Source organism: Kitasatospora sp. NPDC058184 (genome assembly GCF_042883725.1).
Classification (GTDB): Bacteria; Actinomycetota; Actinomycetes; order Streptomycetales; family Streptomycetaceae; genus Kitasatospora.
Genome location: NZ_JBHVVE010000010.1, coordinates 225,170 through 275,687, shown reverse-complemented (window position 1 = coordinate 275,687; position 50,518 = coordinate 225,170). Strand labels below are relative to the sequence as shown.

37 protein-coding genes and 1 pseudogene are annotated in these 50,518 nt (G+C 73.9%); 14 read left to right on the top strand and 24 right to left on the bottom strand.

Features of this window, described 5'->3' with window-relative positions; genetic code table 11:
- Positions 1 to 464: 464 nt before the first annotated feature.
- From ACFVXH_RS21345 to ACFVXH_RS21310, 8 genes are all read right to left on the bottom strand, one after another.
- Entirely contained in the window at positions 465 to 1,517 is a 1,053-nt protein-coding gene (locus tag ACFVXH_RS21345; protein ID WP_387826021.1) for an aromatic ring-hydroxylating dioxygenase subunit alpha, read from the bottom strand.
- 7 nt (positions 1,518 to 1,524) lie between these two features.
- Complete coding sequence (locus tag ACFVXH_RS21340) at positions 1,525 to 2,379, bottom strand: class I SAM-dependent methyltransferase (protein ID WP_074005600.1); 855 nt, start codon at positions 2,377 to 2,379, stop codon at positions 1,525 to 1,527.
- 137 nt (positions 2,380 to 2,516) lie between these two features.
- Positions 2,517 to 2,927, bottom strand: a complete 411-nt coding sequence (locus ACFVXH_RS21335; RefSeq protein WP_387826018.1) for a PPOX class F420-dependent oxidoreductase — start codon at positions 2,925 to 2,927, stop codon at positions 2,517 to 2,519.
- Between the two features lie 34 nt (positions 2,928 to 2,961).
- Complete coding sequence (locus tag ACFVXH_RS21330) at positions 2,962 to 7,719, bottom strand: DNA repair ATPase (RefSeq protein ID WP_387826015.1); 4,758 nt, start codon at positions 7,717 to 7,719, stop codon at positions 2,962 to 2,964.
- A gap of 106 nt (positions 7,720 to 7,825) precedes the next feature.
- Positions 7,826 to 9,856: a flotillin family protein gene (locus ACFVXH_RS21325; protein WP_049655427.1), complete on the bottom strand. Its 2,031-nt coding sequence runs from the start codon at positions 9,854 to 9,856 to the stop codon at positions 7,826 to 7,828.
- A gap of 124 nt (positions 9,857 to 9,980) precedes the next feature.
- Complete coding sequence (locus ACFVXH_RS21320; RefSeq protein WP_387826012.1) at positions 9,981 to 10,709, bottom strand: hypothetical protein; 729 nt, start codon at positions 10,707 to 10,709, stop codon at positions 9,981 to 9,983.
- Positions 10,710 to 11,080: 371 nt separating this feature from the next.
- The gene (locus ACFVXH_RS21315) at positions 11,081 to 12,202 is read right to left on the bottom strand and encodes a PucR family transcriptional regulator (protein WP_387826009.1); all 1,122 of its coding nucleotides are present in this window, start codon (positions 12,200 to 12,202) and stop codon (positions 11,081 to 11,083) included.
- Positions 12,203 to 12,382: 180 nt separating this feature from the next.
- Positions 12,383 to 13,159, bottom strand: a complete 777-nt coding sequence (locus tag ACFVXH_RS21310) for a GntR family transcriptional regulator (RefSeq protein ID WP_380742112.1) — start codon at positions 13,157 to 13,159, stop codon at positions 12,383 to 12,385.
- Between the two features lie 321 nt (positions 13,160 to 13,480).
- Here ACFVXH_RS21310 and ACFVXH_RS21305 point away from each other — a divergent pair, with 321 nt between their 5' ends.
- Together ACFVXH_RS21305 and ACFVXH_RS21300 are read left to right on the top strand one after the other, a co-directional pair.
- Positions 13,481 to 14,242: a tyrosine-protein phosphatase gene (locus ACFVXH_RS21305; RefSeq protein WP_387826006.1), complete on the top strand. Its 762-nt coding sequence runs from the start codon at positions 13,481 to 13,483 to the stop codon at positions 14,240 to 14,242.
- 117 nt (positions 14,243 to 14,359) lie between these two features.
- Positions 14,360 to 14,923, top strand: coding sequence for a DUF4291 domain-containing protein (locus ACFVXH_RS21300; RefSeq protein WP_117489895.1), 564 nt, complete (start codon positions 14,360 to 14,362; stop codon positions 14,921 to 14,923).
- Positions 14,924 to 14,967: 44 nt separating this feature from the next.
- On the opposite strand, the gene ACFVXH_RS21295 is transcribed toward ACFVXH_RS21300, so the two are convergent.
- Positions 14,968 to 15,849, bottom strand: a complete 882-nt coding sequence (locus ACFVXH_RS21295) for an ABC transporter permease (protein ID WP_387826003.1) — start codon at positions 15,847 to 15,849, stop codon at positions 14,968 to 14,970.
- Positions 15,846 to 16,757 (bottom strand): ABC transporter ATP-binding protein, encoded by a 912-nt coding sequence (locus tag ACFVXH_RS21290; RefSeq protein WP_387826000.1) that lies wholly within the window; start codon positions 16,755 to 16,757, stop codon positions 15,846 to 15,848. Before ACFVXH_RS21290 ends, ACFVXH_RS21295 begins: the two co-directional genes overlap by 4 nt.
- A 133-nt stretch (positions 16,758 to 16,890) precedes the next feature.
- On the opposite strand from ACFVXH_RS21290, the gene ACFVXH_RS21285 reads away from it, so the two are divergent.
- Both ACFVXH_RS21285 and ACFVXH_RS21280 read left to right on the top strand, forming a co-directional pair.
- A complete protein-coding gene (locus ACFVXH_RS21285) occupies positions 16,891 to 18,156 on the top strand; it encodes a sensor histidine kinase (protein ID WP_387825997.1) in 1,266 nt (421 codons plus the stop codon).
- Positions 18,153 to 18,815, top strand: coding sequence for a response regulator transcription factor (locus ACFVXH_RS21280; protein WP_049653795.1), 663 nt, complete (start codon positions 18,153 to 18,155; stop codon positions 18,813 to 18,815). The genes ACFVXH_RS21285 and ACFVXH_RS21280 overlap by 4 nt, the downstream gene beginning before the upstream one ends.
- Positions 18,816 to 18,938: 123 nt before the next feature.
- On the opposite strand, the gene ACFVXH_RS21275 is transcribed toward ACFVXH_RS21280, so the two are convergent.
- The 9 genes from ACFVXH_RS21275 to ACFVXH_RS21235 all read right to left on the bottom strand — a co-directional run bounded on the left by ACFVXH_RS21275 (position 18,939) and on the right by ACFVXH_RS21235 (position 30,066).
- Positions 18,939 to 20,039 (bottom strand): hypothetical protein, encoded by a 1,101-nt coding sequence (locus ACFVXH_RS21275; RefSeq protein WP_387825994.1) that lies wholly within the window; start codon positions 20,037 to 20,039, stop codon positions 18,939 to 18,941.
- Between the two features lie 358 nt (positions 20,040 to 20,397).
- Positions 20,398 to 21,096, bottom strand: a complete 699-nt coding sequence (locus ACFVXH_RS21270) for a hypothetical protein (RefSeq protein ID WP_387825991.1) — start codon at positions 21,094 to 21,096, stop codon at positions 20,398 to 20,400.
- Between the two features lie 168 nt (positions 21,097 to 21,264).
- Positions 21,265 to 22,284, bottom strand: coding sequence for an N-acetylglucosamine kinase (locus tag ACFVXH_RS21265; protein WP_387825988.1), 1,020 nt, complete (start codon positions 22,282 to 22,284; stop codon positions 21,265 to 21,267).
- 172 nt (positions 22,285 to 22,456) lie between these two features.
- Positions 22,457 to 23,746, bottom strand: coding sequence for a 6-phospho-beta-glucosidase (locus ACFVXH_RS21260; protein WP_380781835.1), 1,290 nt, complete (start codon positions 23,744 to 23,746; stop codon positions 22,457 to 22,459).
- A complete protein-coding gene (locus ACFVXH_RS21255) occupies positions 23,746 to 24,654 on the bottom strand; it encodes a carbohydrate ABC transporter permease (RefSeq protein ID WP_049651466.1) in 909 nt (302 codons plus the stop codon). The genes ACFVXH_RS21260 and ACFVXH_RS21255 overlap by 1 nt, the downstream gene beginning before the upstream one ends.
- Positions 24,655 to 24,674: 20 nt before the next feature.
- Positions 24,675 to 25,688 carry a carbohydrate ABC transporter permease gene (locus ACFVXH_RS21250; protein WP_117489905.1) on the bottom strand — a complete coding sequence of 338 codons (1,014 nt, stop codon included), beginning with the start codon at positions 25,686 to 25,688 and terminating at the stop codon, positions 24,675 to 24,677.
- A gap of 26 nt (positions 25,689 to 25,714) precedes the next feature.
- Entirely contained in the window at positions 25,715 to 27,070 is a 1,356-nt protein-coding gene (locus ACFVXH_RS21245) for an ABC transporter substrate-binding protein (protein ID WP_387825983.1), read from the bottom strand.
- Between the two features lie 138 nt (positions 27,071 to 27,208).
- Positions 27,209 to 28,399 (bottom strand): ROK family transcriptional regulator, encoded by a 1,191-nt coding sequence (locus ACFVXH_RS21240; RefSeq protein WP_049651468.1) that lies wholly within the window; start codon positions 28,397 to 28,399, stop codon positions 27,209 to 27,211.
- 866 nt (positions 28,400 to 29,265) lie between these two features.
- On the bottom strand, positions 29,266 to 30,066 hold the full coding sequence (locus tag ACFVXH_RS21235) for a hypothetical protein (protein ID WP_259316757.1): 801 nt from the start codon (positions 30,064 to 30,066) through the stop codon (positions 29,266 to 29,268).
- Between the two features lie 221 nt (positions 30,067 to 30,287).
- Here ACFVXH_RS21235 and ACFVXH_RS21230 point away from each other — a divergent pair, with 221 nt between their 5' ends.
- From ACFVXH_RS21230 to ACFVXH_RS21205, 6 genes are read left to right on the top strand one after another with little or no spacing between them, the layout of a single operon-like run.
- Positions 30,288 to 30,578, top strand: coding sequence for a hypothetical protein (locus ACFVXH_RS21230; RefSeq protein WP_387825979.1), 291 nt, complete (start codon positions 30,288 to 30,290; stop codon positions 30,576 to 30,578).
- Entirely contained in the window at positions 30,575 to 31,129 is a 555-nt protein-coding gene (locus ACFVXH_RS21225) for a dTDP-4-dehydrorhamnose 3,5-epimerase family protein (protein ID WP_387825976.1), read from the top strand. The genes ACFVXH_RS21230 and ACFVXH_RS21225 overlap by 4 nt, the downstream gene beginning before the upstream one ends.
- Positions 31,130 to 31,163: 34 nt before the next feature.
- Positions 31,164 to 32,135: a dTDP-glucose 4,6-dehydratase gene (gene rfbB, locus ACFVXH_RS21220; RefSeq protein ID WP_074005612.1), complete on the top strand. Its 972-nt coding sequence runs from the start codon at positions 31,164 to 31,166 to the stop codon at positions 32,133 to 32,135.
- 11 nt (positions 32,136 to 32,146) lie between these two features.
- Positions 32,147 to 33,145, top strand: a complete 999-nt coding sequence (locus ACFVXH_RS21215; protein WP_387825973.1) for an ATP-grasp domain-containing protein — start codon at positions 32,147 to 32,149, stop codon at positions 33,143 to 33,145.
- A gap of 16 nt (positions 33,146 to 33,161) precedes the next feature.
- The gene (locus tag ACFVXH_RS21210) at positions 33,162 to 34,304 is read left to right on the top strand and encodes a DegT/DnrJ/EryC1/StrS family aminotransferase (protein ID WP_387825970.1); all 1,143 of its coding nucleotides are present in this window, start codon (positions 33,162 to 33,164) and stop codon (positions 34,302 to 34,304) included.
- Positions 34,305 to 34,324: 20 nt separating this feature from the next.
- A complete protein-coding gene (locus ACFVXH_RS21205; RefSeq protein WP_387825968.1) occupies positions 34,325 to 34,786 on the top strand; it encodes a low molecular weight phosphotyrosine protein phosphatase in 462 nt (153 codons plus the stop codon).
- Here ACFVXH_RS21205 and ACFVXH_RS21200 read toward each other — a convergent pair.
- On the bottom strand, positions 34,783 to 35,973 hold the full coding sequence (locus ACFVXH_RS21200) for a glycosyltransferase (RefSeq protein ID WP_380743553.1): 1,191 nt from the start codon (positions 35,971 to 35,973) through the stop codon (positions 34,783 to 34,785). The two genes, ACFVXH_RS21205 and ACFVXH_RS21200, sit on opposite strands and share 4 nt — an antisense overlap.
- Before the next feature lie 239 nt (positions 35,974 to 36,212).
- Positions 36,213 to 37,382, bottom strand: coding sequence for a mechanosensitive ion channel family protein (locus ACFVXH_RS21195; RefSeq protein ID WP_380743555.1), 1,170 nt, complete (start codon positions 37,380 to 37,382; stop codon positions 36,213 to 36,215).
- Positions 37,383 to 37,876: 494 nt separating this feature from the next.
- On the opposite strand from ACFVXH_RS21195, the pseudogene ACFVXH_RS21190 reads away from it, so the two are divergent.
- Positions 37,877 to 38,386: pseudogene (locus ACFVXH_RS21190) on the top strand (HNH endonuclease); the annotation flags it as partial.
- Between the two features lie 297 nt (positions 38,387 to 38,683).
- Here the strand turns inward: ACFVXH_RS21190 and ACFVXH_RS21185 are convergent.
- Entirely contained in the window at positions 38,684 to 42,592 is a 3,909-nt protein-coding gene (locus ACFVXH_RS21185) for a beta-N-acetylglucosaminidase domain-containing protein (protein ID WP_387826198.1), read from the bottom strand.
- 355 nt (positions 42,593 to 42,947) lie between these two features.
- Between ACFVXH_RS21185 and ACFVXH_RS21180 the strand changes: the two genes are divergently transcribed.
- The 3 genes from ACFVXH_RS21180 to ACFVXH_RS21170 are packed head-to-tail and all read left to right on the top strand — an operon-like array spanning position 42,948 to position 45,565.
- Positions 42,948 to 43,094: a hypothetical protein gene (locus ACFVXH_RS21180; RefSeq protein WP_387825964.1), complete on the top strand. Its 147-nt coding sequence runs from the start codon at positions 42,948 to 42,950 to the stop codon at positions 43,092 to 43,094.
- A gap of 50 nt (positions 43,095 to 43,144) precedes the next feature.
- A complete protein-coding gene (malQ, locus tag ACFVXH_RS21175; RefSeq protein ID WP_387825961.1) occupies positions 43,145 to 45,328 on the top strand; it encodes a 4-alpha-glucanotransferase in 2,184 nt (727 codons plus the stop codon).
- Positions 45,329 to 45,337: 9 nt separating this feature from the next.
- Complete coding sequence (locus ACFVXH_RS21170; protein WP_030238515.1) at positions 45,338 to 45,565, top strand: hypothetical protein; 228 nt, start codon at positions 45,338 to 45,340, stop codon at positions 45,563 to 45,565.
- 153 nt (positions 45,566 to 45,718) lie between these two features.
- On the opposite strand, the gene pepN is transcribed toward ACFVXH_RS21170, so the two are convergent.
- Both pepN and ACFVXH_RS21160 read right to left on the bottom strand, forming a co-directional pair.
- Entirely contained in the window at positions 45,719 to 48,298 is a 2,580-nt protein-coding gene (gene pepN / locus ACFVXH_RS21165; RefSeq protein WP_375873229.1) for an aminopeptidase N, read from the bottom strand.
- A 186-nt stretch (positions 48,299 to 48,484) separates the two neighbouring features.
- A complete protein-coding gene (locus ACFVXH_RS21160) occupies positions 48,485 to 50,164 on the bottom strand; it encodes a PQQ-binding-like beta-propeller repeat protein (protein WP_387825956.1) in 1,680 nt (559 codons plus the stop codon).
- Positions 50,165 to 50,518 lie beyond the last annotated feature (354 nt).

Here is a 50,518-nt window from a genome sequence, read left to right as displayed (position 1 = left end):
GCCGGCCACCGTGGCCGTGCTGGTGGGGGGGGGGGGGCGGGGTTGGGGCGTTTTTTCGACCGGGGGTTGGCGGGGGGGGGCACAGGACGTGCGCAGGAAGTCGGGTGGGCCGACTTCCTGCGCACCGGCGGCTCCCCGCAGGGGGTTGACCTGCGGGGAGCCGGGTTGACGTGGCCGTGTCCCGGTACGGGCGGGGCGCGTTGGCCGGGTGTGAGTGGTTTTGGGAGGCTGCCGGAACCGGAACGGCGGCTGGCTGAGGAAACGATCCTGCACGGCGCTCCGGACAGACCGCCGGAGCGGCCGCCGGAGCAGTCGTGGGCGGCGCCCGTGCCGGAACCCGTGGCGGAACCCGGCCCGGAGACGCCCATCTACGCCGAACTGGCCCGGCGCTGGCGGGCCGAGGGGCGGGCCGTCCCCGGGCTGCCCGACCCGGACTGGGAGGCGCCGGCCGCGCCGACCGGGGCTCAGGAGGCGTCCGGCTCCGGCTGGAGCCCGGCGCGGGGGTCAGGGTGGAACCCGGGGGCGGGCTCGGGGTGGAGCCCGGGGTAGAACTGCCGCGCCCACCGGCGGAACAGCCCGATCGAGCGCTCCCCGGGGACGAGCCGGGGCCGCGCCAGGTACCGCTTGTGGTCCAGGACCGGGCGGTCCTGCTTGATGATCCGCACCGAGGCCTGGAGCGCCGCCCAGGAGGCCGCCCGGTCGACGGCCCGCGCCGCGCCGACCCCCGGCACCGGCACCGTGGCGGTCACCGCGAAGCGCACCCTGGTCCGCCACGGCGCGACCGGCGTCGGCAGCACCCACACCCGCAAGGTGCCGCCCACCTGCGGCAGTTCGACCTCCATGCGCATCAGCCCGAGGCCGAACAGCGTCACCGGCTGCTCCAGGCTCACCGCGCCCAGCCCGGGGAACCGGGTCGTGGTGCGCTGGTGGACGGTGAACAGCGGCCCGGCCACCTCGGGCGGGGCGGTCTCCCGGGTGTCCAGGCCGTGCAGCACCCGGGTGTGCCGGAAGTCGACGCTGTTCTCCATCACCTCCTGCGGGTGGGAGAGCACGTCCCCGCTCCACCACGCCAGCGGCCGAACCCCGACCGCCGGCGGCAGCTCCCAGGCCGGTGCGCCGCCGTCCGGACCGCCGCCCGAACCGTTGCCGGGGCCGCCGCCGGGGCCGCACCAGACGAACAGCGCGCCGTCCCGCTCGCACAGCCGGCGCCCGGCCAGGGCGCCCCGGAACCGGATGCCGTCCGGCGAACCGGTGCACGAGCCGTCCGGGCCGAAGGCGAAGCCGTGGAACGGGCAGACCAGCTCCTCGCCCCGGACCTTCCCGCCCGCCCCGAAGTGCGCGCCCAGGTGCGGGCAGTGCGGGCCGACCGCGCGCACCGCGCCCCGGCGGGTCCGGTACAGCACCACGTCCTCGCCCATCAGCCGGACCGTGCGCACCCGCCCGGGCGGCAGGTCCCGGGACCGGCCGACGCAGAACCAGCCACTGGGGTACGGCAGGGGGGCGGAGCGCTCGTCCACGCGGAGTTCACCTCGATGGCTTGACAGCCGTGTGAACGTACCAGGCGACGTGCTCCCGAACGCCGTACATCTCCACCGTGGACCGGAGATTGAGCCACTTGGCCGGATCGCCGAAGCGCCGCAGTATCTCCCACGGCAGCCGGAAGTACGCGTACACGGCCTCCGAGGTCGGCAGGTAGTACGGCGTCGCGTCCAGCGCCTCCTCGACCTCGAAGCCGGCCTCGGCGAGCAGCCGCGACAGGTTGCCGGCGTGGTAGACCTTGGAGCCGGTCATCGTCATCGCGTCCAGGTACGGTTCGATCAACGCCCTTGCGCCCGGCTCCATTTCGTCCAGCGGGCCGGTGCTCATCGGGCCGAGCAGCACCAGCCGGCCGCCCGGGCGCAGCACCCGGTGGAGCTCGGCCAGCGCCCGGGGCGGGTCGTAGGAGTGGACCAGCGTCTCCATCGAGTACGCGCCGTCGAACTCCCCGTCGTCGAAGGGGAGCCGGTGGAAGTCCCCGAAGCGGAACACCGTCCGGTCGCCCATCCGGGCCCGGGCGCTGAGCCGGGCCGCCTCGGCGAGGTGGAAGTCCAGGACGTCGACCCCCGTCACCGCCAGCCCGAAGCGCAGGGCCATCGCCCGGGCCACCACCCCGGCCCCGCACCCGGCGTCCAGCACCCGCGCCCCGGCCGGCAGCGCCAGCTTGCGCCCCAGCACGTCCTCCAACTGCCGCTGCGCCCGCCACAACCGCCACTTCGACTGCCCCGGCTCCGTCCATCCCCAGTGCCGCGCGTTGCGCGCCACCCGGGTGTAGAACCACCGGCTCCCCGCCCGCCCGTACACCCTGCGCAGCCCGGCCAGATCGAGTCCCTGAGCGCTCATGCCAGCGGGTTACCCGGCTCGCGACGCCACCTACCCCCGCCGCCCGCGGATACCCCGATGGAGTGAATCGTGCGGTCATCGTTCCATCGGTGGGGCGGGGGAGGGCGGGCAGCGGGGGAGTCGGGCCCGCCGAGGTGTCAGTCGACGTCCCGGGCGGCGGAGCCCAGGGCCTCCAGGTTCCAGGTGACGATCCGCCGGGGGTGCACCCGGATGACGTCCCGGCTGAACCGGTCTGGCGCCACCGGCGGGACGTCGACGACGAGCACCTCCGCCCGGCCGCGGATCTCCACGCCGCGGCCCCAGCCGGGCGCGACCGGATCGTCGGCGGGCGCCATGTCATCGACCAGGACGGACACCTCGGGGCGGTCCCGGGCGTTGCGGTACTTGCGGCTGCGGGCGTTGTCCGGTCCGCCGATGTCGATGGTGCCGTCCTCGTTGAGCCGGAACCCCACCGGCCGGACCTGCGGGGAGCCGTCCGGGCCGGTGGTGGCCAGGCGGGCCAGCGGTTGGCCGGTGAGGTAGGCGCGTTCGCGCGCGGTGAAGGTCATGCGGACGACGGTAGGAGCTCAAGCGCCCTTCAGGTCAAGGACGCTCGCCGGTTCGTCCGCGCTCCGACCACGAGCGCTTCAGCTCCGCCCAGCGGGTTGCCTGATCCTCTGTCAGGGTGCCACGGAGTTCGGCGAGTTTGAGGAGCTGGGCCTCGGCGTCGGCGCCTAGGGGCTGGGCCTCGGCGCGGTAGTGGTCGGTGAGCAGGGCGTCGAGTTCGGGGCGGGTGAGGGCGGGGTCGAGGCGCTGGGCGAGCTTGGCCATGTTGCGGTAGGAGCCCTGGAGCAGGAAGGGGGGCTCGGTGCGGGTGCGGTCGTCCTGGGCGGCGGAGGCCAGGTAGGCGCGGTTGACGGCCAGGACGGTGGAGCGCAGGTGGAGCAGGCCGGCGAGGACGGCGGTCATCCGCTCGGTCTCGGCGGCGGGCCAGGTGCCGGCCAGGGTGCCGCCGGGCAGGCCGCCGGCGCGGGCGAGCAGGGTGTCCAGGTCGGCGCGCTCGGCGGTGGCGAGCGGGGCCAGGTGGGGGCTGGCGGGCAGGGCGTTCTCGACGAAGCTGAGCGCGAAGAGGTCCTCGCGCCCGGCGACGGCGTCGCCGAGGTTCCACACGTCGGCGCGGTTGGCGAGCATGTCGGGCAGCCGGAAGAGGCGGCCGGACTCGGTGTACGGGTTGGCGGCCATCACCACGGCGAAGCGCTTGCCGCGCAGGTCCCACTCGCGGGCCTCGCCGTCCCAGACGCCGTCGATCCGGCGCTGGGCGTCGCACAGCGGGATGAAGCGCTGGAGGAACTCGGGCGAGGTGTGCTGGACGTCGTCCAGGTAGAGCAGCACGTTGTCGCCCGCGTGCAGGGCGAAGTTGAGCTTCTCGACCTCGCGCCGGGAGGTCGCGTCGGGGGCCTCGGCCGGGTCCAGCGAGGTGACCCGGTGGCCGAGCGCGGGGCCGCTGACGGAGACCAGCAGCAGGCCGAGCCGCTCGGCGAGGTACTCGACCAGGGTGGTCTTGCCGTAGCCGGGCGGGGAGACCAGCAGCAGCAGGCCGCTGCGGTCGACCGGTCCGCCGGGCCCGGCGGTGCCGAGCTGCTTGGCGAGGTTGTCGCCGACCAGCGGCAGGTACACCTGGTCGATCAGCCGGTTGCGGACGAAGCCGTTGAGCGGGGCGGGCCGGTACTGGTCGATCCGCAGCCGGGCGTGCTCGGCGGCCAGCAGTTCGCCGCGCAGCCGCTGGTAGGCCCGGTAGCCGGGCACCTCGACCTGCTCGAACTCCGCCACCCGGGCGAGCAGTTCGTCCAGCCGGAGGTCGAGCGCTCCGCCCGCGAGCCGCGGGTGGTCGCCGAGCAGCCCGGTGATCCGGGCGCCCACGGCCCCCTCGGCGGGGCGGCGCGGCAGGGACGGGCAGAGCAGCGCGGCGGCGGCCTCGGCGAGGTCCGCCGGATCGGCGTCGACGGCGCCCGACTCCAGCCAGGCGGCGGCGAGTTGGCGCCGTACGGGCAGCAGCTCGGGCTCCTCGGGCAGTGCGGCCAGCGCCTCGGTGAGACCGGCCGACTCGGGGGCGGCGCGGAACTTGTCGAGCAGTGCGGCGGCGCCCGTCGAGTGGGCGAAGCTGGGTGCGGCGGCGGCCAGTTCGGCCACCAGGTAGGGCCCGGCGGGCGCCGCTCCCGGGACGAAGTCGGCGACGGCGGAGGAGAGTTCGCGGGCGAGGGCGTCCAGCGCGGCCTGCGCCGGGGCGCCCCCGAAGGCGTCCCGGGCGAGGCCCAGCGAGCGGGCCCGGGTGTGCCAGAGCAGCCGCTGCCGCTCGTCGGCGCCGTGCGCCCAGTACAGCTGCGCGGCCGCCCGGGCGCCCGCCGGGTGGCGCAACAGCCCGGCCTCGGCGTCGAGTCGGAGCAGGGCGCGGAGCAGCAGCGCGGCGTCGTGGTCGTGCACGCCGCGCTGGTAGCCCTCGTCCGGGCGCTGCTCGGCGGCCCGCCGGACGTGCTCCAGCAGCTCGGCGTCGGTGAGCGGCGCCGCCGCCTCGACGGCCGGCAGCAGGCTCGCCGCGAGGTACTCGGCGCGGTACAGCCGCGGGGTCTCCGAGGGCAGCGGGCGGTCCCAGTACCGCTCGGTGGCGGCGAAGGCCGGGTCGGTGACGGGGGAGCGGTAGTCGGTGCCGGTGAGGGTGAAGGCGGGGCGTCCGCGCCAGGGCACCAGGGCGAGTTCGGGGCGCTGGGTGGTGACGGCGAACAGGTGCCGGCCCAGCCGCAGGGTGCCGGGCCCGTCCCCGGCGAGCTCGGCGCGGTCGCGCAGGGCCCGGTGGGCGCGGCCGCGGGCGGCGCGCAGCCGTCCGGTCAGCTCCTCGGCCCGGACCCGGTCGCCGAGCGCGGTCAACTGCCCGGCCAGGTCGCGGAGTTTGACGGCGGTCGGGTCGGCGGCGAGGGCGGCGTCGATCTCGGCGGCGGTGTCAAGACCGGCCAGCCTGCGGTGCAGGGTGTCGAGGACGCGTCCGGCGGAGGCGGCCAGCCGGTCGGCGCGCCGGGCCCGCTCCTCCAGCAGGTGCTGGCGGCGGGCGGTGAGCGCGTCGTGGACCTCGGTGCGGCGGGCGGTGAGCTGCTCGCCGAGCGCCGGGTCGGCGTCGGCGAAGCGGGTCTCCAGCTGCTCGATCCGCAGCAGCAGCCGGCCGAGCTGCTCGTCGCAGGCCTCGGGGGTGTCGGCGGCGGCGAGCGCGGCGGTGGTGGCCTGGCCGAGCAGGGCGGTCTCGGCGGCGAACTCGGCGGCGGCCTCGCGGGTGCGCAGCTCCCGGCGGCGCACGGTCAGCGCGGACCGGGCCCGGTTGAGCAGCCCGAGCACGTCGGCGAGCCGGTCGAGGATCGCGGTGCGGGTGGTGGCGTCGGCCAGGTCGAGGGTGCCGACCAGCTCCGAGACGGTCTGCAGGGCCTCGCTCTGGCCGCCCAGTTCGAGGCCCAGCGGCTCGGCCTCGGCGGCGGTGGCGATGGCGGCGCAGCGCTCGGCCAGCTCGCCGGCCCGCTGCCGGTGGGGCTCGAAGGCGGTCGGCTCGGCGAGCTGGCCGACGGCGCGGTCGGCGGCCTCGGCCAGGCCCTCGGCGAGGTGCGCGGCGAGCCCGTCGATCCGCTCCGGGTCGGCGCGCGGCAGGTCGCGCAGCGCCTCGACGCGGCCCTGGGCGCGGCGCAGTCCGGCCAGCCGGTCGACCCACTCGGCGGCGTCGGCCAGGGTCTCGCCGCGGGCGGTGCGCAGCAGGCCCTCGACGTGCTCGGCGGCCTCGTCGGTCCGCCGGGCGGCGTGCGCGGTGAGCTGGGCGACGGCCTCGTACTCGGCGACGACCTGCCGGGCGGTGTCGCGGATCTCGGCGAGCGGCGCGGCGAGGTCGCCGAGGCCGTCCTGGCCGAGCCAGTGGTGCCGGTCGGCGGTGCGGGTGCAGGCGGCGAGGACGGCCTGGTGGCCGGCCGGGGTGCCGGCGCCGGCCGCGGCCAGCCGGGCCAGGGCCAGGCAGTCGGCCAGGCCGCGGACCAGGTCGGCGTTGCCGATCCGGGCCAACGGCCCGCTGCCGGAAGGCTGTTCGGCGGCGAAGCGCTCGCTGGTGAACGGGGTCTGCCAGAGCTGGACGGGGTGCAGCCGGGTCGGCCCGTCCTCGGCCGGGCGCAGCGCGATCAGGGTGCCGTCGGCGAGCAGCGCGTAGCCCTGGCAGGGCAGCGGGGCGGCGGCCTCCTGGCGGACGCTGTTGTACGGCTGGAGCAGGGCGCGGCCGTCGGCGGGGGAGCGGAACTCGTACAGCACGTCCTCGCCGTTGGGCGAGAGGAGGGTGCGCTCGTAGCGCAGGCCGTCGACCGGCTGGTCGAAGGTGCGCACGGTGCCGTCCACCAGGTGGCAGCCGCCGGGGAAGGCCACGCCCTGGTCGGCGGGCAGCCGCAGGCAGGCCTGGCCGAGCGCGTCGATCCGGGTGACGGTGCCGGTGGGCAGGTGCACCACTAGGTGCCGCTCGGTCTCCTCCTGGTACGGGCGCACGCGCACCAGCAGCAGGGTGCCGAGCCGGGCGTGGGCGATCCGGGCGTCGGCGAGCGTCTGCAGGGCCTCGGCCAGCGGCTCGCGGTGCAGCTCCCGGCCGTCCGGGGCGGTGATGGTCAGCCGGCCGCCGTCGACGCCGACGAGCAGTTCGCCGGCCAGGTCGGCGCGGGGCGGGCGGCCGGGGCCGGCGGGCAGCTGGTCGTCCCGGGTGAGGGCGGTCCACGGCAGCTGCTGCCCGTCGGCGGGGGTGTGGTCGCGTTCGCCGCGCCCGTCCAGGTAGGACGGCTGGGCGTCGTCGGCGAGGCCGTCGTCCAGGCGCCAGCGCAGCACCCGGACGTCGGCGGCGGTCGGGCCGGTGCGGAAGACGGCGAGCAGCCGGCCGTCCACCGCGCGCAGCCGCTCCAGCCGGGCGTCGCGGAAGTAGCGCCGCAGGTCGGCGAGGTCCTGGCGCAGCCGCGGGTCGTCCAGCAGGGTGCCCTCGGCGGGCGCGGGGGAGAGGTCGGGGTGGTGCAGGCCGAGGACGTCGGTGAAGTCCCCGGCGCCGTCGGCGGATTCGGTCGGACGGGTGGCGAGCAGCAGCAGCCCGCCGGCGGCGGTGAGGTCCTGCGGCAGGCAGGCCCGGTCGGTGGTGAGCCGTCCGGTGCCGGCCAGCCGCAGCTCCCCGCCGCCGAACTCGGCGACCCGGCGGGCGTTCAACGCCTGGGCCCGGTCGGCGAGTTCGGCGGCGGCTCGGGCGAGCCGGTCGCGCAGGACCTCGTAGGTGCCGGCGTCGAGCCGGGCGTCGAGGGCGTCCACGGTCACGGTCACGTTCCTCAGTTGACTCGGTCGAATCGGTTGCCGCGATCGATGCGGTTGGATCGGTAGCCGCGGTCAGCGTGCCCGCTCAGCGCGGTCGGCGTGCCCGCTCAGCGGATCACTTGGAGCCGTTGGCCGAGGCGAGCCCGCCGGCCAGCGCCCCGATCGGGGTCTCCGCGACGCCCAGCTTCCGTGCCGACTCCAGCAGTTGGCGCAGCTGACCGGCCTGGTCGCCGGCCCCCGAGCCGATCAGCTTCATCAGCAGGGCCGACACCGTCAGATTCTGCACGTCGGCCGTGGAGACCGAGGAGAGCACCCGGGTGAGGTCGTCCGTGAAGCTCGCCCGCCCGTCCAGCCAGGGCCCGGCCAGAGTCTGCGCGGTCTGCGAGTGGGCGACGAAGGCGTCCACGCTCTTGCCGGCCGACACCGACTGCACCAGCCGGTCGAAGAACACCGAGTCCCCGCCGACGATGTCGATCTTCGCCTTCTCCAGCCCGGCCGCGACCAGCGCCGCCTGGGCCTCGGCGATCTGCCGCTGGGTGTCCAGCCCGGCCAGCCGGACGTCCTTCTCGGCGGCCAGCCGAAGCCGGTACTCCTCGTGCCCGCGCGAGGCCTCGTCCAGCTTGGCCATCGCCGCGGCCTTCTCGGTCAGGCCCTCGGCCTCGGCCTTCAGCCGACCGCCGATCTCCAGCGCGGCCGCCTTGGCCTTCTCCGCCTGGACGACGGCCTCGGCACGGCCGACCTTCTCCACCGCCGCGGCCTCCTGCTCGCGGACCTGGACCCGGGCCAGGCCCTCGGCCGCGGCCTCCGCCCGGACGCCCTCGGCCATCCGGATCTTGGCGGCCGCGTCCAGCTCGGCGGCCTGCTGCCGGGCCTCGGCCAGCACCAGCGCCTCGCGGGCCTTGTGGGTGGCGGCCTGCTCGGCGGCCTCCGCGGCCTTGATGTCCTTGACGAGCTTCTCCTGCGCCTCGGCCTCGGCCTGGATCACGACGGCCTTGCGGACGCGCTCGGCCTCCTCGGTGGCGCGCAGGGTCTTGACGGCCTCCTCCTGCTCGGCGACGGTGCGGTCCACCGCGACCCGCTCGCGGACCACGTCGGCGACCTCGCGCTTGGCGGACTCGAGCTCCTTCTCCTTGGCGATCGTGGCGAGCTGGGTCTCCCGCTCGCGGCCGACGACCTCCAGCAGACGGTCCTTCTCGATCCGCTCGTTCTCCACCGCGATCACCCGCTCGCGGTTCTTCTGCGCCACCGCGACCTCGCGGGCCTGGTTCTCCCGCTGCACCCCGAGCAGCTCCTCGGTGCGCAGGAAGGCGGTCTGGGCGTTGAGCCGCTCCTCCTCCTGCACCCGGGCGATCACCGCGTCCTCCTTGGCCCGCAGGGTCTCGATCTCGCGGCGCTGGCGGATCTCGGCGTCGGCCTGCCGGCGCTCCAGCTCCAGGACGGCCTCCCGGGCGTCCACGTTCTGCCGGGTGATCTCCTTCTCCTCGGTGCGCTGGTACTCGTTGGTGCGCACGTGCTCGATCGCGGTCAGCTCGGTGATCTTGCGGATGCCCTGGGCGTCCAGGATGTTGTCGGCGTCCAGCTGGTTCATCGGGGTCTGTTCCAGGTGGTCGATCGCCGCGTCCTCAAGGGTGTAGCCGTTGAGGTCGGTGCCGATGACCGCGATGATCTGGTCCCGGAACTCGTGCCGGTGGGTGTACAGGTCGGTGAAGTCCAGCTGCTTGCCGACGGTCTTGAGCGCCTCGGCGAACTTGACGGCGAAGAACTCCTGGATCGCCTGCGGATCGCTGGCCCGGGCGGTGCCGATCGACTGCGCGACCTTGATGACGTCCTCGACGGTCTTGTTGACCCGGACGAAGAACGAGATCCGGATGTCCGCGCGGATGTTGTCCCGGCAGATCAGACCGTCCCGCCCGGCCCGGTGGATCTCCACCGTCTTGGCGGTGATGTCCATCAACTCCGCCTTGTGGAGCACCGGGAGGACGATCGCGCCGGTGAAGGTCACGTCCACCTTCTTCGTCCGGGAGACGATCAGTGCCTTGCCCTGCTCGACCTTCTGGAACAGGCGGCCCACGAACAGCAGCATGGCGAGCAGGATGAGCAGCACGACGGCGACGAGCACGCCGAAACCCACGGCGATGGTGTCCATCACGGAGTCCTTTGACGAGATGGCGAGTTGGAGCGAAGAGGTGGTGCGAGGAGTCGATGGGAAGAGGTGGTGCGAAAGGGAAGTGCGGTGGCGGAGGGCCGGCCGGGGAACGGGAGGCCGGGGATCAGACGCCGGTGGACGGCGGCTCGAAGGGCGCCACCAGGAAGTGCTCGCCCACGGCGTCGTAGTCGAAGATCAGGGCGGTCCGCCCGGCCGTCAGGCCCGGTTCGGGCTCCGCCGTGCGGACCTGGACGGTCGCGGTGGAGCCGTCCTCCGCGGTGACCTCGGCCTGCCCGAAGTCGGCCGTCACCCGGCCGGTCCGGATCACGCAGACCCGGCCGACGAAGTCCCCCCGGGTGGCCGGCCGGTCCTGCGGGAACAGCCGCGACAGCGGCCGGACGAGCACCCGGGTGCCCGCCCAGGAGGCGGCCAGCGCGACGACGAACACGCCGCCGCGCGCCGGCGCCCCCGAGGTGAGGACGGTGCCGGCCAGGCTGACGAACCAGGCGAGCGCGACCAGCAGCGACACCGCCACCGTCACGGGCACCCCGCCCAGTCCCAGCGCGTCCAGCACGCCCGTGTGGTGGCCCGCACCGGGTCGGTCGGGTCCCCCGTCGGCACCGTGCCCCCCGGCACCGTGCCCCCCGTGTCCGACGTGCCCCCCGTGCTCGGCACCGAGGTGGTGCCCCGCGTGCCCGACGTCCATGTGGTGCCCGGCGTCGTGCCCCCCGTGCACGGCGCCGGGAACGAGGCCGCCGACCAGCATCAGCAACCAGTACCCGACCACCACCACCAGCGCGAAGCTGAACAGCGCCGTCGGAAAGGCCAGCGCGGCCGCGAAGAATCCCCCCATCCCGGCCACCCTCCCCCGCCTCTCCACCGGCGCCGCGCTTCGGCACCGGGGAGATCATGACAGCGCCGGGGCCCGTCGCACATTGCCAGGATCCGGCAATCTTTACGCCCTCTTGACACCCTGGTACACGCGGCCCGCGTGACACTGCAACAACCAGGCAACAGGACGGGCGCCGGACGGTCGCAGCGGCGCCGCGCGGGTTTCGCGCGGCGGGACCGCGGCGGCCCTTCCCTGGGCGGCGGGGACTACGGCCGTCGTGCCGCGCACTACGGCGGTAGTCCAGCGCACCACGGCGGTAACGCCGCGCACCGCGGCGGTAGTTCCGCGCACTACAACGGTTGTTCCGAGCACTACAGCGGTAGTCCCGCGCACTACAGCGGTTGTTCCGGCCAGTTCAGCAGCCGCGCCCCCATGGCCGCCGTCTCCAGGGTGAAGCGCTGGAGCGCGTCCGCCGGGTCGTACCCGGTGAGCGCCTTGATCCGCTCCAGCCGGTAGCCCAGGGTGCGCACGCTCAGGCCCAGTCGGCGCGCCGCCTCCGCGTTCACGTACGCGGCCTCCGCCTGCACCGCGATGGTGTCCAGCAGCGGACGGGCGCCGCCGCGCGCCTCGGTCAGCGGGCCGAGCACGGTGCGCACCAGGTCGGCCATGGCCGACCGGTCGCGCATCAGCACCGGGAAGACCAGCAGCTCCTCGGCCCGCAGCTGCCGGGCCGGCAGGCCCAGCCGCTGCGCGTAGTCCAGGGCGTCCAGCGCCTCCTCGTAGCTGCGCAGCACCCCGCTCGGCCCCGAGTGCCGGCGGCCGGTGGCCACCCGCCGGACCGGCTGGTAGCCGCGGCCGCTCCCCGGGCGCAGCGTCAGCTCGGCGAAGGCGTCCAGCACGGCCCGCTCGGAGTCCGGGGCGATGCACACCAGCCGGCCGTCCTTGCTGGCCAGCAGCACGTCCCGCTCGCCGAACCGCCCGGCCAGCTCCCGCTCCACCCGGTGCACCAGCGGATGGACGTCCGCGAACGGCTCGTCGCCCACCGCGACCGCCACCGTGTACGCGCCCGCCAGCCGCAGCCCGAACCGCTCCGCGCGCTCGGCGAGCAGCCCGAGGTCGCTGCGGCCGAACAGCAGGTCGTCGATGAACTCCCGCCGGGCGGCCTCCTCCTGGCGGACGGCCAGGCGCTGGGCCCGCTCGTGGCCCTCGCCCAGCGCGGCCAGCGCGGCGTCGGTGGCGGCCAGTACCGCGTCGCCGGTCCGGCGCAGTTCGGTGACGCTGCTCGCGGAGGTCGTCCCGGGCAGGGTCTGCCAGGCCCGCCGGGCCGCGGCCAGGCAGTGCGCGACCACCTCGCGCAGCCCGTGCCCGGCCTCGGCGCAGTGCTCGCCGAGCCTTCGCAGGCGTTCCAGCTCCTCGCGGCGCAGCAGCCGGCCGGTGCGGGAGACGTCGGCGAGCAGCACGAGGTAGACCTCGGCCAGCTCGGTCGGTATGTCGTAGTCGATCTCCTCGGTCACCCTGTCCTGCCAACCCCCGTGCGGCCCGGTATTTCGGCGCTGAATTTATCAGGGGCGCTCCGGCCGGGAACGGGCGCGGCGGCCCCTGCCACCAGCCGAGGAGGCCCCGGCCACCGGCCCCTGCCACCAGCCGAGGAGGCCCCGGCCACCGGCCGCTGCCGCCCGCCGCGGCGGCCCCCGCTACCGGTCCCGGAAGTGCAGGACGAAGCGGGCGCTGCTGCCGTCGATCCGCCGCCGCACGTACAGCGCCGGAGCGCCGTCCGGGGTGCAGCTGACCCCCTCGCGCACCAGCAGCGCGGTGCCCGGCGGGACGCCCAGCAGCTCGGCGTCCGCGAGGTCCGCGCCGACGGCGCCGAAGGCCCGCCAGTCGTACTCCAGCTCCACCCCGGCGGCCCGCGCCAGGTCCGGCACCAGGTTCCCGGGGCGGCCCGGCCGGACCAGCTCGGCGGGCAGCGGGCCGAACGGCACCCAGTAGCTGCACGCCGCCCGGGCCCGCCCGCCCAGCCGGATCACCGAGTCCACCCGGGACAGCTCCGCGGGAGTGCGGCCCAGCTGGCGGGCCGCCTCCGCGTCCTGCGCCGAGCCGGTGACGGGCGGGGCGGCCACCACGAACTCGCCGTCGGTGGACTCGTCGTTCGGCAGCGCGGTGGGCACGCTGCCGAGGTCGAAGCGCTGGCTGCGCGGGTCCACGGCGATCGACACCCGGACGGCGGGCGGGCGGACGAAGGTGCCCACGCCCCGGCGGATCTCCACCACGGCGGCCCGCTCCAGCTCCGCCACCGCCTGCCGTACGGTCAGCCGGTTCACGCCGAACTCGGCGCTCAGCTCGGGCTCGCTGGGCAGCCGGGTGCCGGGCGGGTAGGCGCCGGCGTCGACGCGCTCCTGGAGCCGGCGGGCCAGGCGGCGGTACACCGGGGTGTTCGGGGAGCTCGGGGTGTCCGGGGGGTTCGTCGCCACGGGCCCGATCCTACGGAGCCCGCCCGGGCCGCCTGCGCCGCTCGGGCCGCCTGTGTCGCCTGTGCCGCCTGCGCCCCTCGTCACCGCTCGGGCCGCCCGGGCGCCGTGCCGTACGGGACACCGCGGCCCCCGGGTCGCCGTGGGCGGGCGATGGGCGTGGGATAGAAGGATGTACCGATCGAGGCCCGCGTCGGCGAGACCCGCGCCACCGAGGCTTGCCCGGCGGCCCCCCGAGGGGTTACACATCTAGACGTCTAGATGTCTCCGCCTCCGGATCTCCCCGTCTCCTCCCGGGTGCGGCCCCACCGAAAGGCCTCCCGCATGTCCCTGGTCAACTTCCGCGACGCCGCCGCCCTCGGCGACCCCGAGGGCCGGCGGGTCCGCCCCGGTGTGCTGTACCGCTCCGCCCAGCCGTTCCCGGCCGCCGACGAGGCCACCGTCGCCCAGCTGCGCGGCTGCGACATCCGCACCATCGTGGACCTGCGCGACCCGCGCGAGACCGACCCCGCCGACTGGGCCGCCGCCGAGTCCGCCGGGATATCCGTCGTCGCCGCCCCGGTGAACCCCGCCACCGACGCCCTCACCGCGCGGATGGGCACCATGGCCACCGCCGCCGACCTGGGCGACTTCTACGTCCTGCTGGCCGAGTCCGCGCCCGACGCGGTGGCCGCCGCCGTCGACGCCACCGTCCGCCCCGGCGCCGTCCTGCTGCACTGCGCCGCCGGCAAGGACCGCACCGGCCTGCTGACCGCCCTCCTGCTGGACCTCCTCGGCGTCCCCGCCGAGCGCATCGTCGCCGACTACACCCGCACCGCCGACGCCCTCCCGCAGATCTTCGCGGGCCTCGCCGAGCGCCACCGCACCGCCCTCAACGACCGCACCACCTCCCGCGTCACCGACTCCCGGGGCCGCAACCTGACCATCCCCGCGCCCCTCCTGGAGGCCCCGGCCGAGGCCATGTCCGTCTTCCTCGACCGCGTCCGCACCCACCACGGCGGCGCCGCCTCCTTCCTCCCCTCCTGCGGCGTCCCGGCGGCCACCCTCGGCGCCTTCCGCACCAAGGCGGGCACCGCCGCGGCCTGACCCCGGGGGCCGTCGCGCCGCGCCCGTTGGCGTGCCCTAATCCCGTTGCGCCGTGCCGTCGGTGCTGGCAGCGTGGCCGGGCGGGCAGCGTGCCGGGGCGGAAGGGGGTGGCGCGGGATGACCGCTCTGCGCGAGATCCGGGCCGACCACGACGGGCGGACGATCGTGCTCTACCAGGCCTACCCGCCGGCGATCGCCGACGCGGCGCTGGCGGCGGGCCGGTTCACGGCGCCGTTCGGCTTCCACCGGATGACGTGGATCAAGCCCTCGTTCCGCTGGCTGATGCACCGCAGCAACTGGGCGCAGAAGCCCGGCCAGACCAGGGTGCTGGCGGTCCGGATCACCCGGGAGGGCTGGGAGGAGGCGCTCGCCCGCGCCGTCCTGACCACCGCGCACCCGGACGAGGTGGCCCGCGCCGAGGTCCACGTGCAGTGGGACCCGGAGCGGTCGCTGCGCGGGGCGGCGCTGAACCACTACAGCATCCAGGTGGGCGTCGGCCGGTCGCTGGTCCGCCGCTACGCCGAGGAGTGGGTCGTCGGGCTCACCGACCTCACCCCGCAGGTGCAGCGGATCGCCGCGCTGGTCCGCGGCGGGCAGGCGGCGAAGGCGCAGCGGCTGCTGCCGCCCGAGCGCCCGTACCCGCTGCCCGCCGCGACGGCACGGCGCCTCGGCCTGGGGTGACCCGAGGCCCCGGGGCGGCCCGAGGCCCGGGGCGACCCGGGGCCTCACACGTCCCGCCGCCGCACCACGACCACCGTCACCGCCACCGCCACCGCGCCCCACACCCCCATGGTGATCCACGAGTCCAGCACGCTCGGCGCGTACTTCCCCATCGTGGTCCTGGAGTTCGGTGTGATGGTGAGCCGCTGCACGGTGGCCAGCGGCAAATGGGTGCCGATCTCCTTCAGCCACCGGTAGCGGTCCCCGCCGAACATCATCGGCAGGATGAACATCAGCATCACCAGCGACACGATCGAGGCGGTGGCGTGCCGCAGCAGCGCGCCCAGCGCCATCCCGATCAGCGCGCAGACCGGCACGATCGCCGCGTAGGCGAGCACGGCCCGCAGGCAGCCCTCGTCGGTGATGGAGAGCCCGACGTGCCGGGAGGCCAGCATCGCGTTGATGGTGAGGAAGGAGAGCGCCGAGACGGCGAGCCCGGCGAGCGCGGTGATCCCGCCGATCAGCAGCACCTTGGCCGCGATCACGCCGCGCCGGTCCGGGACGGCGGCGAAGGTGGTGCGGATCAGGCCGGTGGTGTACTCGCCGAAGACGGTGATCGCCCCGAGGCTGCCGGCCGCGACCGCCATCAGGTCGCTCGCGATGCTGCCGAGGCCGTGGAACAGCGGGTCGTAGGTGTACGGGGAGCGCCCGGGCATCGGCGCGGGCGGGTGGTCGATGTACGTCAGGTCGGTGTGGACGGCGTTCACGTTGACCGCGATCGCCACCAGCGAGGCCAGCGCCAGCACCCAGTAGGTGGAGCGCAGCGAGCGCAGTTTGATCCACTCGGCGGCGAGCAGGTCGAGGAACCGGGGGGCCGGCTCGGCGACGGAACCGCCGGAACCGCCGGAACCGGTGGAACCGGTGGAACCAAGGGCCATGCTGCTCATCGGGCTTCTCCTGCCAGGTACTCGACGCTGTCGGCGGTCAGGGACATGAACGCCGACTCCAGCGACGACGTCCGGGCGGCCAGTTCGTGCAGCACCACGCCGTGCCGCAGCGCGAGTTCGCCGATCCGTTCGGCCGGCATCCCGGTGACGGTCCCGAACCCCGGCTCGGTCAGCCGTACTTCGGCCCCCTCCGCGCGCAGGACCCCGGCCAGCGAGGCGAGTTCGGGTCCTCGGACGGCCACCGAGGAGACCGCGTTGCGGGCCGAGAACTCGGCGAGGCTCTCGTCCGCGATCAGCCGGCCGCGCCCGATCACCACCAGCCGGTCGGCGGTGTGCTCCATCTCGGCCATCATGTGGCTGGAGACGAAGACGGTGCGCCCCTCGGCGGCGAGCCGGCGGAACAGTCCGCGCACCCAGAGCACGCCCTCCGGGTCCAGCCCGTTGAGCGGTTCGTCGAAGAGCAGCACCGGCGGGTCGCCGAGCAGCGCGCCGGCGATGCCGAGCCGCTGCTTCATGCCCAGCGAGTAGCCGCCGATCCGGCGCCCGGCGGCCTTGGCGAGCCCGACCTCGGCCAGCACCTCGTCCACCCGCCGGAGCGGGATGCGGTTGCTCCGGGCCAGGGCCGACAGGTGGGCCCGGGCGCTGCGCCCGCCGTGCACGTCGCCCGCGTCCAGCAGGGCTCCGACGTGCCGCAGGCCGCGCGGCCGGTTCGCGAAGGGCACCCCGGCCACGGTGGCACTCCCCCCGGTGGGGGTGTCGAGGCCCAGGATCATCCGCAGTGTGGTGGACTTGCCCGCCCCGTTGGGGCCGAGGAAGCCGGTCACGGTGCCGGGCCGGACGGTGAAGGTCAACTGGTCGACGGCCGTGGTGGCGCCGTACCGCTTGGTCAGTCGCTCGATCTCGATCACGGGGACAACGCTGCCGGTCGGGCCCCGCCCGGGCATCGGGCCGCGGGCCACAACCGCGGGCGGCCGCACTGGTCCAGGGGATTACGCCCCCGGGCCAATGTGCCGCCGTCCGGGCCGCCGCTACCATCGCGTCATGATCACCGAACCCCGTCCGCCGCTGCTCAGGCGCCTGCCCGCGGGCGTGTGGGTGGGGGCGCTGTGGACGGCCCTGGTCGTGTTCCGCTTCTTCACGCGCGAGAACGAGCTGCACCACCTGCTGAACTACCACGGCAATCCCGAGGACATGCCGATGGTGGTCACCGCGGTGGTCACCACCCTGGTCGCGACGCTGCTGGTCCGGCTGCCGCTGCTCGCCATCGTGGTGGCGCTCGGGGGCGGGATGTTCGCGCTCGGGATGTGGGGCGTCCCGGAGGCGGCGCCGCTCCAGTTCCTGATCGCCGACGCGGTGGTCGGCTACTGCGCGGCCACCCGCTCCCGCCGGGTCTCGCTCACCGCCCTGGCGCTGCCGCTCGCCACCCTCGCCGGGCTGCTGCTCTGGGGCGCCGTCAACGACTACCCCGTCAACCCGCTCGCCTACGGGGGCTTCGCGGCCACCGTGCTGATCGCCTGGCTGATCGGCAACACCGTGCACCAGGGCCGGGCCCACGCGGAGGCGCTGCGCGGCCGGGCCTCCGAGCAGGCCATCACCGCCGAACGGCTGCGCATCGCCCGTGAGTTGCACGACATGGTGGCCCACAACATCGGCATCATCGCGATCCAGGCCGGCATGGGCAGCCGGGTCATGGACACCCAGCCCGCCGAGACCCGGGCCGCCCTGGAGGCGATCGAGGCCACCAGCCGGGAGACCCTGGCCGGGCTGCGCCGGATGCTCGGCGCGCTGCGGCAGGTCGAGGGGGAGCCGGCGCCGCTCGAAGTGATGCCCGGACTGGGTGAGTTGGACCGGCTGGTGGAGAAGGCGGCGGGCGCCGGGGTGCGGGTGGCGCTCACCCGCCGCGGCGAAGCCCGTCCCCTGCCGTCCGAGGTGGACCTCGCCGCCTACCGGATCGTCCAGGAGGCGGTCACCAACGTGGTCAAGCACTCCGGCACCCGGGACTGCCACGTCACCGTCGGGTACGGGCCGCGGGAACTCGACGTCACCGTCGTCGACCTGGGCGCGGGCGCGGCGACCGGCACCCCCGGTACCGGCTACGGGCTGGCCGGCATGCGCGAGCGGGTCGCCCTGCTGGACGGCGAGTTCGCCGCCGGCCCGCGCCCCGAGGGCGGCTTCCGGGTCGCCGCGCGGCTGCCGCTCCCCGAGAGCCCGGCCGTGCGGACCCCGGCCGTGCAGACCCCCGGCGAGCCCGGTGTCGGGACCGCCGTCGGGACCGCCGTCGAGACCCCCGTGGAGGTGGGACCGTGATCCGTGTCGTCCTGGTCGACGACCAGCCGCTCATCCGCACCGGCCTGCGCGTGCTGATCGCCGACGCCCCCGACCTGGAGGTGGTCGGCGAGGCCGGCAATGGCGCCGAGGCCGTCGAACTGGTCGCCCGGCTGCGCCCCGACGTCGCCGTGATGGACATCCGGATGCCCGGCATGGACGGCATCGAGGCCACCCGCCGGATCACCGCCGACCCGGACCTGCCCACCCACGTCCTCGTCCTCACCACCTTCGACGACGACGACTACGTCTACGGCGCGCTGCGGGCCGGGGCGAGCGGCTTCCTGGTCAAGGACCTCGCCCTGGAGACCATCCTGGACGGCGTCCGGGTGGTCGCCGCCGGGGACGCCCTGCTGGCCCCCGGCATCACCCGCCGGCTGATCGGCGAGTTCGCCGCCCGCCCGGACGCCGACGCCGCGGCCAGGCCCCGCAGGCCGGTCGCCGAGGCCGTCACCGAGCGCGAGCGGGAGGTGCTCACCCTGGTCGGCCGGGGCCTGTCCAACGCCGAGATCGCCGCGGAGCTCACCATCAGCGTGGCCACCGCCAAGGCCCACGTCGCCCGGCTGTTCACCAAGCTCGACGCCCGCGACCGGGTCCACCTGGTCATCCAGGCCTACGAGTTCGGGCTGGTCAGCGCGTAGAAGCGTGTGAAGCGCGTAAAAGCGCGTAAGGCGCGTAACGCGCGAAAAGCATGCAGAGCGCGTCACGCGAGAGCGCCGGAGCGGGCCCGCACGGCCCACTCCGGCGCTCGCCTCACCCGGTCGTCAGTGGACGACCGCGTGCGAGATCTGGCAGCCGCTCACGCCGTTCGACCAGGTGCCCTGCATGGCGAACGAGCCCGTCGCGAACGTCACGTTCTGCGCGCCGCCCGTCCCGCCGACCCCGTTCCAGGAGCACTTGTCGGCGTTCTCGTACCCGGTCGAGTCGGTCCAGCCGCCCGCCGGGTTCTGGTCGGTGATGGTCTCCGAGTACTCGTGGCCGTACACGATGGTCACGCCGTCCAGGGTGCCCGCGCTGCCGCTGTTGACGTAGTTCTGGCCGCAGGAGCTGCCCATGTCGGTCACGTACGGGTCGTTGGTGAACGCCACGTCGCCGTACGGGGAGGAGGCCGCGCCGCCGCTCAGGGTGGTGTCGCCGTTCCAGTCGTGCCAGGCGCAGAAGCCCCCGTTCGGGGTGTTGAAGCCGTCCGGGTGGGTGCCGGTCGGCGACAGCACCACGTACTGCACGTTGCGGTTGGAGGCGGCGGTGGTGTTGCCGAAGTGCCCGGCCGCCTTGACGGCCTCGGCGGCCAGCTGGTTGCCGCTGGCCTGGCCCGGCGCGGCGGCGGACCCGTCGACCCAGACGCCGGCCAGCGCGCCGCCGGTCGGGTAGCCGACGTGCGTCGAACCGGTCGGGCAGCTGGTCGCGCCCGCGGCGACGCCCTCGCAGTACTGGGTCATGACGCCGGACCAGGTCTCGCTGTTGGTGCCGAGGCCCTTGAACAGCTGCTGCGCCCGGACGGCCTCGCCCTTCGGGTCGCCGGTCAGGGTGGTGTAGCCGCTGGAGTTGGTGCCCTGGGTGCCCCACTGGGAGCCCCAGAAGACCAGGTAGACCTTCGGCGCGCCGGTGGTGACGCCGATGCCGTCGACGCCACCGCCGTAGCTGAGGTTGTTGCCCGCCGCCTTCGCGGAGTTTCCGGCCTCCTTGGTCGGGTGCGCGCCGTGCCGGTAGGGGTGCGGCTGTCCGGCGAACTCGCCGGCCGGCCGGTTGTCCTGGGCGGCCTGGGCGACCGGGGCGGCCGCGAAGCCGGCGGCGGCCAGCGCCAGGGCGCTGAGCCCGGTCAGGGCCCGCAGTCGCATCCGGCGGGAGGTGGGGGAGATGCCCATCGTGAGGGTTCCTCTCTGGTGCCGGCCGCGGCCGGGTACGGCGCGGCGGCACGGTGGGGGACGAAGGGGGAGGAGCACGACGACGGCGAGCCGGACCTGCCGGCGGCCCGTCAGGGACGACCAGCGGGGTGGGATGGGGGACCGGTTCACTGCCGACCGCCGGAAGCAAAGCACCGCCGCCGAAACCGCTTCAAGCACGCAAAGGGTAAGACCCGCCCCAAGGAACGCCCGGGCGGACGTAGCGAACGTCAAAAGCCCGCAGCTGGACGTGGGTTGATGCGCGTAGCGCAGCCGAATGCCAACAGTTGAGAGGCGCTTCTACACCGTATGCGCCGTCAGGTCGTCGCCGAAGGCCGACTCAGGGGCCCTCGACCTCGCCGATCCGCATGATCCGGCCGTGCGAGTCCAGCACCACGTCGTAGGCGTTGCCGTGGCAGCCGTACGGGTCGGCCGGTTCGCGCTCGGCCAGGCAGTCGTCGATGTGGGCGATCAGCTCGTCGAGGGGGACGGTCCTGGCCGGTTCGTCGTGGGTGACGTCGACCAGGGTCGCCGCCACGCCCGCCCCCGCGAAGCCGTAGTGGACGGGGCTGCCGACGGGCTCGTAGCGGGCGGAGCCGCAGCTGAAGCGGGCGGACCGGGCGGTGAGTTCGGCCGGTCCGGCGGAGACGACGACGAGGAACTCGTGGCCGGGGCGGCCGGTGGGAACGGCGCACCCGGGCCCGGCGGAAGACTCCGTGGAGGGCTCGGCGGAGGGCTCGTCGGGAGACGCGGGCGCGTCCGGCGAGTCCGGCGGGGCGGGCACGTCGGGCGAAGCGGACGAGTCGGGCGAGGCGGAGGAGAAGGCGGCGGACGGCTCGGCCGAGCCGGAGTAGTACTCCTCCTCCTCGTAGAAGAGGCCGTCGTCCTCGTCCAGCAGGTCGTCCGCGCCCTCGTCGGCCAGCGCGGCGGCGGAGGCGGCGGCCACGGTGGGGCCGGAGTCGGCGGGCGTGCAGCCGGTGAGGGCGGCGGCGCCGCAGGCCAGCAGGGCGGCGGCGAGGAGCATGCGGGGGGTGGCCATGACACAAGTCTCCCCGGGCGGCGGCGGTTGGCGGTACCCGCTTAACACGACCGGGGCCCGGCCCGTGGTTCCCGCCAGGGCCCCTCCCCCGCCGGATGTGCGGATCCGGCGGGGGAGGGGAGCCGGTGAGCGGCCGTCAGGCGGCGGCAGGGGAGCAGGTGGCGGCCGTCAGGCGGCCACCGGCCGGTCCGCCTCGTACGCCTCGCGCACCCGGGCCTGCGCCCGCGCGCCCGCCGCCAGGTGGTCGAGGCCGAGCAGCGCCGCGCCGAGCACCGGCGGGGCGACGACGACGCGCGGCTCGGCCAGCGGCGCGGCCTCGGCGAGCCGGGCGGTCACGTTGTCCAGCAGCAGCGGATGCCGGGAGGCGAGCACGCCGCCGCCCAGCACCACCGGGGTCGGGGTGTCCAGCAGGTCCAGGCGGCGGAGCGCCACCACCGCGAGCCGGACGATCTCGTCGGCCTGGCGGTCGATCAGCCCCCGCGCCACCTCGTCGCCCTCGTCCGCGACGGCGAACAGTACCCGGACGATCTCGTGCAGCCGCGCGTTCGGCAGGTGCCCGAGGTGGACGGCCTCGGCGACGGCGCCGGCGCCGGGCAGGCCGAAGTGCTCGGCGATGGCGCGGGCGAGCCCGGTCGGCCCGCCGCGCCCGTCCTCCGCGCGGACAGCGTGCCACATGCTGGCGACGGCGAGTCCGGAGCCGCCGCCCCAGTCGCCGGTGAGCTCGCCGAGGGCGGGGAAGCGGGCGGTGCGGCCGTCCGGCAGCAGGCCGACGCAGTTGATCCCGGCGCCGCAGACCACCGCGACCCCGCGCGGGCCGTCGGTGCCGGCCCGCAGCAGGCCGAAGGTGTCGTTGACGACGGTGTTGCCGGCGCCCCAGGGGTGGGACTCCAGCGCCACCCGCAGCGCCTCCTCCTCGACCGGCAGGTCGGCGTTGGCCAGGCAGGCGCTGACGTGGCCGGTGAGCACGCCGCTCCAGGACGGGTGGCCGGCCTCGGCGGCGGCCTGCTCGACCAGCGGGGCGAGGCCGGCGACGGCCGCCGCGCCGCCGATCTTCTGCGGTTCGAAGCCGCCGCCGCGGGCGGTGCCGAGGATGCTGCCGTCGGTGCCGATCAGGGCGACGTCGGTCTTGGAGTTCCCCGCGTCGATGGCGAGGACGCCGGGCAGGAGTGGTTCGGGCTGGTGGGTCATCAGGTCCCCGCGGCTCGTACGTGGCCCGGGCCGTTGGTCGTCGGCCGGGTGCCCGGCGGTGGTCCCGGCCGGGTGGCCCGGCCGAAAGGTCCCCGGCCGGGGGTGGACGGTCTCCTCGCGGTGCCCGTCCGGCGACCGGGGGCGGTCGCCGGACGGCGCGGAGCGGGCCGGGTCAGGCCCAGGCGAGGTGCTCGCGGTTGTGGGCGAGCAGGCGGTCCGTGAGCTGGTCGGCCAGCTCGATCTGGCCGACCAGCGGGTGGGCGAGCAGGGCGTCGAAGACCCGGTCGCGGCCGCCGCGCAGGGCGGCGTCGAGGGCGAGCTGCTCGTACGAGGTGACGGCGGCGACCAGTCCGGCGTACAGCGGCTCGACGGGCCGCTGCGGCAGCGGGCGCACGCCCCGCGCGTCCACCTCGGCCGGCACCTCGATGACGGCGTCGTCCGGCAGGAACGGCAGCACGCCGTCGTTGCGGGTGTTCACCACCTGGACGGACGTGCCGCCGCCGGTGCCGAGCAGCGCGGCGATCAGCTGGACGGCCGCCTCCGAGTAGAAGGCGCCGCCGCGCTTGCCGAGCAGCTCGGGCTTGGTGTCCAGGGCCGGGTCGGCGTACAGCTCCAGCAGCTGCCGCTCGATCTCGGCGACCTGCGCGGCCCGCGAGCCCTGCTCCCTCAGCTCCGCCACCACGGCGTCGTGCTGGTAGAAGTACCGCAGGTAGTAGGACGGCACGACGCCGAGCCGCTCGATGACGGCCTGCGGCAGGTGCAGGTCCTCGGCGATCTCCTTGCCGTGCGAGGAGAGCAGCTCGGGGAGCACCTCGCGCCCGGTCGTGGCGCCCGGGGCGTCCAGCAGGGTCACCCCGCGCTCCCAGGTCAGGTGGTTGAGCCCGACGTGGTCGAGCCGGACCAGCTCCGGGTCCACGCCCAGGTGCCCGGCGAACTTGCGCTGGAAGCCGATCGCGACGTTGCACAGCCCGACGGCCTTGTGGCCGGCGGTCTGCAGCGCCCGGGTGACGATGCCGACCGGGTTGGTGAAGTCCACGATCCAGGCGTCCGGGTTGGTCCGGCGCACCTGCTCGGCGATGTCCAGCACCACCGGGACGGTGCGCAGCGCCTTGGCGAGCCCGCCGGCGCCGGTGGTCTCCTGCCCGACGCAGCCGCACTCCAGCGGCCAGGTCTCGTCCTGGTTGCGGGCCGCCTGCCCGCCGACGCGCAGCTGGAGCAGCACGGCGTCGGCGTCCGCGACGCCCGCCGCCAGGTCCGTGGTCACCGTGACGACCGCGGGGTGGCCCTGCCGGGCGAAGATCCGCCGGGCCAGGCCGCCGATCAGCTCCAGCCGCTCGGCGGCCGGGTCGATCAGCACCAGCTCGCCGACCGGCAGGGTGTCGCGCAGCCGGGCGAAGCCGTCGATCAGCTCCGGAGTGTACGTCGAACCCCCGCCGACGATTGCCAACTTCAGTGCGGACATCAGCCCTTGACCCCTGTCAGTGTCACGCCTTCGATGAAGGCCTTCTGAGCGAAGAAGAAGAGGACGATCACCGGGGCCATCACCATCATGGTGGCGGCCATGGTGAGGTTCCAGTTGGTGTGGTGGGCGGCCTTGAAGGACTCCAGCCCGTAACTGAGCGTCCAGGAGTCGTGGTTGTTGCTGGCGTAGATCTGCGGGCCGAAGTAGTCGTTCCAGCAGTAGAAGAACTGGAACAGCGCGACCGCGGCGATGGCCGGCTTGGCCATCGGCAGGACCACCCGCAGCAGGGTGCGCAGGTCGCCGCAGCCGTCGATCCGGGCGGCCTCGATGTACTCCCTGGGGATGGTCATCAGGAACTGGCGCAGCAGGAAGATGGTGAACGCGTCGCCGAAGGCCATCGGGATGATCAGCGGCCAGAGCGAGCTGCTCAGGCCCATCTGCTTGGACCAGAACAGGTACATCGGGATGACGGTGACCTGCGGCGGCAGCATCATCATCGCGATGACCGCCATCAGCGCCAGGTTGCGGCCGCGGAAGCGGAACTTGGCGAGCGCGTAGGCCACCGGCAGGCTGGAGACCACGGTCAGCACGGTGCCGGCCACGGCGTACAGCAGGGTGTTGCGCCACCAGGTGAGGAAGCCGGGGGTGTCCCAGACCTTGCCGTAGTTGCCCCAGTTCCAGCTGGTCGGCCAGTAGTCGGTGGTGAGCGCCTGCCGGTCCGACATCACCGAGGTGAGGAAGACGAACACGAAGGGCAGCAGGAAGAACAGCGCGGCGGCGATGGCCAGCGCGTGCACGGCCACCCAGTTGAGGGCCGCGCGGCGGCGGGCGGCCCGGGCGGCGGGTCCGCCGGGGCGGGAGGGGCCGGCCGCGGCCGGTGCCCTCGTGAGCGTGGAGCCAAGAGTCATGATCAGGTCCTCACGGGCCGCTAGTCGTCGCTCGCCATGAAGCCGGACCGGCGGCGGAGCAGGATCGAGGTGACGGCCATCGAGATGGCGAACAGCACCAGGGCGACGACGCAGGCCGCGCCGTAGTTGAAGCTCTGGAAGCCGAGCTTGTAGACCATCTGCGGCAGGGTCCAGGTGGAGCCGTTCGGGAAGCCGGGCTCGAAGGGCTGGCCGGAGCCGCCCGCGATGCCGCTGGCGACCTTCCCGGCGACGATCGCCTGGGTGTAGTACTGCATGGTCTGGATCACCCCGGTGACCACCGCGAACATGATGATCGGCGAGATGTTCGGCAGGGTGACGTACCGGAACCGCTGGAACGGGCCGGCGCCGTCCAGCGAGGCCGCCTCGTACTGCTCCCGGGGGACGTCCAGCAGCGAGGCCATGAAGATGACCATCAGGTCGCCGACGCCCCACATGGCGAGCAGGGTGAGCGCGGGCTTGGACCAGTCCGCGGAGGCGAACCAGCCGGGCTGCGGCAGGCCGAGCTCGCCCAGCAGGTGGTTGACCGGGCCGGTGCCGGGGTTGAACAGGAAGGCGAAGGCGACGGTGGCGGCCACCGGCGGGGCCAGGTAGGGCAGGTAGAAGGCGGTGCGGAAGAAGCCGGCGCCGGTCTTCACCTTGGTGATGAGCATCCCGATGCCCAGGCCGAAGACGACCCGCAGGGTCACCATCACGACGACCAGCCACAGGGTGTTGCGCAGGCCCTGCCAGAAGGTCGGCAGGTGGTTGAAGACGTAGTCCCAGTTCTTCAGGCCGCTGAAGGTCGGGGCGCCGAAGCCGTTGTACGAGGTGAAGGAGAAGTAGGCGGTGGAGACGAGCGGGTAGGCGAAGAAGACGCTGAACCCGATCAGCCAGGGGGAGAGGAAGGCGAGGGTGCGGGCCGCCTCCCGGCGGCGCTTCCGGCGCAGCAGGTGCTGCGTGGAGGGCGCCGCCGGGCCGGTCGGTCCCGCGTCGGCCTCGTCGCTTCCCTTGCGGGTGCCGAACGCGAGTGACATGGGAGCTCCGTGGACCGTTCCCCGGCCTACTTGGCCTGGGCGATGTCGGTGTCGATCTGCTTGGCCGTGGCGGCCAGACCCGCCTGGAGGTCGCCCTGCTTGCCGGACTCGTAGTCGTAGCCGAGGTTCTGCAGGGTGATGATGTAGCTGCCGCCGTTGACGGCCGGCGGGGTGGTGCCGGAGTGGGCGTTCTTGGCGACGTCCAGGAAGGTCTTGAAGTTCCGGTCGCTCACCAGCTTCGGCGAGTCCAGCGCCTCGAAGGTGCTCGGCACGTTGTGGATCGCGTTGGAGAAGTTCACCACCGCGTCGGTGTCCGTGGTCAGGTACTTGACGAACTCCCAGGCGGCGGCCTGCTTCTTGCTGGTGCTGGCGATGCCGATGATGGTGCCGGTCTGGTAGCCGCGGCCGTAGGTGTCGGCCTGGTCGTCCGGGACGGGGAAGGCGGCGGTGGCCCACTCGAAGTCGGGCTTGTCCTTGGCGAGCGAGGCGGTGCGCCACTCGCCGTCGAGGGCCATCGCGACCTGGCCGGTGTGGAAGGGGTTCTTGGCGCTGAACTCCTCGCCGAAGGTCGCGCGGTACTTCTCCAGCTTGTCGTAGCCGCCGAGCTGGTCGACCAGGCCCTTCTGCCACTTGAACATCGCGGCGACCTTCGGGTCGGTGGCGATGTTCGACTTGCCGTCGGCGCCGAAGTAGGTCGCGCCGTACTGGCCGAGGAAGTGCTCGGTGGTGGACTCGTAGCCGTGGTACAGCGGCATGTAGCCGAGCTGCTTGTACGAGTCGCCGTCGGCGACGGTCAGCTTGGCGGCGTCCTCGGCGAACTCGCTGAAGGTCTTCGGCGGGTTGGCGATGCCGGCGTCGGCGAAGGCCTTCTTGTTGTAGTACAGGCCGTACGCGTCGCCGAGCAGCGGCAGCGAGCACTGGTTGCCCTGGAACTGCGTGTAGTTGAGCATCGCGGCCGGGAAGGTCTTGACCGGGTCGATGCCGCTCTTCTGGAGCATCGGCTTGAGGTCGACGAAGGCCTTGGTCGAGCAGAACATGCCGACGTTGTTGGTGGTGAACGAGGAGACCACGTCCGGCGCGTCCGAGCCGCCCGCCCGCAGGGCCTGGTTGACCTTGTCGTCCTCGAGGCCGTCCACGGACTTGACGTGGATGTTGGGGTGGGCCTTCTCGAAGGCGGCGATGTTGTCGTTGATCGCCTTCTTCTCGTTCTCCTGGCTCCAGCCGTGCCAGAAGGTGATGGTGACGTCCTTGCCGCTGGCCGAGTCGTCGGAGCCGCCCGAGTCGCTGGAACCGGTGCAGGCGGAGGCGAGCAGGGCCAGGACGGCGCTGCCGGCGACGGCGGCGATCGTGCGGCGGCCTCTGCGGGAGGTGGTGGCGTGCACTTCGGGATCCTCCTGGGGGTGCGCGGGCAGGCCTCGTTGCCTCGGGTCCCGCGTTCGGGGGTTGGGGAGAGGTGGGTGCAGGTGGCGAGGTGACAGGGGGAGCGTCAGTGGGTGCGTCGAGTTGATCGGGGGCGGACGTCAGTGGGTGGAGAAGACCGCCTCGCGGGCGTCGGACAGGGCACGTTGCAGGGCGCCGAGCAGGACCGGCGAGCCGGACAGGGCGGTGCTGCGGACCTCCGGCCGGGCGATGGAGATCCGCGCCAGTTCGTCCTCGACCAGCGCGCGCAGCCGTTCGCCGCCCGCGCTCGGCACCACACCGGAGAGGACCACCAGCTGGGGGTCGACGACGGCGACGATCACCGCCAGCCCGACGGCGAGCCGCCCGGCCAGCTCGGCGAGGAAGGCGTCGCCGGCGCCGGGGGTGGCCAGCGCCCTGGCGATGGACTCCTGCGCGGTGGCCGCGCCGAGCCCGTGCTCACGGGCCAGCGACCGGACGGCGGGCGCGCCGACCAGCGCCTGGAACCCGCCGAACTTGCGGCGGCGGGCGTCCCACTCGACCGGGGAGTCGGGCAGCGGCATGTAGCCGACCTCCCCGGCGCCGCCGGTGAAGCCGCGGTGCAGCCGCCCGGCGATCACGATCGCCGCGCCGACCCCGGCCCCGGCCCAGAGCAGGACGAAGTCCTCGAAGCCGGCCGCGGCGCCCGAGGAGCGCTCGGCGACGGCGGCCAGGTTCACGTCGTTCTCGATCGACACCGGCGCGCCGATCGCCTCGGTCAGCTCCTCGACCAGCCGCGGCGAGTGCCAGCCCGGCAGATGGGAGGCGTAGCGCAGCTTGCCGGTGACCGGGTCGGGGGCGCCGCCGACCCCGATCGCGACGGTGCGCAGGGCGCCCTCGGGCAGACCGGCGGCCCGGACCGCCTCGGCCACCGCGGCGGCGACGGTGGGCACGGTCGCGGCCGCCGGGACGCCCTTGGTCGGCACGGTGTGCCCGGCCAGCGTGGTGCCGGTGATGTCGGCGACGGCGACCTCGATGCCGCTGTTGGTGACGTCCAGTCCGGCGACGTACCCGGCGGCCGGATTCACCTGGTACAGCCGGGCGTTGGGACCGGGCCCGCCCGCCGTGGTACCGACCGGCAGGACCAGCCCGGCCGCCTCCAGCCGGGCCAGCAGCTGGGAGGCGGTGGGCTTGGACAGCCCGGTGAGGGTGCCGATCTGGGTACGGGAGAGCGGCCCGTTCTCCAGCAGCAGTTCGAGGGCGGCGCGGTCGTTGATGGCGCGCAGCAGACTGGGGGTGCCGGCGAGGGGGGCCTTGGCGGTGCTCTTGGTCATGCCCGGCATCCTCCTCTTCCGGCTGGTCGTCGACGTCCCGCGGGTGTCCCCGGCGTGGGGAGCGGGCGGGTTTCGGACGAACTGTTAGGAAACTTTCCAGTCGCTAGGGAAGGACCGTAAGCGCCCTGTCGTAGGGGTGTCAATGGTGGGCGGAGCGGAGGATGCCGAAGCGTTACCCGACACCACGAAGCCCCGCCCCCACCGTGGTGGGAGCGGCGCCGACACCCACCCGGCCCCACACGAAAATCCGTATGAGGAAGAAAAACAAGCGCGTCACCCTCCCCGGAAGAGGAGGGTGACGCGCCAATGAATCAGGATTGCAAGCAGCGGAGATTCTGGTGTGGCCCCTCGATGATTCGAGGGGCCACACCGGAAGGGAAATGCTTCAACAAGATCGGGAAAGAGAAGGATTTTTGTGTTGCCCGCCTCGCTTGGGTGGCGAGGCGGGCAACACAAAAGGCATGCCGGCTATTGAGAACAGGTGCGGTGGCTTGCCTCGATGAGGTGTGGCCTGCGGATTCCTTGAGGAATGAAGATGAGAATCCGGGTTCCGCTCCTCGACATGTCGAGGAGCGGAACCCAGAGAAAGTGCTGGATAGGGGTGGCACAACAGGGCCGGGGTGGCGGTATTTCTTGCCTTCTGCACAGGAAGTCGGCCCGATCGACTTCCTGTGCAGAAGGCAAGAAAGCGTGAGAAGACCGCAGTTTCTTGTGCCGTTCCGCCGCGATCACGATCGCGGCGGAACGGAACCAATGCGGGGTGAACAGGGAACAGATGAGGAATGGGGCGTCCTGGTCCCGGTGCGAGACCGCAGCGGCTGACCGTTCCAAGTGCCGACGAGCCGGTCGGCGCGGCACGGCGGAAACTACGGAGTGGCCAGGGCCTCCTCGAGGCGGTCATGTGCTGCCCCGGGCAGGACTTGCCGCAGGGCTTCGGCGCGGGTGCGGATCAATCCGCCGCGGTACGCGGGAGGCAGCTTCTCCCAGACATCGACGGCCTTGTCCACGGCGCTGGTGGGGTCGCCGTCGGAGCACAGGCACGTGGCGGCGTCCATCTCCAGGAGCGCCCGGACCATGATCGACGGGGAATGGGTGAGTGCGAGGTCGGTACGGATGCCGGCGGGGTGCGGGCGTCCCAGTACGTCGCGCAGGAGGTTGAGGTCGGCCTTCATCTGGTCGAGGACGACGACTGGTGAGCGCCCGTGGTAGCCGCCGCGGTGGCGCTCGAAGGCCCCGTCGAGATAGGCGAGGTCGCCGGCATCGGAGCCGGAGAGTCCCGCATTGATACCCGTCCGCGCTTCGGCGATGCCGGGCACCGCCGTGATTCCCGTTGCCAGTGCTGCCACACTGAGAAAGCTCCGCCTTTTCACCGCTGTCTCCTCCTCTCCGTCAACGCCGTCAGCATGACGGGTTGCCCTGCGCCAGCGCCTGGAGGCGGTCACCGCCCGGACGATCTCCTGGACCGTCAGTTCGTAGCCTTCGGCGAGCAGTTGGTACCACCGGGGAGTCGGAAGCCGCTTCTCCTTCTCCCACCGCTTCAAGTTCCCCGCGTCGAACGGTTCCCCGTCCTGGAGCCGCACCAGGAACAGGGCCTGCTCTTCGCGCGAACGGCCAGTGGCTTCGCGGCGCTCCCGCAGCAGTACGCCGATGCCGTCCGGTGCCATCATGCCTGCTCCCTGCGCATCTGACCGTCCAGTGCCCGAACCTGGCCCCCCTAAGCGGCCCCCGCGGAGAAAATGGCCCCTTCAATGGCGCCAGCGCTGTTGGTGGATCCAGGAGTTGACTGTCTATCAGTAAGTCGGGCCGTCGAGCGAAGCCCTTGGCTTTCCCCACCCCGGGCCCGTTGACGCCTCCCGTCCGACCCTGCCCCTCGAAGGGTTTCCTCGCCATGCGCGTACTCGCCACCGCCTTCTCACCCATGCCTCGGATCGCCGCCGACCCGCTCGCCGGCCCGGTGCTTCTGCCCGGTACCACCCTGACCAGCGGTGTGTGCGGTCCCGCGCGCCCTGTTCCCGCCGACCACGACCGCTTCGGGGCGTTCCTCACCGTGTCCTGGGCCGCACTCAACGTCGTTGCCCTCGGTGTGCTCGGACTGCTGGTCCACCACGCCGAGACCCACCTCGAAGGGGCGGTCCCGACCAGCGCGCCGGACTGGTTCGTCGAGGACGGCCGCCGGTGAGGGCCCGTCCACTCGCCGTCCCCGGGGCGTTCGCCTTCGATTCGAACGCCTGCCGCGACGTCCGCGGCGAGCTCCAGGAGTTCTTCCGGGAGGACGTGTTCCGTGCAGCCACCGGCCGGACATTCCGCCTGGCCCAGGCCAACACCGTCGTGTCCCGCCTCGGCGCGCTCCGCGGCATCAGTGTCGCCACCGCCGGCCACGCCAAGTACCTCACCTGCACCGACGGAGCGGTCCTCGACGCCTTGGTGGACCTGCGGACCGGATCGGCCGCATTTGGCAGCTGGCACCTGGAACGCCTCGACGCCGAGCGGCGGACCTCGCTGTTCGTGCCGCCCGGCGTCGGGCACGCCACCCTCGCTCTGGCGGACCGCTCCAGCGTCACCTACCTGCTCAGCGAGCTGCACCGTCCTGAGAAGTTCCTGACGATCGACCCGCTCGACGCGGACCTCGCCATCGAGTGGCCGCCCGAGCCCGCCTCCGTCGTCGTGGGCAACAGCCTGAGCCTCGTCGAGGCCCTCGACCGCAACCTGCTGCCCGCCTACTCCGCCTGACCCTCGCCATACCTCACCCAGATTGGTGACTCCCATGGAGAACATCCTCGTCACCGGCGGTGCCGGCTTCATCGGATCGCACTTCGCCCGCCGCCTCGTCGACGCCGACGACATCGCCAAGGTGACCGTCCTGGACGCCCTCACCTACGCGGGAAACCTCGGCAACCTCGACGGCATCACCGACTCCAAGAAGTTCACCTTCGTCCAGGGCAACATCCTCGACCGCACCCTGGTCGACGCCCTGATGGAGACCCACGACGCCGTGGTCCACTTCGCCGCCGAGTCCCACGTCGACCGCTCCCTCACCGATGCAGGGAACTTCGTCTCCACCAACGTGCTCGGCACGCAGACGCTCCTCGACTCCGCCCGCCGCATCGGCACGCGCAAGTTCGTCCACATCTCGACCGACGAGGTGTACGGCTCCTTGCCCACCGGAACCGCCTTCGAATCCGATCCGCTGAACCCCACCGTGCCGTACTCGGCGTCCAAGGCCGCCTCCGACATGATCGCCCTGGCCTACCACTCCAGCTACGGCGTGCCGGTGTGCGTGACCCGCTCCTCCAACAACTACGGGCCCCGCCAGTACCCGGAGAAGCTGATCCCGCTGTTCGTCACCAGGTTGCTGGCCGGGGAGAAGGCCACCGTCCACGGCAACGGCGAGCACGTCCGCAACTGGCTGCACGTCACCGACAACTGCGCCGGAGTGGAGCTGGTCCTCCACAAGGGCATCCCCGGGCAGGCGTACAACATCGGCGGCGGAACCGACCTGACCACCATCGAGCTGACCGGCATGCTCCTGCGTGCCACCGGCGCCACCTGGAACCAGGTCACCTACGTGCCCGACCGGGCCGCCAACGACATCCGGTACTCCATGGACTGGGGCAAGCTCGCCCAGCTCGGCTACCAGCCCCGGCAGGACCTGGCGGCCGGCATCGCCGAGACCGTCGACTGGTACCGCAGCAACCCCGACTGGTGGCAGACCGCCACCGCGCGGGCCGCCGCGTGAAAGGCCGCGAGGTGAACACCCCTGACCCGGCGGAGCTCCGCCGCATCCTGGTGACCGGCATCGGCGGGGCCCCTGGCCTCGACCTCGCGCTCACCCTCCTCAAGCTCGGCCACGAGGTCATCGGCACCGACTCCAACCCCCTCGCGCCGGGCCTGCTCGCCCCCGGCATCACCACCCGCACCATCGCCCGCGCCGACAGCCCGCTGTTCGCCGCGGACCTGATGGAGCTGGTGCACGACCTCAAGCCGGACGCCCTGATCTGCTGCGTCGAGAACGAGCTTCCGCAGCTGGTCCACCTGCGCGGCCATCTGGAACGTGCCGGAGTACGAACCTGGCTGCCGCCCGTGGCCAGCGTCACCACCGCGGGCGACAAGTGGGAGTTCCACCAGGCGATGCGCGCCGCGAGGGTGCCCACCCCGCAGACCTGGCTGCCCGACCGGATCGGCCAGACCCCCGACGGCACCGAGCTGGTCGTCAAGCCGCGCCGCGGCCAGGGCTCCAAGGACGTGCACTTCTGCCGGACCCGCGAACAGGCCCGCGTGCTGTGCGAACTCGTGCCCGCCCCGATCGTCCAGCAGCGCGTCCGGGGCGTGGAGTTCTCCGCCGACTGCCTGACGGACCGCAGCGGTCGCACCTCCGCGATCCTGCGGCGGCGCTTGATGGTCCAGGCCGGCATGTCGATGGTCGCTGTCACGATCGACGACCCGGAGGCCACCAAGCGGGTCGCCGAGGCGATCCGGGCGATCGGCGCCGTCGGCCCGGTGGACGTCCAGGGCTTCATCACCGACGGCGCCGACCCGCGCGTGGTCATCACCGAGATCAACGCCCGCTTCGCCGCCGGATTCCTGCTCGCCGAGGAAGCCGGAGCCGACCTGGTCCGGCAGACCCTGAACGGCCTCTTCCGGCAGCCCGTCGACCATCGGCGGCTCACCTACCGCGGCGGCGTCTTCCTCACCAAGTACGTCGCCGTGATGTCCACCGAGTCCCGTGCTGTCTCCGGCACGCTCTGACGAAGGAGTACCCGCCTTGGCCTCGACCACCACGCGGCCCCCGGGCGTCGAGCGCAACGCCGCGCCGCTGCTGCACGGCACCGAAGCCGCCGCACTGGCCGCCGTCCTCCCCGGCGGCCAGTGGGGCCACGGCCCGGCCACCGACCAGTTCGAAGCCGGAGTCGCCGACCTGATCGGCGTCACCCACACCGTCGCCGTGAACTCCGGCACCACGGCACTCCACCTCGCTCTGCGCTCGATCGGCATCGGCCCCGGTGACGACGTCGTCCTCCCCTCCCTCACCTTCTGCGCCAGCGTCCAGGCCATCACCTGGAGCGGCGCCGCACCCCGCTTCGCCGAGATCGACCCCCGCATGCTGGCCGTCACCCCGGACACCGTGCTCGAAGCCCTCACTCCGAACACCCGCGCCGTCATGCCCGTGCTGTACGGCGGCCGGGCCGTGGACCTCACCCCGATCCGCGACCACCTGGCCGACCGGGGCATCCAGATCATCGAGGACGCCGCCCACGCCTTCGGCTCCCGCCGCCCGGACGGAACCATGGTCGGCGCCGACCCCGCCGTGCTGACCTGCTTCTCCCACGACCCGATCAAGAACCTCACCACCGGCCAGGGCGGCACGATCATTCCCCGCACCCGTGAGGAAGCCGACACCCTCCGCAGCCTGCGCCTGTTCGGAATCGTCCAGTCCAATGACGCCCGGGCCGCCATGACCTCCTACGAGGTCCAGGGCCCCGGGATGCGCTTCGACATGTCCCAGCTGAATGCCGCCATCGGCGTCGCCCAGCTGAAGCACTTCCCGCAGACCGCCGCACACCGCCAGCACCTGTGGCGCACGTACCAGGTCGAACTGGCCGGCCTGGACGGCGCCCACCTGGTCGACGTGGACGTGGTGAACACCGTGCCGTTCAACTGCGTGGTGGTCCTCGACCACCACCGCGACGAGGTCTTCCGCCACCTGCGGGAGCACGGCATCGGCGTCGCCGTGCACTACCCGCCCAACCACACCCAAGCCGCGTTCTCGGCCTGGCACCGGGACCTGCCGGTCACCGAACAGGTCGCCGGCCGGATCCTCGGCCTGCCGTTCCACCCCGCCATGACCCACGACAGCGTCCGCTACACGGTCGCCGCGCTCGCCGACGCGATCAAGGCCGCCGCGTGACCGACACCAAGGAGCCGAAGATGAGTGAGATGTTCCGCCACCCGAAGCGCCACCGCATCCTGGTGGTCTGCCTGGGCAACCACAACCGCTCGCCGCTCGCCGCCGCGGTCCTCGCCCACACCGGCGGGGAGAAGGTCGAGGTCCGCTCGGCCGGGCTGCGCGAGCGCCACGTCGGCGGTCCGGCGCACAGCAACGCGATCCGCGCCGCCGAGGACGCCGGGTACGACATCCGTGACCACCGCGCGGTCAAGGTCAACCACCGCATGCTCGACTGGGCGGACGCCGTGCTGGCCATGGACCACGCCGTCCTCGCCGAACTCAGGACCATGGCGGACGGAACCCCGGCCGCAGGCAAGCTCGACCTCTACGTCAGCGGCGAGGACGTGCCCGACCCCTGGGAGAGCGACTACGCCGCCTACCAGGTGTGCGTGGACACCATCCAGGCCGGCGCCGTCCGGCACCTGCCGGACCTGGAGGACTAGCGGCCCACGACCGACAGCAGTACGTCCACGAGGCGGTCGGCGGCGTCCGGCCGGCCGTGCTCGGCGGCCTGTCGCGCGATGTCCGCGCGGCGGGCCGGGTCCGTCAGCAGCGGGGCGATCGCCGCCTGGAGGGTGTCCGGGGCGGCCCGGCCGAGGAGGGCCACCGCCGCGCCGGCATCGGCCAGGTGGCGGGCGTTGTGCTCCTGCTCGTTCCCGGCCGACGTCGCCAGCGGGATGAACACCGCGGCCCGCCCCAGCGCGGTCAGTTCGGCCAGTGTTCCCGCGCCGCTGCGGGAGACGACCACGTCCGCGAGGGCGAGCACGTCCGGCAGTTCCGGGCCGACGAAGCCGGTCACCAGGTACCGGGCGCGCAGGTGTTCCGGCAGTGCCGCAGCCCGCTCCCGAAGCCCCGCCTCGTGGCTGGGCCCGCACTGGTGGACCACGTTGGCGTGGCCGAGCAGCCACGGCAGGATCTCGCTCACCAGCTCGTTGATCTGCTGGGAGCCCTGCGCGCCGCCGGTGACGTACACGGTCGGCAGGGCGCGGTCGAAGCCCCACAGGCCGAGCGCCTGGATCGCCTTCTCACCTTGCCCGGTCAGCACCTCCGGGCGGACCGGGTTGCCGGTCACCACGGCGGTGGCACGGGCGGACTCGGGCAGGTACCGGAGCGTCGACTCGGAGGAGACCGCGACCCGGGTCGCCATCCGGGCCAGGGCCCGGTTGCCCAGGCCGAGTCGGACGGTCTGCTCGTGGACCACCAGCGGCCGGTGGCACATCCGGGCGGCCATCCCGACCGGCACGGCGACGTAGCCGCCCGTGCCGAGCACCACGTCCGGGCCGAACCCGGCGATCGCGGAACGGGCCTGCGCGACGCCCAGGGGGACGCGGCCCATGTCCTTGACGTTGGCGGGCGACACCAGCTTGAGCGGGTTGGCGGAGCGCCGGATCTTCCCGGTGGCGACGGTCCTGAACGGGATGTCCTCGGCGGCGGTGACCTTGGCCTCGAGGCCGGTGGCGGTGCCGATCCACAGCACGTCCAGGGCGCCGTCGACCCCGGCGAGACGCGAGCGCAGGGCGCGGATCGCGGTGAGGGCCGGATAGGTGTGGCCGCCCGTTCCACCGCCGGTGACGATCAGTCGAAGAGGCCGGCCAAGGCGGGAGACGAGATCGCTGGTGTCGCGGTTCACGCCTGGAACATACCAGCGCCGACGGAGCCGTCCACCCACTCGATCTGACGTCCGATCAGAGCCAGACGTACCCGCGGCCGCCCGATCGCGGGCACGGCAGACCGAGGGCGTCGGCGGTCGGAGTCCAGCGGCTCCGGTCCGGTGTCGAGAGTGCGAGGAGGGCTCTGGCCGGACACCACGAAGCCCCGCCCCCACTGTGGTGGGAGCGGGGCTTCGTCCGTGTCCGTGCGGCCGAACCGCTACGGCTTCGACGCGTCGTCCGCCGCCCGGGCCGCCGCCGGGACCGGGGCCTGGGCCGGAACGGGCTCGGCCACCCGGTCGGCGGGTGCGGCCTGTTCGGCGGCCGGGACCGGGGAGGGGGCGATCACCACGCCGGTCGCCCCGGCCGTCACTGCGGCGACCTCCTCCTTGACCTTGATCCCGGCCCCGTCGAAGGCCACCTTCAGCCGCTGGCGCAGCGCCCGGGAGACGGAGGCGGCCTTGCCCGGGGCGGTCCTGGCCTCGACCCGCAGCACCACCGAGTCCGAGGCGACCGACTCCACGCCCAGGATCGACACCGGAGCCCAGATCAGCTCGTCGTACGGGGCCTCCTTGGCCATCTCCTCGGCCGTCGCCAGGATCAGGTCCTCGACCCGGATCAGGTCCTCCTTGTACCCGACCTGGACGTCCACCGAGGCGGTCGCCCAGCCCTGGCTCATGTTGGCGATCCGCTTCACCTCGCCGTTGCGGATGTACCAGATCTCGCCGTTCCCGCCGCGCAGCTTGGTGACCCGCAGGCCGACCTCCAGCACCGTGCCGGTGGCGACACCGGTGTCGATCTCGTCGCCGACGCCGTACTGGTCCTCCATGATCATGAAGACCCCGGAGAGGAAGTCGGTGACCAGGTTCCGGGCGCCGAAACCGATCGCCACACCGGCCACACCGGCGCTCGCCAGCAGCGGCGCCAGGTTCACGCCCAGCGCGGAGAGCACCATCAGCGCCGCCGTGCCCAGGATGCTGAAGGAGGCGACGCTGCGCAGCACCGAGCCGATCGCCTCCGAGCGCTGCTGGCGCCGTTCGGTGTTCACCACCCCGGTGTTGGCCAGCAGCCCGCCCAGCCGGCTCTCCTCCTGGTGCTCGGAGGTGCGCGCCATCCGCCCTATCAGCTGGGTGATGAGCTTGCGCACGACGGCCCGGAGGACCAGCGCGAGCACGATGATGAAGACGATCCGCAGCCCGGAGGCCACCCAGCCCTGCCAGTGGGTGTCGAACCAGCTGGCGGCCTGCCGGGTGGTGTCCGAGACCTCCTGCGCGCTGGTCGGGATCCGCAGGTCGAGCTCGGGCAGCTGCGCGGTGGGGCTGGGGGCCGGGGTCGGGTTGGCGAGCGTCGAGGACGCGTCGGACGGACCGGTGGCACCGGAGCTGAACACGTGCGGACCTTCCTGGCTGGGGTGCGTGGTGGGCCCGCACCGCCGGCAAGCGGCCCGCGGACCGTGGGCGTCAGCCTATCCGCCGCCGCGGGCTGGCCCGGACACGCCGGAACCCCGCACGGGTGTGCCCAAGGGCGTACGGAGCGTGTCGAACGCCCCGTCAACGCCCCCGTACGCTCCCCCCGAACCGGGGCTCCGGGGCCGTCCGGGGCAGGAGGGGCGCTGCTCCGGACGGCCGAACCGTGCCCCCGGCGGGCGACCCGCCGGAGTCACCGGGACCCGTCGCACCGCCACCCGGGTGCAACCCGACCTTCCCCCGGGCATACCGGCTATGACAGAGACCACACCCGGAGTTCGCGTCAGGTCCGTTACACAGGAGTGGTGGCGCCGTACAAAGGCGTAAGGCGACACTGGGGGAGATCGCGCACGAGTGGCGCGATCCAACCGCTCGTCCCGGCGCGAGCCACGCGCCGCAGGCGTCCAAGGAGGCATCCGTGCCGCATGTCCTGGTCCTCAACGCGTCCTACGAGCCACTCGGCGTCGTATCGATGCGCCGCGCACTCATCCTGGTCCTCAACCACAAGGCGGTCAGCCTGGAGGACTCGGAAGTCACTCTGCACAGCGCCACCAGCGCCCTTCCGGCGCCGTCCGTCGTCCGTCTGACCCGCTTCGTCCGGGTCCCGTTCTGCGGGCCCGTCCCGCTCACCCGCCGGGCCCTGTTCGCCCGCGACCACGGCCGCTGCGTCTACTGCGGGGCCGCCGCCACCAGCGTCGACCACGTCATCCCGCGCAGCCGCGGTGGCCAGCACCGGTGGGACAACGTGGTGGCGGCCTGCCGCCGCTGCAACCACACCAAGGCCGACCGCCACCTCACCGAGCTCGGCTGGCGGATGAAACGACCACCCGCGCCGCCCAGCGGCCTGGCCTGGCGCATCATCGGCACCGGGATCAAGGACCCGCGGTGGCGGCCCTACCTGGAGCCCTACGGCGGCGCGGACCAGCTGCGCGCCCCGCAGTGGGGCGAGTACGAGCACCACGACCGCACCGAGCAGCCGGTCCACCCGGTCCCGCTCGGCCGGGCCCACTCGGGCCACCCCGCCCCCGTCCGCCGCGGTGAGCAGCCCGAACCGCTCTCCGCCTGACCACAGCTCCACAAGGGCCCGCCCGTCACACCGTCGGTACGCGCCTCATGGGCCGCCGAGCCCCCCGCACCGGGGAGCCGGCGGCCCGCCGCGTTTCCGCCCACCCGTGACCGGGCCCGGCAACGGCCACCACGGCCACGGCCACGGCCACGGCCACGGCTACGGCTTGGGCGCGGTCCCGCCCGCCGCCGCCGGAGGTGTCGCCGGCGTCCCGGGCGCGCCGCCGGGCTGGGCGGCCTGGCCGCCTCCCTGGCCGGCCGGGGGCTGCGGCGCGGCCGGCGGGGTCACCGCGTACAGCTCGACGCCCCACAGCGAGTAGCCGTACTTGGTCGCCCGCGCCACGCCCTGCACCCGGAGGTACCGGACGTTGGGCGCGTCGAAGCGCACCGTCTCGTCGCCGCCCTTGCCGTTGTCCACCGTCGCGGCGTCGGTCCAGGTGTTCCCGTCCGCCGAGACCTGGATCTTGTACGAGGCGGCGTACGCGGCCTGCCAGTGCAGCACCGCCGAGCCCAGCCTGGTCGCCTGCGGCAGCTCCAGCCGCACCCAGGCGTCGTCCTTGGCCGGGGAGGACCAGCGGGTCTTCGGGTCGCCGTCGGTGACCGCCGAGGCCGGGAAGTTCGCCGTCTCGTCGCCCGAGGAGGCGGCCTTGGCGCCGAGCGCCAGGTCCGGGCCGCCGGTGGGCGGCACCACGTGCACCTGGAGCACCTGCCGGACGGTGGTGCCGCCGGCCACGAACTGCACCGGCACCCGGTACGTCCCGGACGGCGTCTCCGCGGTGGCGCTGACCAGCAGCGGCACGCCCACCCGGCCGCCGCGCGGCACGGTCACCGGGCCGGCCGGGGCAACGGTCAGGCCCTTGGCGGCGGCCGGCACCTCGGTGCGCAGCTCGCCGGTGGTGCCCTCGGGGCGGCCGGCCTCCACGGTGGCCCGGGTGGTCACGGGCGCGGAGGCGCCGGTGACCACGTCCAGGGCCGGGTCGGAGAGGCTGAGCCGGGCCGCCGGGGCGTCCGCGTACCAGGGGATCACCTGGTTGACCACCGGAGGGTCGCCGCCGGGCTTCCAGGTCAGCCGGAACGCGTCGGCGGGCTGGCCGCCGGCCGACAGCTCGTTGTAGCCGGGCTGCACGGTGCCGATGTCGGCCCAGGTGCCGTCGGCCCGGCGCACCGCGAGGGTGGCGGTGGCGCGCACGGACGGGTCGGTCAGCACGGTGAGCCGGTCCAGCGGGCGGGCCGCGCCGAGCTCGACGGTGAGCGGCTCGTCCATCGCGGTCGGCGCCTTGGCGGCCCGGTACGCGGTGTCCGGGTTGCCGTCCAGCACGGCGGCGGCGGAGGAGCCGGGCACCGCGTCGGGGCCGCCGCTGACGCTGGCCGGGGAATCGTCCGGGGCGGTGACGGTGAACTCGCGCACCGCGACGGCGGTCTTCTGCGCGGCGGTGGCCCGCAGCCGCACCGCCCGGACCACGGTGCCCGGCGGGAGCTGGGCGCTGACCGTCTTCTGGTTCTTCACCACGGCGAGCTGCTTCCAGCCGCCCTCGCCGGTGGAGTACTCCAGCACGCCGTCGCGGATGTAGTCGTCGGCGGCGGTCCGGGCGTCCGGGCCGTTGCCCCAGCCGCCCATCAGCACGGTCACGCCGCTGACCGGGCGGCCCGCGCCGAGGTCCAGGCCGACGGCGTCGCCGGGCTGCGGGGGAGCGGAGCTCCAGTAGAAGGTGTCGGCCACGCCGTCGGTCATCAGCGCGGGCAGGTGGTCCTGGGCGGTGCCCAGGGTGGTGGTCGGGGTGGCGGCGCCGCCGCCCACGCCCGACCAGTTGTCGGCGGCGCGCACGGCACGGTCCAGGAACGGGCCGAGCACCCCGGCGCCGACGGTGGCCGGGGCCCGGTCCAGCTGCTCGCGCAGCCGGTTGAGCTCGACCCGGGCCTTCCAGGCCGCCGCGCCGTCGCCGCCGTGCTGCGCCAGCAGCATGTCGAGGGCGGACTGCCCGGCCAGCCCGTAGTCGCGCAGTGGGCCCAGCCAGGGCGCGGCCTCGCCGGCCAGCTGGGTGGTGGCCGGGGTGCCGGCCAGGGTCTGCTGGGCGGTGGCCATGGTGGCGAAGGCGTCCCGCAGCGGGGCGGCGGCCTCGATCAGCCGGGCGAGGTCGGGGGCGGCGCCGGAGGTCGGCTCGGCGGCCGCCCAGAACCGGTCCAGCAGCGGTGCCAGGTAGCCGGACTCCTGCTTGGACAGCGGGGAGGAGGTGCTGTTCCCGGCCAGCGCGGTGACGGCGGACAGCGCCGTCCCGACGGGCGTCGGGGCGGCGCCGGTCGGCCCGGCCAGCGAGCGCACGGCGGCCTGCCAGGACTCGTCCGGCTTGTAGCCGGCCGGGTTCCAGGCGAAGTCGCCGGCCGTCGACACGGCGATCCGGGAGGCCACCGGCTGCTGCATCGCGCCGGTCAGCAGCGCCGCCGAGCGGGTGGCCACCTCCGGGTCGCGCCCGGTGTAGGCGCCGAGGAAGAGCCGGTCCGGGGTGGCGTCGTTGACCGGGTAGTTGTCCATGGTGAGCAGCGGGTGCCCGTACAGCCCGGCGGTGTCCGAGGCCTGGGCGCCGGTGATCTTCTCCGGGATCACCCCGACCCCGCTCCAGGCCACCTGCACGCCCTCCGGCAGGGCCGCCGCCAGCGCCTTGCGGTACGGGGTGGAGCCCTGCTGGTGGTACTCGGTGGGGACGACGGACAGCGGCGCCAGGCCCGGGTTCCTCGCGATCAGCCGGTCCTGCACCTTCTTCACCAGCTCGGCCTGGGCCTTGGCGGCCGCGGCGGGCCCGGTGCCGTACTCGTCGCGGTCGTCGCCGCAGTGCCACTCGTCGTAGCTGACGTCCAGGAACTGCAGCTGGAAGGCGGTGAAGCCGAGCTTGCGCAGCCCGTCCAGCTTGTTCACCAGGGCGTCCACGTCCTTGCCGGAGCTGAAGCAGAGGGACTGCCCCGGGTCGATCGCGTAGCCGAGCGTGACGTGGTTCTGCCGTGCCCGGAAGCCCAGTTCACGCAGCTCCTCGGCCTGGGCCGCGGGGTAGGCGGTGCGCCAGCGGGAGAGCCGGTACGGGTCGTCACCGGGCGCGTAGAGGTAGAAGTTCTGCTTGGAGCGGCCCAGGAAGTCGACCTGCTCCAGCCGCTGCTGCGCGGTCCACGGGGTGCCGTAGAAGCCCTCCGTGACGCCGCGCACCGGGGCGCCGGTCGGCCAGTCCCGCAGCGTGATCCCGGGCAGGCCGAGCCCGGCCGCACCCGGCGCCTGCCCCTGCCCGGCCGGTACGGCGGCGAGCAGCTGACGCAGGCTCTGCGCGGCGTAGAAGGTGCCGGTGGCGTCCACGCCGGCCAGCACCACGGCGCCGTACGTCCCGCCGCCCTGGGCGGGCAGCTGACCGGCCGACAGCACGTACCCGCCGGCCGGCATCCCCGCGGTCGTCGGCCCGGCGCCGTCCTTGCCGCCCGCGGCGGCGGACAGCTGCCGCAGCACCCGGTCCACCTCGCCGCCGGCGCCCTCGGCGGGCCCGCCGACGTACACCACCAGCGTCCCGGCGGCCGGCGTCCCGCCGTCCGGACGCGGCGTCACCTCGCCCGCCCCGGCGACCTCCAGCACCTCCTGGACGGCCCGCACCGTGCCGATGTCCGCCTTGGGCGCGCTCACCAGCGTCACGGCGGACGGCACCGCGACGGGCTTGCCCGCCACGGTCTGCTGCTGCGGTTTCGGGAACACCTTCGGGTCGGTCACGCTGCCCAGCGGCGTCTGCGGCGCGGTGCTCACCACGTCCGAGGCCGTCGAGGCGGCCGTGGCCGCCGCGTACGCCGCCGACGGCAGCGAGCCGGCCAGCAGCCCGCCGACCACCGCCGCGGCCGCTACCCCGGCCGCGATCTGCATCGCCCGCCGCCCCGGCCGCCCGGCCCGGTCCGCCCGGTCCGCGCGCTCCTCGCGCACCGACGCCAACAGCGGCTCGGTGCCCTTGAGATCGGCGATCAGCCGGTCCGCCGTCCGCGGCGCCAACTGACGGCACGTCCGCGCCGTGGCCCGCCGCGCCGCCTCCGCCGCGGGGTGCTGCAGCACCTCCCGCAACGCCGGACTCTGCTCCAGTTGCGACCTGAGCCGCCGCCCGGCCGCTACGGACACTCGGGCTTGCACAGGAGCCTCCTCGCCAGGCCACGACCACATCGTCCGCAACCCCACCAGCTGGCCGATCCGGTGTCAACGCCGCCGACTGCTATGACCGTTTTGCGCCATTTCATTGCATGTCGGACCAGCCCGGAAACACCCGCGGGCACCGGGCTTCACGGCACATCCCGGGCGGCGGCCGTCCCCAGCCTGTACGGTCGGCCCCCGTGCTGACCCCCCGTCGCCTGCCGCCGCCGCCGCAGCCCTGCTCCAGGCCCGGAGCGGCTGAAGGACGGCGAGGTCCTCACCTATGGACAAGGAGGGCGGCGACACGACCACGACGAACGCCGACACCTTCCACACCGACACCCTGAAGTCCTGCCGACCCGCCCCCGCCCCCGAGGGTCCGCCCGCCGGCGTCGTGTCGCGCTGGGTGATCGTGGTGTCACGCGGGTAGGACTGTGGCTGTCCCGAACGGGCGTTGCCGAGACATCGCAGGAGCCGCGAGTGGCCGCTTACCACGACAGTGACGGAGCCGAGCAGGTACCGGCGCAGGATGCCCCGCCGCCGCCCGCCGAACTGGTGGCGCTGGCGCGGGCGTACGGGGTGGACGTCCGGTACCCGGGGCCGGGCGGGCAGGCGGTGGGGGCGCGGACGCTGGTGGCGGTGCTGGGGGCGATGGGGGTGGCGGCCGGGTCGCCGCAGGAGGTGGGGGAGGCGCTGGAGCGTCACCGGGCCGAGCAGCGGGCCCGGTTGCTGCCGCCGTGCGTGGTGGTCCGGCAGGGGCGGCGAACGGCGCTGGACGTGCCGGCGGACGCCCGGTTGCGGGTGGAGCTGGAGGACGGCGGGAGTTGGGAGCTGCCCCGGGGGCACTCGCACTGGGTGCCGGGGGACCTGCCGTTGGGAATGCATGTCCTGGTGGCGGAAACCGGCACGAGGACCGCGCGGGCCGCGCTGGTGGTCGCCCCCGAGCGGCTGCCGCAACTCCCGGGCCGCAGCTGGGGGTTCCTCGCCCAGCTGTACTCCGTGCTCTCCGAGCGCTCCTGGGGCATGGGCGACCTCGGGGACCTCGTCGAGCTGGCCCGGTGGGCGGGGGCCGGCCTCGGCGCGGGCTTCGTGCAGATCAACCCGCTGCACCAGGCCCTGCCCGGCGCCCCCTCCGACCCGTCCCCGTACCGCCCGTCCTCGCGCCGCTTCGCCGACCCGGTGCACCTGCGGATCGAGGCCGTCCCCGAGTACGCCTACCTGACCGGCGCCGGGCGCGAGCAGGCCGAGGAGCTGACCCGGCGGGCCGCCCGGCTGCGCGACGAGGTGCTGGTCCACGACGCCCTGATCGACCGGGACGCCGTCTGGCAGCTCAAGCGCGAGGCCCTGGAGCTGCTGCACGAGGTGCCGCGCGGCCCCGGGCGGCAGGCCGAGTACGACGCGTACCGGCTCCGCGAGGGCGAGTGGCTGTACCGGCACGCGCTGTGGAACGCCCTGGCCGAGGAGCACGGCACCGACTGGCGCCACTGGCCGAAGGGGCTGCGTCACCCGGACGGCCCACAGGTCGAGCATGCCGCCAAGGAGCTGGAGGAGCGGGTCGAGTTCCACCGCTGGCTCGCCTGGCAGGTCGACCAGCAGCTCGCCCACGCCCAGCGGGCGGCCCGCGAGGCCGGCATGCCGGTCGGCCTGATCCACGACCTGGCCGTCGGCGTCCACCCGGACGGCGCGGACGCCTGGGCGCTGCAGGACGTGCTGGCCGGCGGCATCTCGGTCGGCGCCCCGCCGGACGCCTTCAACGCCCACGGCCAGGACTGGGGCCTGCCGCCCTGGCGCCCGGACGCGCTCGCCGAAGCCGGCTACGCCCCGTACGCGGAGCTGCTGCGGGCCACCGCCCGGCACGCGGGGGCCCTGCGGATCGACCACGTGATGGGCCTGTTCCGGCTCTGGTGGGTGCCGCAGGGGCACCCGCCGACCGAGGGCGCGTACGTGCGCTACGACGCCGAGGCGATGCTCGGCGTGCTGGCGCTGGAGGCGCACCGGGCGGGGACGGCGGTGATCGGCGAGGACCTCGGCACGGTGGAGCCGGGGGTGCGGGAGGAGCTGGCGGCGCGCGGGGTGCTCGGCACGTCCGTGCTCTGGTTCGAGCGGGACTGGCGGGGCGACGGCGCGATCCTCGGCCCGGACCGCTGGCGGTCCGGCTGCCTGGCCACCCTCACCACCCACGACCTGCCCAGCACCGCGGCCCGGCTCTCCGGCGAGCACGTCGAGCTGCGGCACCGGCTGGGCCTGCTGGCCCGGCCGCTGGGGGAGGAGCAGGGGCAGGCGGCGGCGGAGCTGGCGGACTGGCGGGCCGAGCTGGGCCGGCTCGGGCTGCTGGCCGAGGGCGAGCCGCTGACGATGCCGGTGCTGTACCGCTTCCTGCGGGCCACCCCGGCGGAGCTGGTCGGGGTCTGGCTGCCGGACCTGGTCGGGGACCCGCGCCCGCAGAACCTGCCCGGCACCTGGGACCAGTACCCGAACTGGCGCCTGCCGGTCGCGGACGGCTCCGGCGACCCGGTCACCCTCGAACGGCTGGCCACCGCCCCCGCCGCAGGCCTGCTCGCCCGGCTCCTGGCCCCGCGCGGTTCCGCCGGGTCGGCCCCGAGGCACGTCCTCCCGTCCCGCCCGACCGACCCCGACGAGCGCGCCCCCGTAAGCGGCGGGTAAGTTGGAAACGTGGACAAGAGGAACGCTTTGCGAGCCGGCGCGGTCTCCGCAACGGTCACGCTGATGATGCTGCTGTCGTCGCCCGCCATGGCCTTCACCAGGGACGACGGTGATGACCCCGGTTCCGGCCTGAGCGTGGGCCAGACCCTCGGCCTGTACGTGTTTCTCCCGCTGGTCGCCTTCGCGGTGATCGCCGGTCTGGCGGGCCTGCCCTACGGCAAGGGCAAGAAGAAGTAACACCCGCGCAGACGTCCCCAGGACTCGCACGACCCGCAGGGCCCCCAGGTCCCGTACGACCTGCAGAGCCCGCACCACCCGCAAGGCCCGCAAGACCCCGAAGGGGCGCCGGACGATCCCGTCCGGCGCCCCTTCGCGGTTGCGAGGAGACCGTCAGCGGCCGCCCGCCGCACGGTCGGCCGCCTGGGCCTTGAGCGCGCGCTCGACGCCCGCCCGGGCCTCGACGACCTGGCGCCGCAGCGCCGGGGCAGGCTCGGCCGAGGCCAGCCACGCGTCGGTGGCCTCCAGGGTCGCGGCCGTCACCTGGAGGGCCGGGTACAGCCCGACGATGATCTGCTGCGAGATCTCGTGGCTGCGGGTCTCCCAGACGCCCTTGACCGCCGCGAAGTACTTCGCCGCGTACGGCGCGAGCAGCTCGCGCTGGTCGGACTGCTGGAAGCCGGCGATGACGGCCTCCTGCACATAGTTCGTCAGCTTGTCGGACTCCACCACCGACGCCCAGGCTTCCGCCTTGGCCCCGGCGGTCGGCCGGGCGGCGCGGCAGGTGGCCGCGTGCTCCTGGCCGGCCGCGGTGTTGTCCCGCTCCAGCTCGGCGGCGATGGCGGCCTCGTCGGCCCGGCCGGTGGCGGCGAGGCGCACCAGCAGGGTCCAGCGCAGCTCGGTGTCCACCGCGAGGCCCTTGACCTCGACCGAGCCGTCCAGCAGCCCGGCGAGCAGGCCCAGCTGACCGTCGGTACGGGCGACCGAGGCGAGGGCGCGGGCCCAGGCCAGCTGGTGGTCGCTGCCGGGCTCGGCGGCGCGCAGGTGCTCCTCCGCGGCGGCGGCCCAGCGGTCGAGGCCCTGCTCGCGCCACTGCGGGTCGGTGTAGGCGTCGAGGGCGAGCTTGACCTGGCGGTGCACGGACTGCACCACGCCGATGTCGCTCTCGCGCCCGATGCCGGACAGCGCCAGCGCCAGGTAGTCGCGGGCGGCCAGCTCGCCGTCGCGGGTCATGTCCCAGGCGGAGGCCCAGCACAGCGCGCGCGGCAGCGACTCGGTGAAGCCGCCGAGGTGCTCGGTGACGACGGCCAGCGAGTCCTCGTCCAGCCGGATCTTGGCGTACGAGAGGTCGTCGTCGTTCAGCAGCACGACGGCCGGGCGGTGCCGGCCGACCAGCTCGGGCACCTCGGTGCGCGGGCCGTCGACGTCCAGCTCGATCCGGTCGGTGCGCACCAGCGCGTCGCCGTTCAGCTCGTACAGGCCGATCGCGATGCGGTGCGGCCGCAGCACGGCCTCGCCCTTGGCGCCGGCGGGCAGCGCGGGGGCCTCCTGGAGCACCGCGAAGGACTCGATCTCGCCGTCGGTGTTGAGCACGATCGACGGCCGCAGCACGTTGATGCCGGCGGTCTCCAGCCAGGCCTTGGACCAGGCCTTGAGGTCGCGGCCGCTGGCCTCCTCCAGGGCGCCGAGCAGGTCGCTGAGCCGGGTGTTGCCCCAGGCGTGGCGCTTGAAGTACGCCTGCACGCCCTGGAAGAAGGCGTCCTGGCCGACGTACGCCACCAGCTGCTTGAGCACCGAGGCGCCCTTGGCGTAGGTGATGCCGTCGAAGTTGACCTGGACGTCCTCCAGGTCGTTGATGTCCGCCATGATCGGGTGGGTGGACGGCAGCTGGTCCTGCCGGTACGCCCAGGTCTTCATCTGGTTGGCGAAGGTGGTCCAGGAGTGCGGCCACTTGGAGCCCGGGGCCTCGGCCTGGCAGACCGCCTCGGCGTAGGTCGCGAAGGACTCGTTGAGCCAGAGGTCGTTCCACCACTCCATGGTGACGAGGTCGCCGAACCACATGTGGGCGAGCTCGTGCAGGATCGTCGCGGCACGGGCCTCGTACGCGGCGTCGGTGACCTTGGAGCGGAACACGTACTGGTCGCGCAGGGTGACGGCGCCCGCGTTCTCCATCGCGCCGGCGTTGAACTCCGGGACGAAGAGCTGGTCGTACTTGGCGAACGGGTACGGGAAGTCGAACTTCTCCTGGAAGTAGTCGAAGCCCTGCTTGGTGACCTCGAAGACGGCCTCCGGGTCCAGGAACTCGCGCAGCGAGGGCCGGCAGTAGACGCCCAGCGGCACCTTCTGCTCGCCGTTCTCGTAGGTGTCGAAGACCCCGACGTACGGGCCGGCGACGAGCGCGGTGATGTAGGTGGAGATCCGGCCGGTGGGCTCGAACGTCCAGACCCGGGTGTCGCCCTCGCCGACCGGCTCCGGGGTCGGCGAGTTGGAGACCACGACCCAGCCCTCCGGCGCGGTCACGGTGAACGCGAACGCGGCCTTCAGGTCGGGCTGCTCGAAGTTGGCGAAGACCCGGCGGGCGTCCGGCACCTCGAACTGGGTGTACAGGTAGGTCTCGCCGTCGACCGGGTCGACGAACCGGTGCAGGCCCTCACCGGTGTTGGTGTACTCGCAGTTCGCGACGACCCGCAGCTCGTTCTCGGCGGCGAGGCCCGGCAGCGGGATGCGGCTGTCGGCGAAGGTCGCCGGGTCGAGCCGCACGCCGTTGAGGGTGATCTCCTCGACGCTCGGGGCGACGAGGTCGATGAAGGTCTCCGCCCCCGGGGTGGTGGCGGTGAACCGGACCACGGTGGTGGACCGGAAGGTACCGCCCTCGCGGGCCGAACCGAGGTCGAGCTCGATGTCGTACGCGTCCACGTGGAGGAGGTCGGCCCGGGTGCGGGCCTCCTCACGGGTCAGGTTTGTGCCGGGCACTCGCTGCACTCCTTTGTCAGACTGATGGTCCGAATCCTCGCACGTCCAACGGACGGGGCGGCCGAAAAATCACAGGCGGGGCGGGCCCGGGCGATCAGCCCGTGCCCGCCCCGCCCGTGTCGGTCGCCGCGCGGCCCGCGACGAGGGGTCACGCCCCCCGGGATCAGCCCCGGAGGCGCCCCGGCGTCACTTCTTCCACTTGGTCAGCGGACCGTCGCTGGCGCTGTAGCGGCGGAACGCGTAGACGGCGGCGCCGTCGTCCGAGACCAGGTACTCGGAGGTGCTGCTGCCGATGCCCATGCTGCTCGGCATCGTCATGGTGCCGAGGTCGGACATCGAGCCGTCGGTCGGCGAGAGCGTCACCAGCCGGGCCGGCTTGTTGTAGCCCTGGTCGACGATCGCGCGGACCTTGCCGTCCTTGTCGGTCCCGGCCACCAGGCGCATGTCGTTGCTCGTCGAACCGGAGTTGGCCGACCACAGCCGCTTGCCGGTGTTCAGGTCGTAGGCGTTGATGCCCGGCTTGCCGCCGCTGACCTGGACGTACAGCGTGGTGCCGCTGACCACGTTGCGGGTGAGGGCCTCGTTCTGGCCGGAGAGGCGCAGGCTGTCCGCGCCGGGCTCCTTGACGGACATCTGGGTGCCCGGCTTGTTGTCCTTGTCGAACGGCAGGACGTAGTCGCCCTGCGGGCCGTTGCCCATCAGCAGCACCAGCGGCTTGTCCTGGACGACCGAGTCGACCTCCTCGATGTTGCCGGTGAGGGTGATCGGGGTGCTGGCCGGCTTGCCGGTCTCGGCGTTGACGATGACCAGCTGCGACTTCGGGCCGCTGGTGCCGTAGCAGCGGTCGCTGACCGCGATCTGGGCGCCGGCCGCCTTGCCGCGCAGGACGCAGTCCTTGTCGCGCGGCTGGTACTGCCAGGCCGGCTGGCCGTTGGCGATGTTCAGGGCGGCGACGGCGTTGCCGCCGACGGCGACGACGTTCTCGGTGACGCTGAGGGTCGGCGAGGACATCCGGTCGGCCGAGACCTTGACGCTCCAGAGCAGCTTGCCCTGGGTCAGGTCGATGGCGCCGACGGTGGAGCAGTCGCTGTCACCGGTGTTGAAGGAGACGGCGGCGACGCCCTTGGAGTTGGCGGCGTACGAGGCGGTGCACAGCTCCTTGCTGCCGGCCGGGGCGGCGATGGTCCACGCCTCCTTGCCGTCGGTCAGGTTGAAGGCCCTGATCCCGGAGCTGTCGACGCGCACCGCGAGCTTGTCGGTGCCCCAGACGCCGAGCATCTGGTTCGAGCTGTCCGCGTTGGCCGGCTTGGGGGCGCTCCAGGCGACGTTGAAGGTGGCGCCCTTGGGAGCGGGGGCGGGGGTGGGGCCGCTGCTGGTCCCGCCGTTGTCGGTGGTGCCGGTGCTGACCGGGTCCGGGCCCGGGTCGGGGGCGGGCTTGGGGTCCTTGAGCAGGACGACCAGGGCGACCACGATCGAGATCGCGAGCACACCGCCGATGATCCCGCCCCACAGCATCACTGGGTTGCGCTGCTTGGGCGCGACCGGCGCGACGGGGTAGCCGTACCCGGGTTGCTGCGGGTAGGCGTAGCCGCCCGGGTTGTAGGCCTGCCCGGCGTCCGGGGCGCCGTACGGGGCACCGGGGACCGGGTCGTACGGGCCGACCGGCGCGGCACCGGGCGGCGGCGGGGCCTGGCTGGGGAACCCGGGCGCGGTCGGCGCGTACGCCGCGTACTCCGGGCTGCCGACCGACGGCTGCGCGGGCGGCTGCACGGGCGGTGCCGGCGGCTGGCCGGGCGGCGGGCCCGCGGGCGCGACCGGGCCCGGGGTGACCTGCCCCGGGACGGCGGCGCCGTCGAGCTGCGTCATCTGGTCCGCGACGGCGGCCGGATCGACACCGCCGCCCGGCGGGCGCCCGAACGAGACGCCCCGGTTGTCCTGCGGACCGCTGCCGGGCGTTTCGCCTGCACCCGGCGTAGGGTGATCCCCTGCCATCTGATTCCCCGTCATGTCTGGATGCGTCCCCCTGGCGGTGCCGTCCACGGCCCCGATGGGACGGGTGAGAAGTGGCACCATGTTAGTGGTGCGTGGTTTTCGGCCGTCGCCAGGACAGCGGTTCCCCGTCCCCGCAGGCCCGGGCCGCGCAACACCTTCACCCCCCGAACACCCCGCCCCCACCTGCGCGCCCCCGCTCGCCGGCCCGCGCCGGGCGGCCGCCGTCCG

Excerpts from the sequence above, each read along its gene's own strand:
- ACFVXH_RS21340 (WP_074005600.1), bottom strand. The coding sequence starts at position 2,379 with ATGAGCGCTCAGGGACTCGATCTGGCCGGGCTGCGCAGGGTGTACGGG.
- ACFVXH_RS21335 (WP_387826018.1), bottom strand. The coding sequence starts at position 2,927 with ATGACCTTCACCGCGCGCGAACGCGCCTACCTCACCGGCCAACCGCTG.
- ACFVXH_RS21325 (WP_049655427.1), bottom strand. The coding sequence starts at position 9,856 with ATGGACACCATCGCCGTGGGTTTCGGCGTGCTCGTCGCCGTCGTGCTG.
- ACFVXH_RS21320 (WP_387826012.1), bottom strand. The coding sequence starts at position 10,709 with ATGGGGGGATTCTTCGCGGCCGCGCTGGCCTTTCCGACGGCGCTGTTC.
- ACFVXH_RS21305 (WP_387826006.1), top strand. The coding sequence starts at position 13,481 with ATGTCCCTGGTCAACTTCCGCGACGCCGCCGCCCTCGGCGACCCCGAG.
- ACFVXH_RS21300 (WP_117489895.1), top strand. The coding sequence starts at position 14,360 with ATGACCGCTCTGCGCGAGATCCGGGCCGACCACGACGGGCGGACGATC.
- ACFVXH_RS21295 (WP_387826003.1), bottom strand. The coding sequence starts at position 15,849 with ATGAGCAGCATGGCCCTTGGTTCCACCGGTTCCACCGGTTCCGGCGGT.
- ACFVXH_RS21285 (WP_387825997.1), top strand. The coding sequence starts at position 16,891 with ATGATCACCGAACCCCGTCCGCCGCTGCTCAGGCGCCTGCCCGCGGGC.
- ACFVXH_RS21275 (WP_387825994.1), bottom strand. The coding sequence starts at position 20,039 with ATGGGCATCTCCCCCACCTCCCGCCGGATGCGACTGCGGGCCCTGACC.
- ACFVXH_RS21270 (WP_387825991.1), bottom strand. The coding sequence starts at position 21,096 with ATGGCCACCCCCCGCATGCTCCTCGCCGCCGCCCTGCTGGCCTGCGGC.
- ACFVXH_RS21265 (WP_387825988.1), bottom strand. The coding sequence starts at position 22,284 with ATGACCCACCAGCCCGAACCACTCCTGCCCGGCGTCCTCGCCATCGAC.
- ACFVXH_RS21260 (WP_380781835.1), bottom strand. The coding sequence starts at position 23,746 with ATGTCCGCACTGAAGTTGGCAATCGTCGGCGGGGGTTCGACGTACACT.
- ACFVXH_RS21255 (WP_049651466.1), bottom strand. The coding sequence starts at position 24,654 with ATGACTCTTGGCTCCACGCTCACGAGGGCACCGGCCGCGGCCGGCCCC.
- ACFVXH_RS21250 (WP_117489905.1), bottom strand. The coding sequence starts at position 25,688 with ATGTCACTCGCGTTCGGCACCCGCAAGGGAAGCGACGAGGCCGACGCG.
- ACFVXH_RS21240 (WP_049651468.1), bottom strand. The coding sequence starts at position 28,399 with ATGACCAAGAGCACCGCCAAGGCCCCCCTCGCCGGCACCCCCAGTCTG.
- ACFVXH_RS21235 (WP_259316757.1), bottom strand. The coding sequence starts at position 30,066 with ATGATGGCACCGGACGGCATCGGCGTACTGCTGCGGGAGCGCCGCGAA.
- ACFVXH_RS21230 (WP_387825979.1), top strand. The coding sequence starts at position 30,288 with ATGCGCGTACTCGCCACCGCCTTCTCACCCATGCCTCGGATCGCCGCC.
- rfbB (WP_074005612.1), top strand. The coding sequence starts at position 31,164 with ATGGAGAACATCCTCGTCACCGGCGGTGCCGGCTTCATCGGATCGCAC.
- ACFVXH_RS21205 (WP_387825968.1), top strand. The coding sequence starts at position 34,325 with ATGAGTGAGATGTTCCGCCACCCGAAGCGCCACCGCATCCTGGTGGTC.
- ACFVXH_RS21180 (WP_387825964.1), top strand. The coding sequence starts at position 42,948 with ATGGACAAGGAGGGCGGCGACACGACCACGACGAACGCCGACACCTTC.
- ACFVXH_RS21160 (WP_387825956.1), bottom strand. The coding sequence starts at position 50,164 with ATGACGCAGCTCGACGGCGCCGCCGTCCCGGGGCAGGTCACCCCGGGC.